Raw genomic sequence first — 57,671 nt, 5'->3', positions numbered from 1 at the left:
ACGTATGAATGCGATCTTTTAGGCACAGTAACATTAAGTGGTGCTGGTGCTGGAAAAGTAGAAACAGGTTTCTCCCTTTTAATTGATTTAATTACCATTGATCGAGAAAAACAAATCGTAAAAATTTAATGATGGAAGGCGGTAATGGCATGACAACTCAACTTTCAGGTCAAAAGATGTTTCTAGCAGGTAATTGGGTGAACAGTGATCGAATGATTGAGATTCGTGATCCTCAGGATAATAGTATCATTGATACAGTACCAGCAGCATCAGCTGAAGATATGATGAAATGCATTGAAGAAGCAAAAGAGGGAGCTAAAATTGCAGCTTCCATGCCCGTGCATGAACGTATGAGAATTGTCAACACTGCTGCGAATTATATTGAGCAACATGCAGAGAAATATGCGCGAACAATCTCAAGAGAAGGAAGTAAGACCATTCGCGAAGCAACAAAAGAAGTAGCTAGATGTATACAAACACTTCGAATAAGTGCAGAGGAAGCAAGGCGGATCCATGGTGAGACAATCCCGTTTGATCAAATGCCTGGAAGTGAGGATCGAGTTGGTTATTATTATCGTTTCCCAATTGGTATTATCGGTGCCATTACTCCGTTTAATGATCCACTGAACCTTGTTGCACATAAAGTAGGACCGGCAATCGCTTCAGGAAATGCGATTATCGTTAAGCCAGCAACTGTCACACCGTTAAGTGCTTTGTTGTTAGCTGAAGCATTCGCACAAGCAGGACTACCACCTAAAGTGTTATCAGTGATAACGGGATATGGAAGTGAAATTGGTGATACATTAGTTACCCATCCTGCCGTTCGAATGATTTCCTTTACAGGAGGTTTAGATGCAGGAGAGGAAATAACACGAAAAGCCGGATTAAAAAAGATTAGTATGGAGCTTGGTTCAAATTCTCCAGTTATCGTACTCGAAGACGCCGATCTACAAGAAGCTGTAGAATCATCTGTCTCAGGTGCCTTTTGGGCAGCGGGACAAAATTGCCTAGGTGTTCAAAGAATATATATCCAAGAAAGTATATTCCATGAATTTCAAACGAGATTTGTTGAGCGAACAAACCAATATTGTGTTGGGGATAAACAATCTGAACGAACAGACATGGGACCTCTTATCAATGAAAAGGAAGCAATTCGTGTTGAGGGATTGGTTAATGAAGCGATCGGAAAAGGTGCAGTCCTATTAACAGGTGGTGAGCGAAATGGCGCTTTTTATTCCCCGACTGTACTCACAAACGTACCAGAAAATTGTACGGTTGCAAAAGATGAAATTTTTGGACCAGTTGTGCTCCTTTTCTCAGTTTCAGATCTGGATACAGCGATAGAGAAAGCAAATGATGTTGATTATGGTTTACAAGCTGGAGTTTTTACTAATGATGTTAGAAAAGCTTACAAGGCGATTGCGAAAATGGATGTTGGTGGTATCATGATCAATGACTCAAGTGATTATCGAATTGATGCTATGCCATTTGGAGGTACAAAAAAGTCTGGGCTTGGGCGTGAAGGCATCAAATTTGCGATCGAGGAAATGACAGAACAAAAAGTTGTCTGCTTTAAATTATCTATCTAACTGTTATTCGATCAATGATAATTGTATGTTGTTCAAATAGAGAAAATAGAGGGAAAATGTATGGTTTACGCATTATTCTCTTTTCCCTTCTATTATTAAATATCTGAATATTCAAAACTTACCATCAGATGTACCTTATGCATTAAATTATACGGCTCCTTATAAAATGCGACAAAGGGTGGTTTATTTGAAGAAAAGCAAAGAACGAGTATCTTTTAATAATTCAGTTTTTAAAATATCGGCTATAATCGTTACACTTTTTGCACTGTGGGGAGTGATTTCCCCCGGGGGGTTAGCAAAAAATGCATCTGCAGTTGCAAGCTATATTAATCATTCTTTCGGTTGGTTTTATTTAGCTTCAGTTGCAGGGTTTGTTGCATTTTGTTTGTTTCTTGCTTTCAGTAAGTATGGAAGTATTAAACTTGGACAAGAACATGAAAAGCCGGAGTTTTCTTTCTTTGCTTGGATCAGTATGTTATTCGCTGCGGGATTTGGTGCAGGAATCGTATTTTGGGGTGTAGCTGAGCCACTTACTCATTTTGCCAATCCGCCACTTAGTGGAATTGAACCGAAATCAGCTGAAGCTGCTCGAGTAGCAATGAATTATTCTTTCTTTAACTGGGGATTTCATCAATGGTCAGTATTTACGATCGTAGGATTAGCACTGGCTTATTTTCAATTTCGTAAGAAAAGCAAATTGCTTGTAAGTGAAACTCTTGGTGAGGTTTCGAAGAAAAGGATTAGCAGTAAATTAAAGACATCAATAAACATACTAGCAGTCATTGCGACTGTTACAGGGGTTGCCACATCATTAGGGATGGGTGTCTTACAAATAAATGCTGGTCTGAATTATGTCTTTTCTTTTCCGAATAATCCATGGATGCAAGTAGGGATAGTTGGTGTAATGTTTATTCTTTATACCTTATCAGCAATTACAGGTGTCGATAAAGGAATAAAAATCTTAAGTAATACGAACATGTTTTTAGTCATTGGATTTATGCTGTTTTTCTTATTTAAAGGTCCAACAGTCTTTATCTTAGAAAGCTTTGTCCTAGCAGTTGGTGACTATCTTCATAATTTTGTTCAGATGAGTTTTTATTTAACTCCATACTCAGGTGATAAATGGGTGCATGATTGGACAATTTTTTATTGGGCATGGGTTATTACATGGTCTCCATTCGTTGGTTCATTTGTTGCCCGTATTTCCAGAGGGAGGACGATACGTGAATTTGTTATTGGCGTATTGATTATTCCACCTGTCATTGCTTTTATGTGGATGGCAATCTTCGGCGGTACAGGATTATATATGGATCTATTCCAAAATACAGCACTATCAGAGGCAGTCTCTAAAGACGTTGCTACTGCGATCTTTGTATTTCTGCAACAGTTTCCGCTTTATGGCATTTTATCATTGCTAATGCTTGTACTTATCATGATCTTTCTTGTTACATCAGCAGACTCAACGATATACGTCCTTGGAATAATGACATCTGATGGAAATGAAAATCCATCAAATGCTGTAAAGGCAATTTGGGGTGTATTAATAGCTGCTATTACTGCTGTATTAATTATTAGCAGCGGGTTAGAAGGATTGCAATCGGTTGCGTTAATTGCTGCACTTCCATTTACAGTTATCATGATTTTGATAAGTATCTCATTATTTAAATCCATGTACAGTGAACAAAAAGCGGAAAAACAAGATCATGTTAACATAACCACTCAGCGGAAAGCACAATAAATTAATAAAATGAGAAATGAGAAAAAACTGCAAACAAGGGAAAGTATTATTTTTACTTTCAATGTCTGTAGTTTTTTCTTTATTAGGTAAAGGGAAGTCACAATGTAAAACTTTCAAATGTATGTTATAATACATTTTATGTATCATATAATATATTTTATCAAATTAAGAGTTTAAGTTAATTTTTTATTTCATAGAGTGGAGATTTGTATAGTTGAAGATGGGAGAGTGTAATATTAAATATGGATAATAAGAGAGCAATGAAGCGAATTATTGGTACGGTTATTGTTGAAAAGGGTAAGTGCTTCATTAAAATGGAAAATGGTAATCTTGTTGAACTAAAGGATGAAGATTTTATAGAGGTTCGTAACGGGAATGAATTTCATCGAATCAAGTTCGAAGTATTAATAAACACAAAGTCAGGGGAAGGGAACCCGGCTTTTTCGGGTATGGATTGTCAAGCTAAGATTACTCGGTAATTATCTCGAAAAGTAATTAAAAGAGAAAGAGTGAAAATTTGTTATCCAGTTACATAGCATATGGATCCAGCTAATTTTCCTCTTTACATCCATCTATATTTACTAATTCTAGCCGTCTTTTATCCCATCCTACATGAACTTTGCCTGTCCCATCACAAATTGGGCACTTCTTTTTTATTATTGGTAATAAATTCGAACGTAATTTGCCGTCTCCTGTACAATTTCTGCAAATTTTAATATAAGACAAGAAAACACCCCCTTAATTATGACAAGATGCTTTTCTTGGTGAAAGAATATACCCGTACTGTATTATTTAGAAACGTGGTCCTTTTGTTGAAGTAAATCATCTTTAGTAGCAATACGAAAAATCAACTCTAACTTAATGTCTTTTTCCGCAATTTCATGTGCCTTACAAATACTTTCCTGAAACCCTTTATTATATTTAAGCATCATTAAGAGATCCTTAAAATCTGCCACTCCAAAAACATCTTTTATGGTATCTTCATATTTCAACTGTAAGCCTGTTGCCAATTTACATATCCCTGTTTCAGGGTTCTCTAAAAAGTAGATTGCTTTTCCGTTTATTTCCAACCAAAACACCCTTTCAAAAACTTTATTTATTGATAATTCCTGCTCCGGATTGAATATGTGGACTGGAATAATAGATTGACATTTGAAATTCACATATATCCTCTTTTAGATTTAGATAGACTTGACAAACATCAGAAGAGAAAGAGATTGCGTCACCTTTTTTTAAGGTATTACCATTATCTTCTCCAATTTCAATCGTTAATTCTCCAGAATGAACAGTAATTGATTTTAATACACCTAATCCGGTTGGAGAAGATATATGTTTACATCCCGGCAGCATACGAATCCGATAAATTTCTAGAGGTATACCAGGTGAAGCAAACGTATTATACGTTTCAAATAAATTATTATCTTCTTTTAAAAATGGTTGTTCCTCTTTTCTAAGAATCTTAATAGAGGGATCCCCTATTAGAAAAGAAGCAAAAGGTATTTGTAATCCTGCTGCAATTTTCCAAAGGATTGCAACAGTTGGATTAGATGAGCCACGTTCAATTTGACCAAGCATTGGTTTACTAACACCGGTTAGTTCAGCAAGATCTTCTAAAGATAGCTGGCGCTGTTGTCGATAAAATCGTAAACGTTGACCAATCTGAGTTGATAAGAAGTTTTTATCCATATGCTACTCCTAAGCTGTATGTTATATTAATGCTACTTTTATATTATAACATATAAATAAAATTCAAGGTTTTTAAAACTTTCATGATAATTTTCTGAATATTTAGTTTAGAAGCTTGATTGTTTCACGTTTTGTGTTATATGATATGTAAATGGTAAAGGATGTATTTACAGCTTAAATTTCACGAAAATTCCAAAGAGAAACATAATATTGAAATTTGTGAATTTTATACTTTATAAAAAGGGAAGGGACATCTTATGAATTATTCATTTGCAGAATTAACAAAGAACTATAAATCATCTGCAGTAAGGGAAATTTTAAGTGTTATTCAGCAAGGTAATGTGATTTCCTTTGCAGGAGGATTACCTGCTGAAGATTTATTTCCTTTAGATGAAGTTCAAACAGCTTATGATAAAGTGTTTGCCTCAGGAAAAGGATCTCTACAATATGGTTTAACTGAAGGATTTACGCCACTTAGAGAGGCTATTCAAGCGAAAATGGCAAGTAAAGGAATTCATACAGCAATAGATAATATTCTAACAACTACAGGGTCTCAACAAGCAATCGATTTATTTTCAAGGATTATCCTCTCTCCAGGGGATGTTGTATTAACCGAAAATCCAACATATTTATCTGCATTGCAAGTATTCAGATCATATGGAGCAGAAATCGTTTCGGTCGATGGAGACGAAAATGGTATGGAATATGAGAATTTAGAAACGAAAATTAAAAAATATAATCCGAAATTTATTTACGTTATCCCTACTTTCTCTAATCCTGATGGGAAAGTTTGGAACATAGAACGTCGTCGTCAGCTGTTGGAGCTCTGTCAAAAATATCATGTTCTCATTCTTGAAGATGATCCTTATGGAGATATTCAATTTAATGAGGGGGAAGTTTATCCACCTATTGCAGCACTTGATTACAACCAAGAACATGTACTCTATACAAGTACGTTCTCGAAATCAGTTGTTCCAGCATTACGAACGGGTTGGGTAACAGGACCAGTACCTGTCATGAAAATGATCACGCAAGCAAAGCAAATGGCTGATTTGCATTCAAGTTCGATTGATCAGCAAGCACTCTATTATTTGTTACGTGATTTTAACCTTGATGGCCACATTCAACGTTTAAGAGGTGAATATTATCATCGAATGACGATTATGAGAGACTATTTGAATAAGTTAGAGCCAGGGTTATTTACTTGGAAAGAGCCAAAAGGCGGTATGTTTTTGTGGGTAAAAGGCCAAAAGCATTTAAATACAGCGTCCTTACTCAATGAAGCAGTGAAAAAAGGTGTTGCCTTTGTTCCTGGTGCGCAATTCTATGTTGATAATCCGGAATATCATACATTCCGCTTAAACTTTAGCCATTCTACACCGGACAATATTAAACTTGGTATGGATCGTTTAGTCGATGTCTTACTAAATCCCGTAATGATCTAAGTATTTTACAAATTCCCCCTACATATAGTAATAATATATGTTTAAATCAGGGGTGAGGAAATTGTATGCACGTTTAGTAGTCTTTACATTAGGGGATGGGAAGAGACTCCTTGCTGAGAAAATCACAAAAGAATTTGATAAAGTTTCTAGAACATTAAGAGGCTTTAGAGGTAATGTGTATTTCTTTGACGATCGTGTCGGTGAATACCGTGCTTTAAATTATTGGGACACGAAAAGTGATGCAGAAGATGCCAACGAGGTTATGTTTCCAAAATTAGAAAATGAACTTTCAAATATAAGTGAGAAAAAACCAGTTGTAAAAATGTTTGAAGTATATGATCCAGCAGATAGTCAAGGGGTAATGTTTTCGCATATGAAAATTTAATAGAATTCTTAATGGATAGGGATAACAAAAATTGTTATCTCTTTTTGTTTAGCTTTTAGTCAACATGAGAAAAAGTTAATAACAATGCACTAAGTAAATAGGTAATCCGTATTTTAAGTCTTAAAAGGAGAAACATTATTGGTTTCTCCTATTAATCTGACCTGTAGAAAAAATTAGATCATCAAAGTAGATCCCCAAGCTCACTATCTGAATATGAAGCAATTAACACCTTCGCGGTTTCCTCGCCAATATTTTCAACAAAGTGTGGAACACACGCATTCCAGCTGAATGAATCACCTTTTTCAATGATTGCTGAGTCCTCACCTTGTGTGGCAAGAACTTTCCCCTCCATAACGATATGGCACTCTTCTCCCTCATGGGCATGTGGTTCACCAGTTGAAGTTCCAGGGGGAAATTCAACGATCTTCATTCTTAAACCGCCTTTTGACGTTAAATGCTCAATTTTTAAATTATTAAATGTAGAGAAACCACGTTCATTTTTGCGGACGACATTCATTTGTTGATTCTTCTCTAACAATAAGTATGGTAAAGGTACATCTAGAAAGCTAGCTATCGTTTGTAATGTACTAATAGAAGGGGAAGTATTATTGTTTTCGATATTGCTTATGAATCCTTTTGATAAACCTGTTTCCTCACACATTTGTGCAATTGTGATTTTTTTTCTATTTCTGATTGCACGGATTTTTGCCCCGATATCCAATTGTATCACCTCGAAAGTTTCCTAATAAAAAACTTAATTACATATTAGCAAAAAAAACATTGACAATCTATAGCTAACGTTGTTATCTTATAAGAAATTAATATTCTTATAGAGAAACTTTTTATATCTTCCCCAATTTATTATTGAAAGGACGATGTGATGGTGCAATCACCTATGATCTACGAACTTCGCAAACCGAAAGAAATAGACCCTGAAAAATCATATCCTGCGTTATTCGTCTTACATGGAATAGGCAGTAATGAACAAGATATGCTTTCATTAGTTGATGGATTAGAAGACACATATTATATCTTTAGTATTCGAGGACATTTAATTCAGCCACCAGGATTTGCCTATTTTACAATTCAGGGATTTGGCAAACCGCACCGTGATGTTTTTGATGTAGCTGTAAATAAATTGCTTCATTTTATTGATTATGCATGTGAAGCATATCCAGTTGATCGAAACCAAGTATACTTACTAGGTTTCAGCCAAGGTGCCATTCTTTCAATGACACTTGGTTTAACGCTGGGCGATCGTATCAAGGGTATTGTTGCCCTAAGTGGTTATATCCCTGCTTTCGTCAAGGAAGAATACAAAATCAAGAATGTCGAGCAGTTATCTTTGTTTATTTCTCATGGTGAACTGGATCAAATTCTGCCTTTTGAGTGGGGATTAGCTAATAATGAGCTATTTAATAAGCTTGGAGCAAATGTCACGTTCAAAACGTATAGAGAAGGTCATACGGTAGCACCTAATAACCTTCGTGACTTTAGAACATGGTTAGAAACGAAAGCTAGAGAGGAGGATTTGTAACATGATTCCATCTTTCTTTATTGCACACGGAGCACCACTATTAGCGATTGAAAATAATGACTATACGCAGTTTTTAAAAGAATTAGGTCAAACAATGCCAACTCCAAAAGCGATTGTCTTATTTTCAGCTCATTGGGAGTCTCATGTGCAAAAGGTTAGTCAAGTCGATGAATATAGTACGATTTATGATTTTGGGGGATTCCCTGAAGCGTTATATCAAATTCAATATCTTGCAAAAGGAAGTCAGGAGCTTTCCAGAGAAATAGAGGAATTGTTTACAAATCAAGGTTTACACTATGAAATCGATACTAGTCGTGGATTAGATCATGGCGCTTGGATTGTTCTTAGGATGCTTTATCCAAATGCTGATATTCCGGTCGTATCGATGTCTGTAAATCCGCATCTCTCACCAGAAGAACAATATAAAATTGGAAAGTCATTATCGATGTTAAGAGAAAATGATATTTTAATTATTGGCAGTGGGGGAACTGTTCATAACCTAAGAGCGGTCAAATTCCATGGAGACAATGGACCTGTTGATAAGTGGGCATTTGAATTTGATGAATGGTTAGCTCATCAGTTGAAAACCTGGAATATAGAGTCACTATTCAATTATGATGCTCTTGCACCAAATGCACAATATGCCGTTCCTCCATATGGAAAAGAGCACTTTGCCCCCCTTTTCTATGCAATGGGAGCAGCTGCTGATCAAAAAAAGGCAACATTACGACATCGCAGTTATCGTTACGGTAACTTAAGCCATAGTGTATGGCAATTTGGATAATATATTAAAAATTAAAAATTATTAATGGAGGTAAATAAGAATGAATTCAAAATTTGCTTGGAGTACAGTCATTTTACGTGTAGTATTAGGGATTACATTTTTTATCCATGGGTTAGTAAAATTTCAAGGTGGTATTGAAAATACAGTAGGTTGGTTCGATAGCATTGGAATTCCAGGATTTTTTGCTTACGTTGTTGCATCACTTGAATTAGTTGGTGGCTTATTATTAGTTGTCGGTTTTGGAACTAGAATCGTAGCTGCTTTATTCGTATTGTTAATGCTTGGTGCAACTTTTAAGGCTAAATTAGCTCTTGGGTTTTTAGGAAATGGTCAAATGGCAGGCTATGAGCTAGATATCGCTTTAATGGCTATCGCCTTATTTCTTGCAGTTAATGGAAGTAACATGTTATCACTTGATCAAGCTGTATTTAAGGGTCAACAAAACAACAATGCAAAGGCTGCATAATAGTATCTTACAAAAGAGCATTACTTCATTTAGAAGTAATGCTTTCATTTTACCAGGATAAATAGGAGAAAAAAGACATCAATATAGTTAAAAAGCGGTAATTGTCATGGGGGTAAGTGATCATCCTATTTCCTTCGTAATAAGAAAAAAAGACCTCGAAAATTATCGAGCTCTACGTTTTTTACCACATCTAACACATTCGTCGGAATAAAAACTATATTTATGATTTCGAAATAAAAAGCTGCAAAAAATGGATTTAATCTTCAAATGAATCGTCTCCTTTGAATAAAACCCGGCAGTCCAGCCATCATAGTTTTCACCTTAGATCTGTGACTTTGTGTCCCTATTTTTCAACAGGTTTACCATTAACTGATCCAATTACTATGAATTAATTAGGATAGTTAAAGAGTACTATATATTTTTCGTATGAATAGTTAATTTTTTGTAAATTTGTAAAAATTAATTATTTGTTGAGGTTGTATGCCTTTATGGTGAAAGGTTAGATAAGTGAAAACACTAAAGCAAAATCAAAAGGCCGACCCAATAGAGTCAGCCATAAAGCTTTTATTTTAGTACATCGTGATCTACATATCTTTCCCCGTTAAGCTCACTAATAATATTTATTGCAACACGGGCACCATCGCCTGCTGTAATAATCGTATGTACACTAACTCCAGCACAAGTACCAGCAGCCCAAATACCTTCTACATTCGTTTTCCCATTCTTATCTACTTCGAATACTGTTTTTATACGAGGTTCTTGTCCTGGGATTGTCGCTAATCCAACTTTTTCAGCAAGAGCTACTACTGCCCCTGTTGCAACAATGACATGTTTAGCAGAGTATGAACCATTTTCCTCGGTTTGTACTTCAATACCAGTTTCGTTATTTTTAATATCCACTACAGTACCAGTTACGATTTCAGATCCAAATTTTTGTGCTTGCTTGATACCTGTTTCAACTAATTCTGGACCAGAGATTTCTGCTACTCCATAATGATTTTCCACCCAAGCTCGTTTTGTCATCCCTTTGTCGTTATCAATCATTAATGTTTTTTTTCCAGCTTTTGCTGTGAAAAGGGCTGCACTTGCACCAGCAGGTCCTGCTCCAATAATAATAATGTCAAACATTTAACTTCGTCCTTTCAAGTGGAATGAATGCCTTTACATTACATTATAAAGGCATTCTTCCATAAGTTGTAGTGATTGGGCTTAAGATTATATCTCATTATACAATATACTTGTGAACAAGAACCGTTTTCATTAAGATATTGGTAGAAACATATAATAATAAGAATGGATTTCACGATAAATTTGTTAGGAGTGTGTACATATATGGATGTTCTAACAGCGATATCGACGAGAAGAAGTATTGGTGTAGTAAAACCTGATCCTGTTCCGACCGAATTAATTAATAAAATACTTGAGGCTGGCACTTGGGCTCCTTCCCATCATCGCACAGAGCCATGGAAGTTTTTTGTTTTAACAGGTGATGCCCGAAAAAAACTTGGAAATACACTTGCTTCCATTTTAGAATCAACACTTGAAGTACCTCTAAGTGAAGAAGGGAAAAAACGATTAGAAAAAGAAGCGGCTAAACCTCTTAGGGCTCCAGTGATCATTGCTGCAGCTGTCGAACCTACTATTAATGACAAAGTATTAATAAATGAAGAATACGCTGCTGTCAATGCTGCGATTCAAAATATGCTGCTAGCCGCACATGCGCTAGGGTTAGGTACAGTTTGGAGAACAGGTAAAGTCTGTTATTCACCTGAAATTAAGCAATTATTCGGTTTATCAGACAAAGGTGAAATGTTAGGATTTATTTATTTAGGCTATCCTAATATGAAGGAAATCCCTGGAAAAAGAAAGCATTACTCAGAAGTAACGAAATGGTTTGATCGTGATGAACATTTCTCTTAACTTTAGTGAAAATGAAATAGATATGTGGAACGCGGTTAGAATAAGACTAACCGCGTTATTTTAGTTTGTTCAAAAAATAGGATTGCTTTTTTATTGAAAATTTGTTTTAATAAGATGTTGCTTTTTAAGTATAATGATTATTTAAAAAGTGTATAAGCAAGTTAAACATCTCTGTAAGTATATCTTGCAAATATAAATATAGAAGGTGGAATTATTATGGAAACAAAAGAATATCGAGTATTATTATATTATCATTATGTAACAATCGAAAATCCAGAAGAATATACACAACAACATTTAGAGTTTTGTAAAAGTTTAGGATTAAAAGGCAGAGTGCTTATTGCTCATGAGGGAATTAATGGTACTGTATCTGGTACAGTTGAGCAAACAGAAAAATATATGGCACATATGAAAGCAGATCCTCGTTTTAAAGATATGGTATTTAAAATAGATGAAGAAGAAGATCATGCCTTCAAAAAAATGCATGTACGTCTTCGCCCAGAACTTGTTACTTTACGTTTAGAGGATGATATTAACCCTCTTGAGGTAACTGGTAAATATTACAGTCCAAAAGAATTCTATGAAGCAATGCAGGAAGAAAATACTGTTGTGATAGATGCAAGAAATGATTACGAGTATGAGTTAGGTCATTTCAAAAATGCAATTAAACCTGACATTAAAACTTTTAAAGAATTGCCAGAGTGGATTCGTGAAAACAAGGAACAATTTGAAGGTAAAAAAATCTTAACATATTGTACAGGTGGAGTACGCTGTGAAAAATTCTCAGGTTGGTTAAAAAGAGAAGGTTTCGAAGATGTAGCACAACTTCATGGTGGAATCGTCACATATGGTAAAGATCCTGAGGTAAAAGGTGAATTATGGAACGGCCAATGCTATGTTTTTGATGAGCGAATTAAAGTTCCTGTAAATCGTGTAAATCCAGTCGTTGTAGGTAAGGACTACTTCTCAGGAGAACCTTGTGAACGCTATGTAAATTGTGCAAATCCTGAGTGTAATAAGCAAATTCTATGTTCTGAAGAAAATGAGCATAAATATTTGAGAGCTTGTAGTGATGAATGCAGAGAACATCCAAGAAATCGCTATGTTGCTGAGCATGGATTAACAGAGGAACAAGTAAAAGAAAGACTTGCAGTACTTGCTTAATTTGGTAAGAGATCCCTTTCTAATATAGGAAGGGATCTTTTTTGTTAAGTAAAATTTGACTGAGAGCTGAGGGGAATTTTCACATAAATCTCTTGTTGCCTTTAGATATAACAAAAATAACCTAACGTAAAATGATAGTAACCCTTTGTGTATTTTTTTGTATTGTTTAGCAATGATAAAAGAAAATACTAAAAATTTTAATGTAAGCTAGATCATTATCTTACATAATGGAAGGGAGTTATAATTCATTGTTATATTTTCAACCTGAATTTCGAAATCAGCAAGGGGAAATTATTAATGTAGTCGATAGTTATGGTAAAGCGATCGGATACCTCGCCTACTTATATAAAGGAGAAAATGATCTTTATATTATGGGGCAGTTAGATAATCCAGGAGAGAAGCAGAATTTTATTGACATTACGTCTAAATACATTGACGGCCTAAAAAAATCTATTCTTGGAAACGGTGAAAAGGAACCTAATTTATGTATCCATCTCGGCGGTGAGGCAATTGATATAGATAATAATTGTGATGATCAAAACCAGTAGAGATTTTCAGAAGAACCTCTCCTTATTCTGATGCATAGGATGGTTTACATAGACAATTACCCATTAATGAGGAGGGGCGTTCTGTGAAATATCTGCAAAATAACTGTCATCCGCAACTTAGTGATCCATCTGGAGAAAGGGACTCTAAGTCAAAAGATTTAGGTTTAACCATGTTAATTGATAAAGGAATTGGTTTATCTTTTTTTGAGGAGTTATTACAGCTATCAGGACAATATACTGACTATATTAAGCTTGGTTTTGGTACAACTGTGCTGTATCCATATGATCTTTTGAAAAAAAAGATCGAATTAGCCAAAAATGCGAATGTCATTTTATATCCAGGTGGAACATTATACGAAATCGCTGCACATCAAGGGGTTTTAAAAGAGTATTTCGATTATATACAGAAATTAGGGTTTGACCATATTGAAATTTCTGATGGTACAATCGACTTACCTTATCGAATTCGACGAAAGACGATTAAGGAAGCTCTTGAAAGGGGATTTACGGTAATAACTGAATGCGGAAAAAAAGCTGCTGGCAGTCATTTTGAAGTGAAAGATTTAGAACGTACTCTTTATTCTGATCTTGAATGTGGTGCTTCTTATGTCATAGTTGAAGGCAGGGAATCAGGGGAAAATGTAGGCATATTTAATGCTAAAGGTCTTATTGATAAAGAATTCCTCCTCGATATTGAAACAAAGATTCCTAATGATATAAGAAAATTTCTCATATGGGAAGCACCACAAAAAAAACAACAAATTGAGTTAATTCAATTTTGGGGGAGAAACGTTAATATAGGAAATGTGCAATGCGAAGATTCCTATAATCTGGAATGTCTTAGAAGAGGACTTAGATTTGATACTTTTCCACTAAACAGATCTCAAGCTATTATGCAGATCGATTAATATGAAATGATGAAACTGGAGGAGAGTGATTCCTAATCCAGTTTTTTCTTTTTAGAGAAAGCCACTAGCGAGATACCTTTCTTTTTATATAACGAATCTACCTTTTTAAAACATAGTTTTAGCAATCTCTTATCATCTTCCACATAGGCAACATGAATAAAGTTTTTATTCTCCTCCATTGTTAATAACTGGGGTTTAATGATGGGAATAATTAGTTGGAGTTTATTCATCTATCGGTTTGTATCAAATATTTAGTTAAGGGAAATGGTAACAGAGTACAGACAATATATTGGAGGAAGGCAAATGCAAGCAAACCAAGGAAAGGCAAACATATTTGCTATCGCACTTATCCCGTTAGTAATGGTATTGGGAAACTCTATGTTGGTACCTGTATTGCCAACAATGAAATCAAAATTGAATTTATCTGAATTTCAAGTAAGTCTAACAATTACGGCTTTTTCACTAGCAGCTGGTTTAATCATCCCTTTAGTTGGTTATTTGTCTGATCGATTCGGCCGTAAGTGGATTATTGTCGTATCTTTGATCATTTACGGGATTGGTGGAATTATTTCGGGATTTGCAGCTTGGTCTCTGGAAAAACCATATATGATCATCCTAATCGGAAGAATTATTCAAGGTATTGGGGCTGCAGGAACTTCTCCAATAGCAATGGCTTTGATTGGTGATGTTTATTCCGGAGCAAAGGAAAGTAAAGCACTTGGTATCATTGAATCAACAAATGGATTAGGGAAAATTTTATCACCTATTATTGGGTCACTAATTGCTCTAATTATCTGGTATGCTGTGTTTTTTACTTTCCCAATTCTTTGTTTTGCAACAGCTGTTTTTGTTTGGATTGGTGTAAAGGAAAAGAAGAAAAAGCAAGGAAAGCCTTTGCCAGAGTATCTTGGGGCATTAAAGCAAATATTTAAACAAAAGGGCAAATGGCTTGTTCCAGCGTTTTTTGTAGGATCAGTCGGCTTGTTTATCCTTTTTGGCGTTTTATTTTATTTGTCAGAAATGCTGGAATCAGAATATCAAATTGACGGAATAATCAAAGGCTGTATACTCGCGATTCCATTATTAGGGATGGTTATAACAGCCTATATTACCGGTGCAAAAATAAAGCAGAACAAACCGTTAATTCGAAAGATCATGATATTCGGATTATTACTATTAACTGCTTCTATGTTAACTGTATCCTTTTTTAAACAAATATATCTATTGATTGGGTTTTTAACACTTGGCAGCATAGGAACTGGACTTTTGCTACCATGCTTAAACACTTTAATTACAGGAGCTGTTGAAAAAGCAGAACGGGGCATGATCACATCTTTATATGGTAGTGTTCGTTTTCTTGGTGTAGCATTTGGTCCGCCGCTATTTAGCTGGTTAATGAAGATCTCTCATAAAACTGTCTTTTTTTCTATGGCAGGTTTAAGCCTTGTGACGTTAATTTTAGCCTTTTTTTTCATTAAGCCGAGTAAAAACAGTAAAGGAGAATCAGAGAAAAACGAACAACTCTCTACGCTTTTTAAAAAACGTGAAAAGTTAACCACAACATAATGAATTAGAATACTTTTGCTAAAAAGTGGATGATTTTCATTAATAAGGCAGTGATTGCTGCTGCCATAAGAGGGCCAACAGGAATCCCGCGTAAAAAAACGATTCCGATAATAGAACCAACCACAAGACCGACAATCATGTGGGGTTCGACACGAAGCATTTCCAATCCTTTTCCGTTCATATATGTAGCAAGCGCTCCTCCTGCTAAGGCAACAGCTCCAGAAAGTGTGGAGAGGAGGAGTAAAATATCTTTCCCAGAAATTTTACCACTGGCAAATGGTACTAAAACAGATATCGTTAAAAATAAAAGGCCTAATTCCAGACCACGCCGTTCCAACATCGGGAAAAATCGCTCGAGCGAAGTTAATTTTAAAACAAGTAAAATGCTGGCTGCAGTGGCAATAATCGGTGAACGACCAATTAAGCCTACTAGTATAAGAATAACAAGCGATAATTCACCTGCAGAAATCATCATTGCCCTTCAACCCCTGTCCCATATTCTACTATTCAGATTTATGTATAGGACAATGAAAGTATTCTATTTCCTTTAAAAATTGGGACAATCTTTACAATGTTTGTTTGACCGCAGTATACAATATCCTCTGTGTTATGATTTTTAACCAATCTTTTTCCGGTAGTAGTTGAAAAAAGAAGGGGAGATAGTTGATTCTCAAGCTGAAGATAACAGGCTTCCATTGCAACTGAGAAATCACAAGTCTCGATTGTAGGTACCTGTTTCTTTGCTAAATAAACCATTAATCCTGCTGCAAGTCCATCCTCTAAAGAAAATTCATTTCGCGTACCTGCACAATATAATGTGATGTCACGGCTCTGAGTCAATGCATCATTTATACAAGCTGCTGCATTAAGAAAACAGCCAATTAAAAGCCGATGTGCTTTAGATGCTTTTTCAATAGCTTTCGTCCCATTTGTCGTTGTAAGGACAAGGTCTTTTCCAATATGTCGTTCTTTCTTAAGGGCAGTAGGAGAATTATTATAATCAAAACCATCAAGTTGCTTACCGTGCCACTCACCTGCAATGATGGTATTAGATGACCGTAATGCTAATGCTTCTTTTGCTGATCTAACTGGTATGACGGAAGCGAAGCAGGTTTCTAAAGCAGTGACAATTGTACTTGATGCTCTAAGGACATCAATCACAATAACTGTTCGGTCATAAACATGCTCTTCCTTAATTTCTTCAACTGTTTTAATTGTATCAATTCGCATATTTTTCCCCCTTTTAGATTTACAAAACTTAATGTATGACAACAACGATAAAAAGATGATCTGTGGATACTTTAAAACAACCCTTTTTTAACAATGAAAGCTAGTTTGCCTTTTTGCACGCCTGCCCCGCGGAAAGCGAGCATCTCTCGCTGCAATCAACCACACCGCACTACTAGGTAAATAGCAACAAAGTTTGCGAAAACAGAATTAGAATAAAATGAATGCTTCTCATATGTTTTGTCAAAACTTCTAGAATGACAAAAAAATGAAGGGGTTTATATGGAAGGAAATGAATTGTTAGAATCAGCTGATTTAAGGGTTATTATTACAGCTATTATTATCGGTACATTTGCTCGTATTATTACATTGAAAGAGGATTTTCGTCAGTATCCAAGCTATCCAAATGGATATTTAATTCATCTTATAACAGGCTTTATTGCTTCGGCATTAGGTGCGGTAGCTCTACCAGCATTATTAGTTAAAAACTTTATAGCCGTAACCTTTCTAACAATAGCTATCCAGCAGTTTCGGGATGTACGTAAAATGGAAAAAGAAAGTTTAACTGACTTAGAGGAAACTGAATTCACTTTCCGAGGAAAAGCCTATATCGATGGCATTGCAAAAACCTTTGAAGCAAGAAACTATTTTTCCCTAGTTGTAGCTTTAGTTACATCTATCACAATTAAACTAGTTCCAATAAAGGGATGGATCGGGATCTCAATTGGGGCTGCAGTAGGTCTTATTATTTTGTTTTTATTAGTTAGAATATCTAAAGGAAAAACGATTGGTGATATTGCTGAAGTGAAAGAAGGTACTATTGAAGTAATAGGATCTGAACTTTATGTTGATGGAATGTTTGTCAGTAATCAATTAGGAAGTGACGAAGCGCAAAAAATGTTTAAAGACGAGGGGATGGCCATTGTCATCTATCCAAATAAAGATATTTTCCGAATAAATTTGGATAATTTTGGCCAACGACAGGCTGCACTCTTTGAAGCAACAAGAAGCTTAGGTCTAAAACGTTATCAATTTACTAGGAGAGACTTTGAAAACGGAAGAGTAGTTATTGCTCTAGTCCCGATAAAAAAAGATATAGACGCGTTTATTGAAGTGGTCAAAAAATGTCCTTTATTAGAAAGTGTTAAAAAGACAAAATCCGTGATGAAAACAAAGCTGAAAGGATGGTAATGAATGGGACGGGAATCGAATGTTAATCCTAATTATGATATCTTAGCACTTATTACGTTGGATAAGGACAGAATTCTAGGCGGTAAACAATTATCATTATTAGCACATAATGAAGAGGAACAAAAAGAAATGACAGCCGACATTGCAAAAGCATTAAAAGGTGAAATAGTTAGAATGAAAACAACAAACGATTATTTGATTATTAGAGCCAGTAAGTAACAAATTTTTTTCCTCAACATATTTACCTCAACAATCTTGTTGGTCATGGTAAAAACTACGTTGGACCGTTTTGATAAAATGAAAGAAAAGTTGAAAAATGAATGGAATGGATTAATAAATGAGCTGCCTTTAAAGTCATTTCATCATGACTGTGAGGCAGTTTTTTTATTCATGCTAAAAAGTAGACGTTATACCTATACACATTACGAATTTCCGTACTGTAGACTTATGGAAATGGTTTGGTAATTATAGTAATATTTCCTTAGCTTTAATCTGATTGAAAAATAGTAATAATGAGTGTTTGAACAAATCGACTCATATATAATTCCCAATAATGAGGTGATCATATGAATTCGGAGAAAGTTAGAGCCTTAGCAAAAGTATTCCAAGAATCTTCTGAATCATTAAAGATAGATGAGTCTAAGCTCATGCAAAGTGTCCATACAAATACTGCGACATGGACAGGTGAGGCCCGAAATAAATTTGACTCTGTTCTTGATGAAGCAGCTGTTCTATTTCAAAGACATTCTGATAATCTTTATCAAATCAGCAGAGAATTAGAAAGTGCTGCAAATGAAGTTGATCGGGTTAGGGAAGAGATTGAAAGACAGAGAGAATTTGAGCGGCTTGCTTGTATGAGGGATGAGTAGAATATTAAATAAAACAGCTTTATAGAGGTGTAATATGAAACAAAAACCAAACAATAAGGATCGTAAAACTTTAGAAGCGGAAGGCTGGATCTTTCCAGATGAAAATAAGAAGAATAAAGATGGAAGTTTACTCCCTGGCTGCAGTGATTTTTTTGTTGTATTGATTCAATTGAGTGTTTTAGCATATCAAGTTATTAATCTTGTTTGAGACTAGCTTATTAAAAAATATATAATTTATAAATGATTGAGAGGTTTGTAATGGCTCGTAATAAGTATAAAAAAAAGAAAAAAGAAGATGACGGTAAGCAAGGAATGGATGACAACTGGGTACCGGGTTGTGTCGATCTATTTATATTGCCTTTACAGATTAATATAGTTAGCTATCACTTTTTTACTAGAATTTAATGAGAAGAATAAAAGAAAAAAAGAGGTTGATTTAGGTGGGAAATAAAATATCTGTCGATCCAAATAAACTAGAAGACTTAGCAAATGACATAGTCTTACAGTTATCAACAATTGAGGAAGAATATAAGAATCTTCATATGGATCTCGTCAGTCTAATTAGCAGTGCTCCGGCAGAATACAGTCATTGTTTTTATCAAGTAGGTGATCCATGGGGAACAGGAAACCGATTAGCTGACCTCCTGAGTGAAATGGAGATCGACCTTCGAATGACAGCAAATAAATTTGCTGATGCTGATAACCTAGTCGGAAAACTGTATAAATTGCATGAAAAATATGGTGCATTAACAGCTATGGGGGCGTTGGCATCAAAACAACTTGCATTTTACGGTCTAGGATTTACTCAATTTATGAAAAGTGCCGATGATGTATATATTTATAGACATATGACTGCATTAAGTAAATTTTCCGATGTAGTTGATAATTCTAAACTAAAAAATGTAGCAAGAGCTATGTTAAATCCTACATATTTAATGAATAAATATAAGGATAAACCATTTTCAGATTTAATTCATAAAAAGGTTGCGAAATATTTACCAGATGATGTTGTTAAGTATACAGATAGTTCAAAAACTTTTTTTAGAGGGATTCGTAATAACACCTTAGATTCGACAAAATTTAAATCATTTGTTCAAACAGGAGCGAAATTTGCAAAAACAAATGCTGTTAGTACAGTATTATTAACAGGGGCAATGGAAGTAGGCGGTATGGGCCTGAAAGTTTCTGAAAACTATGCTAAATATGGAAACAACCCAGAGATATTAAAGCGAGAAAATGCAAAAGCTGTCGGAAATGCAATTAATAATACTGTAGCTATTTCAGGTGGGTCCATTGCTGGTGCTGTAGTTGGTGGAGCTTTAGGAAGCTTAGCTGGTCCAGTGGGTACGGTAATTGGTGCTACAGCAGGTTCTTTTGTAGGTGGACTTGTTGGAGAGAAAGCTGCTAAATTAACTGCCGGAATAGCAGAAAAAACTGCTTTAATATTGAAAGAGCCAATACATGATGGTCTTGAAGCTATTAAAGGCGGTTTAGAAAAAACAGGTAAAGTTGTTGAAGGTTTTAATAAGGGGGTGGAATTTGTCAATAATCAAATTGAAAGTACAATTGCTGATCCAATAGGAACAGTGAAACAAATAGGTAAAGGGTTATCAAAAGCAAAAGATACGGCGAATTCCTTAGTAGATGGAGTGAAGGATTTTCTTGATGATAAATTCTCATTTATTTAGGAGGACATATGAATACCATTCAATTAAGTATTGAGGAGCTAATTTTTTCATTTTATAGTGAAGGATTATATGAACAGGGTATTTCTATTAAAGAAACCTATTTTCCAACATTGCAAGATTCTGAGTTGAAACTAATGCTAGAATTTGCCTCACGTTCATTGTTAGCAAAAGAGATGATTATGGAAATAGATCATCAATATAAGATAAAACAGGAGTTTTCTTCATTTATTCATACCTTACATTATGCAGATAGAACAGTAAAGGCGTCAAAATTTAACCCTAACTTAGACGGAGAGGAAAGTATTTCATTTCATTTAAAAAATGGAGAGGTTTTTTTACATAAATTATTGCATGACCATCAAGTTCATTACATATCAAAAATACAAGAAGAAGAAATTTTATTAAACATTACTAAGTTTTTTACTATCAATCATTTAGACAAAAGTAGTGAACTGCTTTTTAAGTTGAAAAATGAAGAATTAGAAGACCTTTTAGAGGACGTAAGTCAATCTGGATCTTTACCAGAATCAGTTGTTCAGAAATGGGTAAGTAAAACGAAGAATTCTACTAGTCTCGTACAGTTTTTAGAGGATATCTCTATAAGGAACGGTAAAATGGATAGTTTACTTAGCTTAAAGTATGACTCAGAAAATAATCCAGAGCTTATCGATCTTTATTTTTTCATCCCAGGAAAAACCGAATGCTGGTTAGTTACAAGAGACCAAAATCTTGACCTCAATGTCCAAAAGGCAAATGAGTCATCGATTAAAAACCTTTTATTAAATGACAAGGTTCATTCAGTTTAAGGAGGCTAAAGTTTTGGTAAATGCTAAGCAAGAAAATAATGTGATAAAAATAAAAGGTTCAAAGTTTATGTACGGATGGATGGCTTCATTTGTTTTAGGGGGATTAATAGGCTGTTTCTTCTTACTTATAGAAGGTTTTTCTTTCGAATCTAAATATTCATTTGTTTATATTTTTGGGGGGATCGTTTTTTTTCCTATTTTTCTTTATTTAACACTTTGGTCCCTGCCCGGATTTATTCCAGGGAAAACATTATTAACAATTTCAGATGATGGAAATGGTAAAATTATTACAAAAAAAGGAACAGTTTTTATTGAAAATATCCGTAATATCGATTTAATTAGAAATCCCCTAAACTTAATCAATGATATTGTCATCGAAACCTTCGATAACAAAAAAATAAAAATTCGTACATATAATTTACTTGATGATCTTGATTATCAGGTGATAGTTGATAAATATATTTTTCCCAATATGACGGAAAATGCAAGAAAAGTGTGGGATCGTAAAGTAAATTTAGCTTTACTACTAAAGGAAGTAAAGTATGAACGTCAAGAGCATAAAATAGATTAAAACGATGTTCTAACATATTGATCGATCAGGCGCATTCTTAATAGAATTGCGCCTAATTCATGTGTCCAAAACAAAATGATTATCAAAAAAAATGTATCGTAAAATATTGACACAAAAATAAGGATATGATATTTAAAATTATGTATATATTAGCACTCAACAGGGGAGAGTGCTAAAATTAGATAAGCTACCTTTATTAATATTTCGAAAGGAGAGGTTAATATGGCAAAAAAAGAGTTTAAAGCCGAGTCTAAACGATTATTAGAAATGATGATTAACTCCATCTATTCACAACGTGAGGTATTTTTAAGGGAGTTAATATCAAATGCAAGTGATGCGATTGATAAAATTTATTATAAAGCATTAACAGATGATGCGTTAACATTTGACAAGGATAGCTATTACATAAAAGTATCTGCTGATAAAGAAAACAGAACATTAACAATCACAGATACTGGAATCGGCATGTCGAAAGAAGAGCTTGAAACAAATCTTGGAACGATAGCTAAGAGCGGCTCACTAGCATTCAAAACTGAAAATGAATTGAAAGATGGGCATGATATTATTGGTCAGTTCGGTGTTGGTTTTTATGCAGCATTTATGGTTGCTGATGTTGTCACTGTTATTAGTAAAGCATTAGGTAGTGATGAGGCCTATAAGTGGGAATCAACAGGTGCAGATGGATACACAATTGAGGCAATTGAGAAAGATACAGTAGGTTCTGAAATCATTTTAAAAATCAAAGAGAACACCGAAGATGAAAGCTATGATGAGTTTTTAGAAGAATATCGTTTAAAAGCAATCATCAAAAAATACTCCGACTTCATTCGCTACCCAATTAAGATGGATGTATCTGGTCAAAGACCGAAAGAGGGCAGTGAAAATGAATTAGAGGAATACAAGGAAGAACAAACGATCAATAGTATGGTTCCAATTTGGAGAAAGAATAAAAGTGAGCTTACTCCTGAAGACTACGAGAAATTTTATAATGAAAAACATTACGGTTTTGATAAGCCGCTTAAACATATCCACATTAGTGTTGATGGTACGATCAGATATAATGCCATTTTATATATTCCAGAAAAAACTCCTTTTGACTATTATTCAAAGGAATTTGAAAAAGGCTTGGAGTTATATTCAAATGGCGTATTAATCATGAATAAATGTGCTGATCTCCTTCCTGACTATTTCAGTTTTGTGAAGGGAATGGTTGACTCAGAAGATTTATCCCTTAATATTTCCAGAGAAATGCTGCAGCATGATCGCCAATTGAAACTTATCGCTAAAAATATAAATAAAAAAATCAAAAACGAATTGCAAAGCTTATTAAAAAATGAAAGAGATAAATATGAAGAGTTCTATAAATCCTTTGGAAGACAGTTAAAATACGGGGTATATAGTGATTTTGGAAGTAATAAAGAGGTCTTACAGGATTTAATCATGTTCTATTCGTCAAAAGAGAAGAAAATGGTTACCTTAGATGAATATGTAGCAAGAATGCCTGAGGATCAAAAATATATTTACTATGCTACAGGCGAATCTTATGAAAGAATTGAAAAGCTTCCACAAACTGAGTTAGTAACTGATAAAGGCTTTGAAATTTTATACTTTACTGAAGATATTGATGAATTTGCAATTAAAATGATCATGACATATAAAGAAAAAGAATTTAAATCTGTATCTAGTGGGGACTTAGGAATTGAGGCAGATGACAATGAAACAAGTACTTCTAAGGAAGACAGTGAAAACAAAGAGCTTTTTGACTATATGAAAACAATCCTTGGGGATAAAGTAAAGGATGTAAGGGTATCCAAACGATTGAAAACTCATCCAGTTTGTTTAGCAACAGAAGGTGAAGTAACAATCGAAATGGAAAAAATTCTGAGCGCAATGCCTGATAACCAAAATATTAAGGCTGATAAAATTTTAGAAATTAACGTGAATCATCATGTTTTCCAATCATTAAAAGACTCATTTGCAAATGATAAAGAAAAGGTTTCTTTGTACACAAATCTACTGTACAATCAGGCACTTCTAATTGAAGGATTACCGATAAATGACCCTGTTGAATTTACAAATAATATTTGTAAAGTTATGGTCTGATCTAAATGAAACATGAGCCCTACACATATAAGTGTAGGGCTTAATCTATTTTTTGTTCGGATCCTTTTAGATGTGTTCTTATAAAGGGTAGAGAAGTGTACTTCTGGTAAGTGAATAAGTAGAAGGAAATTTGTCACCCATTCTAACAATAATCGATTCATAATAGTATGGATTGGGTACAATAATAATTATTCAATAAGTATAAAACGATATGGGGAAAAGTCATACATAAAATATTTGGGTTCTTCAGGAGGTAGATTGAATGATCAATCATAAAGTGACGTCAATATTACACGATAAAATTAACATAATCAAAAGTGATGATAAATCTATATATTTAGTGGGACCGATAAATTTACCTGTTAATTTAGATGGAGAAACAACAAAGTTTCAATGGTATTGCTGGTTGCGCTGCGAGAATATGTCAGGACATTTTTGTGAGGATGGCTCATATAACACCGAAAAAATAATTGAAACTTTGGCTTCTTCCAATTTAGCAGAAATGCAGCAATCAAGTGTGCTTGTATATGGAGATTTTCAAAATTCTAATGACGCTCTCATCCGTATGCACAGTATTTGTCATACAGGCGATATTTTTGGGAGTAAACGCTGTGATTGTGGTTTTCAACTAAAACAAGCAATGAAGATGATTGTGACTCATGGCTCAGGAGCGTTATTTTATTTAGCAAATCATGAAGGTAGAGGCATTGGTTTATTCAGTAAAGCAATGGCATATGTCTTACAAGAAGAAGGTTTAGACACGGTGGAAGCAAATTTAGAGCTTGGGTTTGTAGACGATGCACGCAACTATGATGATGCTATAAAGGTGTTAAAAACACTGCGCTCGAATCCTGTCACACTAATAACAAACAACCCGAGAAAATTAGAAGCGTTAGAAAAATCAGGTGCAAATCTTTCAGGCCGAGTACAATTATGGGGCGATATCTCCGAATATAATAAAAAATATTTAGAAACAAAAGTCGTTCGTTCAGGGCATTTAAGAACAGAAAAATCGGATGAATGATCGTTTATTAATAGGTTGGAAAAACATCTAATCTTAGTGAAAAAAAGTCCTTCATTGCTGTTATGAAGGACTTTTCTTATACAAATTTAGTATTATAGACCTTCATCGATGCCTTTTTGAATTCCTGTCCCTAATTGAATCCCATATTAGAGCCTTAAAATCCTATTGAACAGTTTATATAATTATATAGTAGAAAAATATCTTATTTAAAACGGATTGTTGATATAATTAGATGTGAAAATAGGGAAAAGGAAGGCTCAGCAAATATGTATTTAATGGATTATCATCATCATACAAATCATTCATTTGATTCAAAGGCAATTATGAGAGAAGTTTGTAAAGAAGCAATAAATAAAGGTTTGAATGAAATATGTTTCACAGAGCATTTTTCTCTTAATCCTGTTGTCCCTACATATGGTCATATGGATTTTGAAAAATACTTTCAAGATATTAAGGAATGCAGAGATCAATTCGAGAGCCAATTAATCGTAAAAGCTGGTATAGAAATTTGCGAGCCTCATCAACTTATAAATGAATACACCCAAGCGTTTAAATCACTTGATTTGGATTTTATTTTAGGTTCTGTACATAATATTAATAATGATAAACTGAGAATCTTTCTTGGGAATAAGTCGAATCTTATTGCTTATCGGGAATATTTCACTGAAGTATATAATATGGTAAGTCAAGCAGATATTGATGTTATTGCTCATCTGGATTTGTTAAAACGATATGCGATTCAGACAGTTGGAAATTTCAAATTTCATGAAGTTAAAGATCTGATAGAGTCTATTTTAACAAAAGCGATTGAGAGAAATATTGGTATAGAAATAAATACCTCAGGTCTAAGAGGGAAATTAAATGAATCGCTTCCATCCATTCATGTTATTAAGCTATATAAAGAATTGGGTGGTGAAATCTTAACGATAGGTTCTGATTCTCATACAGTTGAAACTGTCGGGTCTCATCTATTTGAAGCGATTGAGATGGCAAAGGAATGCGGTTTTAAGTACATGTTTAAGTATGAAAAAAGAAATCCGATTGCTGTTAAATTATAAAAGAAAGAATTAAGATATTTTTAATTCGAGAAAAAGAGTAATTCCAACTTGACTGATTGGAATAATTGTAATATAGTTTGTTTTGTTATTTAAATATATTATAAAAAGGGAGATTATGATGAACACCATTCTTATTATTGTTAACATCATTATTTTTTTATTACTTATAATGGGTTTGTTCATGATGCAGAAAAAACATGTTTCATTTTCTAAACGTATTTTTACTGCATTAGGTTTAGGGCTAGTATTTGGTGTAATTATACAATTAATCTACGGAGCAACTTCCGAAGTAACGATAGGTACGATAGATTGGTTTACAATTGTAGGTAGCGGTTATGTAAAACTATTACAAATGATTGTCATGCCACTTGTATTCGTTTCAATTGTTGGTGCATTTACTAAGTTAAAATTAACCAAAAATATTGGGAAAATTAGTTTTCTTGTTATTGGAATTCTTCTTGGTACAACAGCTATTTCTGCTGCAGTTGGAATCGGATCAGCATTAGGTTTTGGTCTTGATGGTATTCAATTAACACAAGGTGATGCTGAAGCAACTCGTAATATGGAATTAGAAGAAAAAGTTGTTACTGTACAGGATGTCACGATTCCTCAACAAATTCTTCAATTAATTCCAAGTAATCCGTTCTTAGATTTAACTGGTGCTCGTCCAACATCTACAATTGCTGTTGTTATATTTGCAGCCTTTGTTGGAATGGCATTCCTCGGAGTAAAGCGTAAGGATCCAGAACATGGAGAATTTTTTGCGAAAATTATCGATACGTTATATGCAATTACAATGAGAATCGTTACCCTTGTTCTACGATTAACACCATACGGTATTTTTGCGTTAATAACAAAGGTTACAGCAACAAGTGATTATGTAGCGATTGCAAAATTAGGTAAATTTGTCATTGCATCATATGTTGCATTAATTGTGATGTTTATTGTTCATCTTATCTTGTTATCTCTTGCTAAACTCAGTCCTGTTAGATATGTGAAAAAAGCTATGCCAACATTAACATTTGCTTTTACATCACGTTCAAGTGCAGGTACATTGCCTTTAACAATTAAAACACAAACGAAGGATTTTGGTGTATCTGAAGGAATTGCAAACTTTGCAGGCTCATTTGGACTATCAATCGGTCAAAATGGCTGTGCGGGAATATACCCGGCAATGTTAGCTGTAATGGTTGCACCGGCTGTTGGTATTAATCCAACAAGTCCAGCTTTCATTATTACACTTATCATAGTAGTTGCAATTAGTTCATTTGGTGTCGCTGGAGTTGGTGGTGGTGCTACATTTGCTGCGCTTATCGTCTTATCAGTGATGAACCTTCCAATTGAAATTGCTGCCCTCGTTATTTCAGTTGAGCCACTAATCGACATGGGACGCACAGCATTGAACGTAAGTGGTGCTATGGTATCTGGTGTACTAACTGGAAAAGCAACAGGTGAATTAGATAAAGAAGTTTACAAGCAACAACAAATCGTTGAAGCATAAAATGATATAGAAGACATTCATTGTCTTTGAACCCTGTGGAAATCAAATACTACAGGGTTTTTTGTAATGAAAAATTCTTTATATAAACACTGCCAATTATGAAAAAAATGAAGCGGGTGGAAATAATATGCTTGAGAAATACTTAAAACCTACTTGACTTATAGGAATAGTGAAGCTATCATAAAATTAAAATTTTTCATAAAAGTGAATAGTAAGAATTGTTGAAACATGTCATTATATGTATCATATTGTTTATAAGGTTTATATTTCTATGTGAGGTGGATAATCGTTGCAACTTCAGGTATTGAACAGTCCGTTTAATCAGGAGCAAGCAGAGCTCCTTAATCAACTATTGCCAACTTTAACAGAATCACAAAAAGTCTGGCTAAGCGGTTTTTTGGCTGCTTCCCAAACTGTTTCTGTTACAGCTACATCAGATGCACCATCAGCAGGACTTCCTGCTAACAACACTGCAAATCCAATTTCAAAAGAAGTAACAATTCTGTTCGGGTCACAGACTGGTAATGCACAAAGCTTAGCTGGAAAGGCAGCTAAGACACTTGAAGGTCAAGGTTTTCAAGTTACTGTATCGTCAATGAGTGATTTCAAGCCAAACAATTTGAAGAAAGTCAAAAACCTTCTAATTGTTGTTAGTACACATGGTGAAGGTGATCCGCCGGATAACGCATTGTCATTCCATGAGTTCCTACATGGAAAACGTGCACCAAAGCTTGAAGATTTTCGTTTTTCTGTGTTATCACTTGGAGACAGTTCGTATGAATTTTTCTGTCAAACTGGTAAAGACTTTGATAAACGACTTGAAGAGCTTGGAGGCACACGCCTTTATCAGCGCGTAGATTGTGATCTTGATTTTGATGAGCCGGCTTCAGAATGGATCGAAGGAGTTTTAGGCGGTTTTAGTGAAGCACATGGTGGAAGTGCAGCCATTGCACAAGCTGTTACAACACAAGCAATTGAATCTGAATATTCGCGAACAAATCCGTTTAAAGCTGAGGTACTTGAGAATATTAATTTGAATGGCCGTGGTTCAAATAAAGAAACGCGCCATCTTGAAATATCGCTTGAGGGATCAGGTCTCACATATCAACCAGGAGACAGCCTCGGTATTTATCCTGAGAATGACCCAGAACTTGTTGATATACTTTTAGAAGAATTAAAATTAGAATCAACAGAAAATGTAACAATCAACAAGCAAGGAGATGTTCGTCCGCTTAAAGAAGCACTCATTTCCAATTTTGAAATAACGAATTTAACAAAGCCCCTTCTTGAACAGGCGGCAAAACTAATCAAAAATGAGGAATTACAAGAGCTTTTATCGCCGGGCAATGAAGCAAAAGTAAAAGCATATTTAGAAGGTCGCGATTTACTTGATTTAGTCCGCGATTTTGGTCCATGGAATGTAACTGCACAAGAATTCATATCGATTTTAAGAAAAATGCCTGCCAGACTTTATTCGATTGCAAGCAGCCTAGAAGCAAATCCTGAAGAAGTGCATGTAACAATTGGTGCTGTCCGCTATGATGCACATGGACGTGAAAGAAAAGGTGTATGCTCGATTTTATGTGCAGAACGTTTGCAGCCAGGTGACACACTGCCGGTTTATATTCAGCATAACCAAAACTTTAAACTGCCAGAGAACCCTGATACTCCGATCATTATGGTTGGACCAGGAACAGGAATTGCACCATTTCGTTCCTTTATGCAGGAACGTGAAGAAATAGGTGCTGAAGGTAAATCATGGGTATTCTTCGGTGACCAGCATTTTGTTACGGATTTCCTTTATCAGACAGAATGGCAAAAATGGTTAAAAGATGGCGTGTTATCGAAAATGGATGTAGCATTTTCACGTGATACAGAGGAAAAAGTATATGTGCAGCACCGTATGCTTGAGAATAGCAAAGAATTGTTCCAATGGCTTCAAGAAGGAGCAGTTGTTTACATTTGTGGAGATGAGAAAAACATGGCACATGATGTTCATAACACTCTACTTGACATTATTGAAAAAGAAGGCAGCATGAACCGTGATCAAGCGGTTGAATTTCTTGCTGATATGCAACAACAAAAACGTTACCAACGAGATGTTTACTGATTTTAACTTGAAAGGGGTTTATTCTCAACATGGGGAATGAAATATTAAAAGCGCCAGAAGGCCCTCCAAGCGATGTAGAGCGCATTAAAGAAGAAAGTAACTATTTGCGTGGAACACTTCGTGAATCCATGCTTGACCAAATTAGTGCAGGTATTTCAGATGATGACAACCGTTTAATGAAACACCATGGCAGCTATTTACAAGATGACCGAGACTTACGTAATGAGCGTCAAAAGCAAAAGCTAGAACCTGCGTATCAGTTCATGTTACGTGTTCGTTTACCAGGGGGTGTGGCAACACCAGATCAATGGCTGGTTATGGATGATTTATCACAAAAATACGGTAACAGTACATTAAAACTGACAACACGTATGACATTCCAACTGCACGGTATTTTAAAATGGAATATGAAGAAAACGATTCAGGGCATCCACGCTTCTCTTATGGACACAATTGCTGCTTGTGGTGATGTAAACCGTAATGTGATGTGTAATCCAAACCCTTATCAATCTGATATTCATTTGGAAGTATATGAATGGGCGAAAAAACTAAGTAATGATTTATTACCACGTACAAGAGCCTATCATGAAATTTGGCTTGATGAAGAAAAAGTTGCCAGCACACCTGAAGTAGAAGAAGTTGAACCAATGTACGGCCCGCTTTATTTGCCACGTAAATTTAAGATTGGTATCGCGGTACCGCCATCAAACGATATTGATGTGTATTCGCAAGATCTTGGACTCATTGCGATTGTTGAAGATAACAAACTAATTGGTTTTAATGTGGCAATCGGTGGAGGTATGGGGATGTCTCATGGTGATAAGGCGACATATCCTCAGCTTGCCAAAGTAATCGGCTTCTGTAAGCCAGAGCAGATCTATGACGTTGCGGAAAAAATCATTACGATACAACGCGACTATGGAAATCGATCTGTCCGTAAAAATGCTCGTTTTAAATACACAGTTGATCGTCTAGGTCTTGAAACAGTTGTAACAGAGCTTGAAAACCGTCTTGGCTGGAAACTTGATGAAGCGAAGCAGTTTCATTTTGACAGCAACGGAGATCGTTACGGATGGGTAAAAGGCGTAAAAGGAAAATGGAATTTTACGCTGTTTGTTGAAGGTGGCCGTGTTACTGATTATGATGATTATAAGTTAATGACAGGCTTGCGCGAAATTGCTAAAATTCATACAGGTGATTTCCGTCTGACAGCAAATCAAAACCTAATCATTGCAAATATATCAACACAACAAAAGAAAAAAATTAATGATCTTATCGAACAATACGGTTTAACTGATGGCAATCATTATACTGCACTTCGTCGCAGCTCAATGGCATGTGTTGCCCTGCCAACATGTGGATTAGCGATGGCAGAGGCAGAACGCTATTTACCTACTTTGATTGATAAAATTGATGAGATTATCGATGAAAACGGCTTACGTAATGAAGAAATTACAATCCGTATGACAGGATGTCCAAATGGTTGTGCGCGACACGCGCTTGGTGAAATTGGCTTTATCGGAAAAGCACCAGGAAAATACAATATGTATCTTGGAGCAGCTTTCGATGGCAGCCGTCTAAGTAAAATGTATCGCGAAAATATTGGGGAAGACGAAATCTTAAAAGAGCTGGGAGTCCTTCTGCCTCGCTATGCAAAAGAACGTGAAGCAGGCGAACATTTCGGTGATTTTGTTATCCGTGCTGGAGTCATTAACGCAACAACAGACGGTACGAATTTCCACGAGTAATTGAAGTATGTTTTGAGATAAGAATCATTTTTGTCTCTTTAAAAAGTAAATAGAATTCAAAAAGAAACAGAGGTGACTCAATTTGGGTCACCTCTGTTTCATTTGTACTTATCAATTCTTTTTACACTCCTATCTATTAAACTGAGTACTTAAAAAGATATAACTGCAATGTTTGAAAAAATATTTTCTAAACAGTATGTGATTTTTTAAGAATTGTTTACTAATACTCAGTAATAGAGGTACATTAGACTATTAGTAGATATACAATTGGTTTGGATAAAGAGAATAGCTGACTTGTCTACAGGAGGAGCTAAAGAGTTCTGACATAATATGAACTTTTTATGCGCCTTTTTATTTTACAATCAGAATTTATAACCTAAGGATGATAGTATAAGCCAAGCTTTTCTAATCTTTTTATCTAAATTAAACTGAAGCGAGGGAATGGAAAATGGAATAAATGATGTGTGAAATGAAATGATGTCCTCTATGATGAATATGATGGTTGGAATGAAAGAAAAAGCTTAAAGGATTCATAGATTAATAAATAAAAAAATACCCCTTTTTCAAATTTTTTTTGAAAAAAGGGGTATGTCTTTACTCTGAAAACGCCGATTATCCCGCTATATAGTCTATGAAGTTTGACTTGTAATAAAGCTAATTTGCTCTGTTTTTTTATAATAAATAATCTTGAGATTTTCAATAATTTCTTCTTGCCACAATGGATCTCCGATTTTTCCTGCATAAAGATATAAATCTAAAAAATCATTTACTAATACGTTATCTTCTTGAATGCTCATAAACATTCTCCTTTCTTATCTTCAAAAGCTAAGCTCTTCTGGAATTAGCACCGTACAGGATTAAACTGTGGTTGCTGAGGTTTCTTAGGACCAGTTCCTCCACCTCTCTGGATAAGAGATATTATTTCATACTATATTAATCGGGATAATTGGAATTGTCAATGGATTTGAATGGTTATTTTTGATATTCATCGTTTGATTTATTTGTGTGTATACCCTCAATAAAAAGCTTGTGAAAAGTGTTAGCGGGAAATTTTTTGCACATTAATAAACGAATAAAATCAAAAATAGTAGTTAAATTCTTGATTTATATACATTCCCCATAATTAAATACAACATTCAAAAATATGGTTATAATAGATATAATTAGCATTTTATTAATAAAAATCAGCTGGAGGTAGTAGATGGTAGACGTTATGACAGAAACAAATATTCGATGCTCACTTGACAAAGTGTCAGAATACGCAGCAAATCCTGACAATGCACCTAAGTGGTATGTTAATATTCATTCAGCTGAATGGCAAACACCAAAACCGCTATCAATTGGTTCACGTATTGCTTTTAAGGCAAAATTCTTAGGGCGAGAACTTGCGTATGTATATGAAATTGTCGAATTTATAAAAGGGCAAAAACTTGTCATGAGAACAGCCGATGGGCCATTTCCAATGGAAACTACCTATACATGGGAAGTGATTGAGGACAATTTAACACGAATGACTTTACGAAATAAAGGGAATCCCTCAGGTTTTTCAGCGCTGTTTGCTCCCTTCATGTCGACAATGATGACAAGGGCAAATAAGAAAGACTTACGTAAAATTAAAGAGATACTTGAGACAACATATGGAGAGAAATGATGGATGATAAAGAAAGGATAACAAAACATAAAAGTGTTTTTATTATTGAATATCACAGCCTGTAGAAGACATAAGCATATGTTACAAATAAACAAAATTTACCCCATTCATAATAGAGTGGGGTGTAGTTTTCATTATAAAAAATAAAAAGGACTCTATAATAGAGTCCTTTGATCAATTATGCTTTGTTTACGTTAGTTGCTTGAGGTCCACGTTGACCTTGTTCAACTTCAAACGTTACTTTTTGGCCTTCTTCTAAAGATTTGTATCCTTCGCCTTGGATAGCTGAGAAATGTACGAATACATCATCTCCACCTTCAACTTCAATGAAACCGAAACCTTTATCAGCGTTAAACCATTTTACTGTACCTTGTTGCATGTTTGTTTCCTCCTGTGTGGATATTCCCACAATTTATTACTATAGTTGCTCAATTAGAAATCAAAGGTGAAAAGTTAGTATACTTATTCTTTCCTTACAGACCGAACAAAAATAATTCTTATTTAGCATAACAGATAGCGCATTGTAAAGCAAATGGATAATATTGATTATTTTTTATTATTTTCTTAGGTAAAAAGAGATATTGTTTCATGTGTAAAGAATATTTAAATGATCAGTTCAGCTATTACATCTCATTTATTTTTACCAAACAAATAATCCAACGATCATAGCGCTTAATAGGGAAACAGCCATTCCGCTAACTAATAGCTTCCAAACATTTTTACCGATTACCTCGGAACCTTTTTCACCGAAAATAGAGTTATAAGTTCCATAAATCATGCCAACAGTACTAAAGTTCGCGAATGAGGTCAAGAACGTTACAGCTACCGCAACTGTGTGCGGGTCCAATTCATTTAAATGGTTCTTTAAGTCCATCATCGCCACAAATTCATTTGTTGAGATTTTAATTCCCATTAATGAAGCAACATACATGGCATCTTGACCACCTAAACCAAGCAAGAAAGCAAATGGGCTAAAAATGACACCAAAAATCTTTTCAATTGTCAATCCATTGACTAAGAAACCAAGAATACCGTTCAGGGCACTTGTTAAAGCAACATATCCGATGACCATCGCTAAGATAACGATTACCATGTTCATGCCGACAAGCATACTGTTTGAGATCGTAGAAAAGAAATCTTTACGCTCTTCTTTTGGAGGAACATATACAATGTCTTCGTCTTTGCTAACTTCTACAGGATGTAAAATACTTGCAATCAATAGTGCGTTTAAGCAATTTAACGGGATAGCAGCAAAAACATACTCGGCAGGAACCATCGTCAAATATGCCCCAATAATCGAACCGCTAATACTGCTCATGCTCATAATTCCAAATGTCAATAAGCGGTTGTTCTTAAGAACAACAAGTTGTTGACGGATAACGGCAAGAGCTTCGGTGTTTCCAAGAAACATCATTTGAATTGAGAAAAAGCTCTCTAACTTAGGTAATCCAGAAATTTTCGAAATCACCCAGCCGACTTTATTAATGATCCAAGTCATGATACCGAAATAAGTCAATATATCGAAGAAAGTAACAATGAAAATAATTGGCATTAAGGCGCTAAAGAAGAAATCAACCGTTTCGTTAGCCATTACTGAAGGAAAAACAAACGAGATTCCAGAATTAGCGCATGCTACCAACCAAGTAAAGAAGGAAGCAATCTTATCAATTGTCCATGCTCCTACTGTAGTTGTTAGCATAAACCATGTAATGAGCAATTCAACAATGAATAAACTAAGGATTGACCGCCACTTAACGATTCGTTTTGCAGGCGAGCAAAGGTAGACGAGACCGGTGACAACCAATATTCCGAGGATATTTAATAAAAAGAACATGTATAACAACTCCAGATGAAATTTTACCCAAATAAAAACTCTTATTTCTTCACACCTTCAGCAGCAAGACAGAAAGTATGAAAAAATAAGAGCATGTATGAAAGGGAATGATCAAAGTTTACGATCCCATAAGCTTTTTCTATTTTTTTCACACTTCCTTGTAGTCCGGCATTTAAAAGCGGCTGCCAGGTAGAAACTATCAGACCATTGTAAACTGATATTATACAAGGAAACTAATTTGAGATTTTTTTAGGAATAAAGATTATATTATACTAGTGTTTATCATGAAACAACGTCATTATCCAATGTTGTAAAATTAATATTTATCATAAAATTAGGTTAATTTCTATCCATTTTTACTCATAGGTTACAAAGATGTTTATCATTATTGTAATATTTTAAAATGACGGGAATGTATGAAAGAGCAAAATTCATTATGGTGTAAGTGGGTTAAAGACGATTACACATAACAAATACCCCCTCTCTAAAAGGATAATAGGGTAATTTTACATGTTTTTAGAAGGCTCTTTTCAAAGAGATTGTTGCTTTTAAAATGAAAACTATATAAAGTTGATTGGAGCAGATTGCGAGACTCCTGCATAGAGCAGCGGGACAGGTGAGACTCATGCAGGCGTTTACGCCGAGGAGGCACACCGCCCGACTTGGTAAATAGTACAAAGTTTGCAAAAACAGCCTTTTAGAAAGTAGCTTTATTCTCTATTTAGTTACTTATTGTTTTGCGCGGCTTAAGCGTTCAATTGTTAAAGCAAGTAAAGCTGTTCGTTTAGAAAGAGAGCTTAAATCTACGTACTCATTTGTTTCACTATGAGAAAACTCACCAAGCGGTCCCATTCCATCGACAGTTGGAATTCCTTCTGTTGAAGTATAGGATGCATCCGAACCACCTCCTGAACTCACTTCACGAATCGACATCCCCAATTCTTCCCCTACAGATCGAATAATGTGAAGTAGCTCTTCTGTACCTTCAACCTTCTCCATTGGGGGTCTATCGATTTTTCCGCTAAGCTTTGTTTCTGTTCCTGAAACATATTCTTCATGAGCAATTTCGTTTATTTTACTTGTTATTTCTTCTGCTTGTTTCATATTTTTTACCCTTACATCCACATGAGCCGTAGCATTGGAAGGAATTGTATTGGTTGAAATCCCACCCTCAATTAAGCCGACATTAACAGATAATCCTGTCTCGTAATCGTTTAATTTTTGGAGTTTAATAATCTTATGGGCAAGTTCCTCTATAGCACTCCTGCCGCTCTCCGGTTCAACACCTGCATGGGCACTTTTACCTTTTACTTCGAAAACAAAACATCCAACTCCTTTTCTTTCCGTAACAATGCCATCATTTGGTCGTCCAGATTCAACAACAAGTGAATAGTCCTTTTGCTTAGCTGCTTCTTTTATAATGGCTTTTGAGGTAGGGGAACCAATTTCTTCATCACTATTAAAAATAATATGAACATTTTTATAAGCATCCGAACCGCTTGCTTTTAAAGCTTTTAATGCAAAGAGAACGGCAACATGGCTTGCTTTTTCATCACTCACACCTGGTCCATATGCCTTATTGCCAATGACTTTATAAGGTCTTTTTTTAACCTCGCCTGCTGGAAAAACGGTATCCATATGGGCAATAATGATTATTTTCGGTTGACTGTCATGATCGTGCATGATTTCAAGATGGTTTCCATATTTGGATTCCCGATGAACCTTTACATTCATGCCAAGGTCTTCAAACTGTTTTCGAATCAGTGTACCAACTTTATCTACTCCTTCTTTATGAAAAGAACCGCTATCAATGTTCACTAATTGTTCTAATAAGCTCTTCATTTCTGGTAGTCTGCTTTCAAGGTACGTTTCTACATTATTCATTCAAAATACCTCCTATTGATCATAATTGTTCCATTCCTCAAACATCTATCTTTCAAACGTTAATTTTTAATAGCCTAATTTTAGAACAATTCCTGATTTTACTATTCATGTGGTTACAGACTACGTTTTTTAAAAAAATCATATAAAATCAATGTACATTTTTAATTTGTAGTATTTTTAATCAAGATTATGAGTGATAAGCTAATAAAATTATCAATAAATATAAAATTGATTTTCCTGTATCAAAACTTAAAATAGATGTTGAAGGTTTCAGAAGAATTTGATAAAATGAAAGAAATGAAAAGGCTATATGTAACTGGCGAAACGCGGATAACCGCGAGGGAGCATATAGTGTCGTAGCCGTTCGCCTGGGCAGAGGTAAGGGAAGTATTTCCCTTACCTCTTTCTGTATATAAGGAGAGGATATTAAAGTAAATACTACTGTTATATTCCGATATTTTAGAAAATACAGATATCATTATTTTTGATTATTGGTAAGGACACTTGCTTAAAATAAACTATCACTATATAAAGAGGAGAATCCATTATGACTACAATCACTTTAGATAAAGTTAAAACTATTAAAACGTTAAATAATATTGCAGAAAGCGGGCTAAATGTATTTAATACAGAGCGTTTTACAATTGATAATGACAGTGAAAACCCAGATGCCATCGTTCTTCGCAGCTTTAACATGCATAACATGGAATTAAACAATAATTTAAAAGCTATTGCACGTGCTGGAGCAGGTGTTAATAATATTCCGGTCGATAAATGTACAGAACAAGGAATTGTTGTTTTTAATACACCTGGTGCGAACGCTAATGCTGTAAAAGAAATGGTTCTAACTTCATTAATGGCTTCTTCTCGTAACCTTTTTGCCGGTGTAGAATGGACAAAGACATTAGATGGTGAAGGCGATCAAATTCCTAAGCTTGTTGAAGCAGGGAAAAAACAATTTGTTGGGAAAGAAATCAAGGGGAAAACTTTAGGTGTCATTGGTTTAGGTGCAATTGGTGCCCTTGTTGCGAATGATGCACTTGATTTAGACATGGATGTTATTGGATTTGATCCGTTTATCTCTGTTGATACAGCTTGGAATTTATCTAGAAATGTACAACGTGCAATGACGCTTGAGCAATTGTTTGCTAACTCAGATTATATTACTGTGCACGTTCCTTTAACGAATGACACAAAAGGAATGTTTAACAATGAAACATTTGCCATCATGAAGCCGGGAGTTCATATTTTGAATTTCTCACGTGGTGAGCTTGTAAATGAAACAGATATGGAAGCAGCACTTGAAAGTGGAAAAGTTGGTAAATATATTACAGACTTCCCGAATGCTAATGTATTGAAAATGAAAAATGCAGTTCCGATTCCACATCTTGGTGCTTCTACAAAAGAATCAGAGGAAAACTGTGCTATTATGGCAGCACGTCAAGTGAAAGAATTTCTAGAAACAGGAAATATCAAAAACTCAGTGAATTTCCCAAATGCTTCAATTCCTTATACAGGAAAGCGTCGTGTAGCAGCTTTCCATAAAAACGTACCGAACATGGTTGGTCAAATTACATTGGCTTTCTCTAGTTACCATTTAAATATCGCAGACATGGTTAACAGAAGCCGCGGGGAATACGCGTATACGCTAATTGACATTGACAATGAGGTAAATGCGGATATTATTCCTGAATTAGAGGAGAAAATTAAAGAAATCGAAGGTATCGTGACAACTCGTATCATCTAAGTATCCTTCCTTTAAAAAGATAACAAGAAAGGGTTAACACATTGTCACTTTCTTGCTCAAATGAATAAATTTCTTAGCATAGTCTCAACTTCTGTATGAAGTTGGGGCTATTTTTATATAGAAAATAACACTTGTGAGTATAGATACGCTCTATTCAGTGTTCATATGCTCTTTACAAATAATTAAGAACAGCATTATAATTATGTTAACTTTTAATGAGAGTAGGTTAACATATGAAAGTAAAAAAACTAATCTATGTTTCAATGTTTGCAACAATTATGGGAGCATTAGGGCTTCTTCCTCCCATCTTTACAGGGGTTTCTCCAGTACCAATTACTTTACAAACATTGGGTGTCATGTTGTCAGGAAGTGTATTAGGAGCACGTTTTGGTCCAAAATATGCTGCTTTAAGTCAGATCTTATTTTTATTACTTGTCATGACTGGTTTACCTCTATTATCTGGCGGCAGAGGTGGAATCGGTGTGTTTTTTAGTCCATCCGGAGGGTACCTCATCGGCTGGATCCTTGGTGCATATGTGATCGGATTTTTAGCTTATCGTATGAAAAGCGTATCATTTATTAAGATTTTGCTTGCTAATATTTTGGGTGGTATTTTAGTAGTTTATTTATTTGGTATTCCCATTCAAGCATTGATGATGAATGTTTCTATAGATCACGCAGCACTGCTTAGTCTTGTGTATATACCAGGTGATCTTTTGAAAGTAATTGTTGCTTCATTGCTTGCTGTAAAATTGCAACATTCTATACCGATTTCCGAAAGGCTGGAGGTTTAATGAAAATTACTAGCACTTATAAGAGTTTTGCTGAAAGGGCTGACAATCGGATTGCGATTGTTACAGATGACGAAAGGGTTACATATGGTGATTGGTTGAACTTAGTGCAGCGAACAGCTGCCTCTTTTTATAAAGAAACGGTCATCAATAAAAGAGTTGCTTTATTCTTGCCAAATGGCCGATTGTTTTTACAACTTTTCGCTGGTGCAAGTGAAGCTGGCTGGGCAAGTATTGTTGGTGATATGAGATGGAAAGAAAGGGAAATAGTGGAACGTCTTCAACAAGTAACACCTGATCTCATTATTGCTGATGAAAAGATGAAGGAATTTTTTCATCAGCATCCAATAAAGACAATTTTTTCAGATGAGATTGAGGAATGGCTAGGTTCTAATATCGATATTCAAGACAAGGATGAAAATGTCCCTTTTTACATTGGTTTTACCTCTGGTTCAACAGGGCAACCAAAAGCCTTTATACGATCCCATCATTCATGGATTGAAAGTTTCCGATGTAATCAAGTAGATCTTGAGATGACGGAAAAAGAACATGTATTAATCCCTGGTTCATTTGTAAATTCTACTTTTTTATATGGAGCCTTAAGTACTTTATTTTTAGGTGGAACGATCTACGTGTTGAAAAAATTTTCACCAGCACGGTTGATGAATTCCTTACGTACTTATCCGATTTCTACTGTATATGTCGTACCGACTATGATTCAAGGACTATTAAATGCTGGTTATTTTCATGAACAATCTGTTTCTTTTATATCGACAGGGGCGAAATGGCTGCCCAGTGTAAAGTCAAAAATGCGCCAGCAGTTTCCAAATGCAACTTTTTATGAGTTTTACGGATCATCAGAGCTTAGTTATGTTTCGGTTTTAAAGAATGATGAACAAGTTAGCTATGCAGATTCAGTTGGCAGGGTGTTTCATAATGTTGAAATTAGTATTCGGAATGAAAAAGGACGAGAAGTAAAGGTCGGGGAAGATGGAATATTGTATGTGAAAAGTAAAATGCTTTTTGATGGTTATTTAAATAATGAGCAAGAAACAAAGAAAGTATTACAAGGTGAGTGGGCGACTGTATATGATATTGCAAAAATAGATGAGAAGGGGTATATATACTTACTTGGTCGGCAAAATGACATGATTTTATATGGTGGTATGAATATATACCCTCAAGAAATTGAACAAGTATTAAAAAGATATGAAGGGGTCGATGAAGCAGTTGTTTTGGGAATCGATGATGAATATTGGGGAGAGAAAGTAGCTGCATTTATTAATGGAAATGTGTCTTTACCTTTATTGAAATCATATTGTCTTAAGACTTTATCATCTTATAAAATTCCACAGATATGGAGAAAAGTAGATACGTTTCCGTATACAACTGGAGGGAAAATTTCACGCCAAGAAATAAAAAAGTTGTTTGAGAAAGGAGCATTAAAATGACAAGGGCGGTGATCGTGAAGGCTAAGCGTACAGTTATAGGGAAAAAAGATGGTTTCTTAAAGCAGTATAGCCCTGAACAATTAGCGGCATTTGTTATTAGAGATATCGTTCAAGATCTTACCGAACCGGTTGATGATATCATTTTGGGAAATGTGGTAGGTCCCGGGGGAAATATTGCAAGGCTATCAGCATTGGAGAGTGGTCTGCCTTATTCTGTTCCAGGCGTTACGATTGACCGGCAATGTGGATCTGGATTAGAAGCAATTCGCATTGCATGTCACCTCATCCAAGGTGGAGCTGGAGAAATATTTCTTGCAGGCGGTGTTGAAAGTACCAGCCAATCTAAGTACGAAAAAAGAGCCCGCTTTTCTCCTGACCATATTGGTGACCCTGACATGGGCGTTGCTGCTGAGTATGTTGCAGAAAAGTACGGGATTACTAGGAGCATGCAGGACGAATACGCTCTTCTAAGTTATAAAAGAGCGATGCATTCCTTAAAAAATAACTATTATTCTGATGAACTTGTAAAAATTAATGATGTTTCCTTACAAGATGAACGCTTAAATCCCAAGTTGAACTATGAGAGAATGCTGCATCGATTATCCCCTTGTTTTAAGGAAAATGGAACGGTAACACTAGGGAATTGCTGTGGAATTAATGATGGGGCAGCAGCGGTTCTTATTATGTCTGAGGGAAAAGCTGAGGAATTAGGATATCAGCCTGTCCTGCGTTTTGTCGATAGTATTGTAACAGGGTTGAATCCCAACTATCCTGCAACTGGCCCGATACCAGCTGTTTCAAAAATTTTATTTAAACATTCTTTATCAATTCGGGACATTGACTTGATTGAATTAAATGAAGCGTTTGCTTCAAAGGTAGTGGCATGTGCAAGAGAGCTTGGGATTCCTTATGGGAAATTAAACATAGAAGGCGGCGCCATTGCTTTAGGCCATCCATATGGGGCTTCAGGAGCCATATTGGTGACACGATTATTTTATGAAGTGCAGCGTTACAAAGTAAACTATATCATCAGTACGATTGGCATTGGCGGAGGTATTGGGATCGCAATATTATGGGAGAGTATGATATGAAAAAAGTTACAACGATTGTGACGATTACTGAAGAAATGGTGCAAAACTATGAAGCGATTGTTGGAAAACAAAACAGGTTACCACCAACCTTTCCGATGATTTTATACCGATATATCAAGGTTCCATGGGAATTCCAGGCAGCACCGATTCATCGAAAACAGACATGTGAATGTTTCAAAGAACTTTTCAGTGGTGAAAGTTATCGCTGTGTTGTGACACTTGAACAAGAAATACAAAAAGGAAAATATATGTTTTACACCCAATCTCTCGTAGGGTATAACAAAGAAGGAAGCGAGTGTTTTCGATGTGTGTCCGAATTAGTCGTTCGTTTACCATAACAGAAGAAAAAATGATGAAGTACGCCTCTCTTTCAGGGGATTTTAATCCCATTCATCTTTATCAAGATGAAGCTGAACGTTCTGGATTTAAGGCACCGATTGCCCATGGTATGTTAACAATGGGCCTCTCACTTGATATCGTTTCTTCTTTTACCGAAAAGGGAATGATGGTTTTTACGTTTCAGATGCAGTTTCTAAAACCAATCTATATGAATGATACGATTCATTTAGTTGCCAAAATAATGTTGGAGGGGGAAATAGTCGATCTTTTCATTGAAGGCAGGAATAATGAAAATGAAGCGGTGGTGAGGGGGAAATTATCATTGGCAGATGGTGATTATATAAAAAAAGATGAGCAAGTATTACATAACTTACTCACCTAGTTTGAAATCAACTATTAAAAAGTTTCATTACATTTAAAATGTCTTATCACCATTAAAGATTGAATTCTTAACGACAACATAATCTACATTACGTATCGCATCTAGTTTTTTGCCTCCAGCATATGAAATAGAAGATTGTAGGTCCTGCTCCATTTCTATTAAAGTATCAATTAAAGAACCTTTATGTTCTACATACATTCTTTTGCCTTCAACATTTTTCTTTTCGCCTTTTTGAAATTCTGAAGCTGAACCAAAGTATGCTTTATAGAGCTTTCCATCTTTTTCAATCGTTTCACCCGGAGATTCTTCATGGCCAGCAAATAATGAACCAATCATGACCATTGATGCACCAAATCGGATAGATTTTGCAATGTCACCATGTGTACGAATTCCTCCATCTGCAATAATCGGTTTGCTTGCTGCCTTTGCACACCAACGTAAAGCAGCTAATTGCCAACCACCCGTTCCGAATCCAGTTTTGATTTTTGTAATACATACCTTTCCAGGTCCGATCCCAACTTTTGTCGCATCCGCTCCAGCGTTCTCTAACTCTCTTACTGCTTCAGGAGTTCCGACATTACCTGCAATCACAAAACTTTGTGGTAAGAGCTTCTTAATATGATGGATCATCTTAATTACAGCATTGGAATGACCATGTGCAATATCAATCGTAATATATTCAGGTACAAGATTTTCTTCTGATAATTGTTGAATAAATCCATACTCTTCTTCTTTTACCCCAACACTAATAGAGGCGATCAATCCACGTGATTTCATATCTTTTATAAAAGACACTCGTTTTTCTGGCTGAAAACGATGCATGACATAAAAGTAGCCTTTTTCTGCTAAATAAATCGCTATTTTTTCATCGATAATTGTCTGCATATTTGCAGGTACAACAGGTAATTTAAATTTATGTTCACCTAAAGTTACAGTAGTATCACATTCAGAACGGCTATCTACTATACACTTTGCTGGAATTAATTGAATATCTTCATAATCAAACACATTCTCCATATTTTGCACCCCTAAAAACGAATATTATTATTTTGAGTTGTAAAAAATGTTCGTCCTTTGGTAATTTACCTTATTTTTAACTCGTTGTCAAAAATTTTATGATGAACTTAAAATTCGCAAGTATAGGGTGTAAGAGATATTAATTGATTTATTTTGAGAAGATATCAATGTGGATTTAATGGTTGTTTTCCATTTTGTTAACCAAGCAGGAGGTACACTCGTTTTCTAATAGTATAATTCAATCAATTATTCGAAGTATCACTATAAAATTTGTTGATTCCACAGGGTTGAGACGCATTTTTATAGGGGTGTTATTCTACCATATATCCCATTTTGGAAATAAGACTCGTTTTTTAGTGATTTCTCAATGCTTAAAGATATGGTATCCTTTTCACATAAAGTCGTGGCAAAAACATGTACAAAAATTAGGGGCGATTACCTCTTTGTAACGCTCGAAGAAATTTAAGTGAAAACTTCTTTTTGTTTAAAATACTTGTTTAATTTAGAAGTTTCTTCTTACTTTCTTTAAAATAAGTAAAAGAGAAGGGGATTATTTTGTGAAAAGTAGTTTTGTATTTCTTTTATGTATAGTTGTAATTTCTGCTATTATAATATTTTTTATAACTAAAAAAATGGAAGTTCCAAAGCCAAAAATAGTTGTTGTATTAAAAGATTTAGATACTCAGTATTGGGAAATAGTAAAAGCTGGGGCAGAAAAGGGGTTTCAAGACTTTGGGATAGATGGTGAAGTGATTGCACCTAGTACCGAATCAGAAGAGGCAGATCACGAAGAAATGTTAAAGAAAATCCTATTCGAAAAGCCTGACGTTTTAGTTTGTGCTCCAATAGAGGTTCCTAAATACATGTCTGTCCTTGAGGAGTTTATTGAGGATAAAATTCCAGTTTTATTATTAGATACGAATATTCCTTTGGAGGGTAAGGCTTCCTATATAGGCACCGATAATTATAAATTAGGTAGAAAAGCAGGAGAATTATTAGCATCGGAATTATACCCTGGTGATGAGGTTGCTGTCATTGCCGGGAATATGACTAGTCAAGTGTCTGGTGAACGGGTAAAAGGAGCAAAGTTAAGTTTAGAAGAAGCAGGGATCATCATCGCCTCTGAAAAAGTAGATTTACCAAATGAATCTGTACCAGTTAAACAAGCAATGAAAGAGATTTTGCAGAATCATCCTAATGTCAAGGGTGTCATTGCAACAACTGATATTATGGCATTAAATGCTTTTGATCAACTTGAGGCCCAAGGGAAAAAAATGCCAGTCATTGGTGCGGATGGAATTATTGAAATGGTTAAATTAGTTGATGAAGGAAAGCTGCCAGGTACAGTAGCACAAAATCCTTATGATATGGGTTATTTAAGTGTTCAAGCCGCCATGAAAGTAGCGAAGGGAAATAACGTGGATTCTGTTATTGATAGCGGGGTAGATATCATAGTAAAAGGTAATGGGAATGAGAGAATGAATTTTCTAAAAAACGTTTTAGAGTAAAATTTGCTATTTAATCAAACAATACGAAAGGTTATAAAGCTTAAGACAGGCTTCTTTAAAAACATTTACAGTAGCAAAAAACTCGTCAGCATTTTGACGAGTTTTTTAGTGTTACATTAAGAAGTTAATCTGTTGAAATGGAGCCTACGAGAATCGAACTCGTATTACTTGACTGCCAGTCAAGCGTAATCCCATTATACCAAGGCCCCATGTATTAAAAATCTTTACGTGTAAACATTATACTAAATTTGTAGTACAAGATTCTACCCCTTCTAAAAAAAATCTAACAAACAATTCAGTATTAACCTACTAGACATAACATGAGAATTAATTCAAATAATAATATTTCATTAGGTTAATCATCTGGAAATATACTATAATAGGTAAGCGAAGAATGATGGAAAGTTTTACAAATCAGAGAAGGTGATAATAATGCTAGAAATGTTTAAGTATCTAAAGCCATACAGATGGCAACTCGTTCTCGTCTTTGTTTTTCAATTAATCGCCATTTTATTCGAGTTATATTTACCGACTCTAATGGCTGAGATTGTTGACGTTGGGATTGTCAATCAAGATGTTCCTTTTATTTTGAGAACTGGCGGCTTGATGGTGGTTTGTGGCATCATGTCAATTTTATTAATGGTTGGCGTTAGTTACTTCGCAGCTAAGGTATCACTTGGATTCGGTCGAGATATGCGCAGAGAGCTTTTTGTTCATGTAGAGCATTTCTCTTTACAGGAGTATGAGAAATTTGGATCTGCTTCGTTAATTACGAGAACAACAAATGATGTTAAGATTGTTCAAGATGTCATTAATATGATGCAACGAATGATGACAAGGGCTCCGTTAATGTTAGTCGGCGGGATCGTGCTCGCAGTTTCAAGGGATCGTTATTTATCATTAGTATTCCTTGCTGCATTACCGATATTAGCATTCATCATTTTCATTGTAGCGAAAAGAGCCATACCACTTTTTTCAGCGTTACAGCAAAAAACTGATCGATTAACACTTATTCTTCGTGAGGTACTAACTGGGATACGTGTTGTTCGAGCATTTAATAGAATTGACTATGAAAAAAAACGTTTTAATCTTGCAAATGATGATTTTCGAGATACAGGAATAAAAGTTGGTAAACTGATGGCATTAATGTTTCCGATTATGCTTATTATCATGAATTTTACGAACATCGCAATTGTCTGGTTTGGAGCTATCCGTATTGAACAAGGTGAAATGCAGGTTGGAAATTTATTAGCGTTTATTCAATACGCGGCAATGATTTTAATGTCGTTGATTATGTTGTCAATGGCATTTATCATGATTCCCCGTGCACAAGTATCGGCAAAACGCTTAAAAGAAGTTTTACAAACAAAACCGATAATTAAAGATCCAGAAAAAGATACAGAGTTAAAGTCTTGTGATGGAATTGTTGAGTTCAAAGATGTAACTTTCCGTTATGAAGGGGCTGAAAAGCCTGTTCTTGAAGGAATTTCGTTTACTGCTAAACCAGGTGAAACAACGGCAGTTATTGGAAGTACAGGAGCGGGAAAATCGACACTTTTACAAATGATCCCGCGTTTTTATGATGTGGAAAGTGGTTCTATATTAATTGATGGTGTAAATATTCAAAACATGAAGCAAAGTACCCTTCGCAATAAAATTGGGTATGTTCCTCAAAAGGCTATGTTGTTTAGTGGAACGATAGCAGAGAATATGCGCTATGGAAAAGAAGAGGCAACTGATGAAGAAATTCATGACGCATTAGAAACAGCACAAGCAAGTGAATTTGTTCAAAAAAGAGAGCAAGGTATCCAGAGTATACTCGAACAAGCGGGAGCAAATTTGTCTGGTGGCCAAAAACAACGGTTATCGATTGCTCGTGCACTTGTGAGAAAACCACAAATTTATTTATTTGATGACAGTTTCTCAGCTCTTGATTACAAAACAGATAGCAAGCTCCGCTATGCATTAAAAACAGAAACATCTAATGCAACAATCATTATTGTTGCGCAACGTGTGAATACTGTGAAGGATGCTGAAAAAATCATCGTATTAAATGAAGGAAAGATTGCTGGTGTAGGAACACATGAAGAGCTTTTAAATAACAATACCATTTATCAAGAAATTGTGTCATCTCAAGAAAATGGGGAGGTTTCAGCATGAGTGAAAAAAATCGTTCTGGTGGACCTCCGATGCGAGGTGGGATGCACCACGGACCAAGGCCAGGAATGGTCGTCGAGAAACCCAAGGATTTTAAGAAAACCTTCAAAAGACTAGTAGGATATTTAAAACCATGGAAAAATCGTATGATCTTAGTCGTGATTACAGCAATTTTGTCTACTCTATTTAGTGTCGTCAGTCCAAAGTTGTTAGGTGATGCAACATCATCTATATTTGCGAGTTTTACAACACGTACCTCCATTGATTTTGCGTTTATAGGTAATTTATTACTCCTTTTAGTAGGCTTATATTTCATCTCTTCTTTGTTTGCGTATGTTCAGCAATATGTAATGGCCGGTGTCTCGCAACGGACAGTTGCTCAACTACGAAAAGAAGTAAATGAAAAGTTATCAAGAATGCCTTTAAGCTTTTTTGACAAACACTCACATGGTGATTTATTAAGTAGAGCTGTTAATGATATTGATAGTATTAATCAATCGTTACAGCAGGCATTAACACAAATTATTAACTCAGTTATTTCAATTCTCGGTATTATCATTATGATGCTCGTCATTAGTCCGCTCCTTACATTAGTGGTGCTGATCACAATACCGTTAAGTATCTTTGTTGCACAATTTGTGACAAAGTTTTCTCAAAAGCATTTTGTTAAGCAACAAATGGAGCTAGGGAACATTAATGGTCATATTGAAGAAATGTTTACTGGACACCAAGTTATAAAAGCATTTGGCCATGAAAAAAAGTCAATTGCTGAATTCGAGGAAATTAATGCTCGCTTATACTATTCAAGCTGGAAGGCTCAATTCATCTCAGGTCTGATGATGCCTCTAATGGGTTTTGTCGGAAATCTAGGGTTTATCATCGTTTCAATCTCTGGTGGACTTCTTGTTTTAAATGGAAATATTCGCGTCGGTGACGTTCAAGCGTTTATTCAATATACACAACAAATATCACATCCATTAGCACAAGCAGCAGGTATTGCGAACATGATTCAAGTCGCACTTGCTTCTGCTGAACGTGTTTTTCATTTATTAGATGAAGAAGAAGAAAAACAGGAAGAGGCAGCACCTATTGACATTCATGCGCTTCGCGGCCATGTCGTCTTCGATCATGTCCGGTTTGGCTATGAAAAAGATCAGCCGATTATAAATGATGTCAGTCTTGAAGTAAAAGAAGGCCAAACTGTTGCAATTGTTGGACCTACTGGTGCGGGGAAAACGACCATTGTGAATCTATTAATGAGATTTTATGAGTTGAATAACGGTGCTATAAAAATTGATGGTGTACCTTTAACAGACATGAGTAAGGAACAAGTTCGTAGTTTGTACGCGATGGTTCTACAGGATACATGGCTGTTTAATGGTACAATTCGAGAAAATATCGCATATGGTCAAGAGGATGCAACGAATGATGAAATCGAGGAAGCTGCAAGAAATGCATATGCCGATGATTTTATCCGGACGCTTCCGGATGGATATGACACGGTTTTAGGAGAAGATGCAACAAATATTTCGCAAGGGCAGCGTCAGCTTCTGACGATAGCGAGAGCCATTATTGCTAAACCGAAAATCCTGCTTCTTGATGAAGCAACAAGCAGTGTAGATACTCGAACAGAAATGAAAATTCAAAAAGCAATGACAAAGTTATTGGAAGGTCGAACAAGTTTTGTTATTGCACATCGATTATCAACGATTCGCGATGCTGATCTGATTCTAGTGATGGATCAAGGAGATATCATTGAAAAAGGAACACATGAAGAGTTACTTGCACAAGGTGGATTCTACTCAGATTTATATAAAAGTCAATTTTCACAAAATGAACCGGCATGATTTTTTTGTTCGGGTCTAAAGATATCAAAAAATTCAAATAATTTTAAGAGGGAGTTCAATTTGTTACATAATTGAACTCCCTTTGTTTCAATTGTTGCTCATTTGCCAGTCGTGCAGACTCTTTTTTTAAAAATAATTAATTTAATAATATGGATAATATGGATAATATGGCGGGTAGTAAGGATAAGGATAAGGGTAAGGGTATGCGTAAGGTAATAATGCTAAAGCGGTTAAAGCAGCTAATGGGAAAAATTGACGTCTAAAGCGTCTAAATCTACGTGGGCCATAACCACCATAAAATTGTCGATCATCTACCTCGTCGTCTCTAGCATCTTCACCAACTAATACTGTAAGTCGATCCCCCTCAACCTCTTCGATGATTCCATCATAAGTCTTTCCATCGTTCATTGTTAAAAGAACGTGATGATGCAAATATTTTTTGCATTTTTCATGTAAATTGCGCGAATAATCGAATTCATTATTAGAATCAACGTTTTCGTATGTCACTTTTTTCATCCCCTTTCAAACATCATGATATTCACCTATTTAAAAATAATGACCATTCTAACTGTAAAAATTATTTTATCAATTAACATTCATCAATCTTTCTTCGCAAAAATTTTTAAAAAATGAAATAGTTTGGTAATAGTTTGTTCATAATTAATGGAGAAACTATTCACGTGCAGGTAACCTAAATTGGTGGTGGTGAATGAGGAGAATATCCTACAAAGTAAATTGATTACATAAACAACTACTATAATTTTGGAGGGTGAAAGATGAAGAATCAAACATTTATATATGTTCTATCGGGAATTTTTACAATATTCGCTGTAGGTGCGAATCCAGCTTTTGCAGAAATGTCTATGAAAGAGACAATCGCGAATGTGAAAGAAGAGATTTCATTAGAAGATAAAGGACATCCACACGGAGATCCTGAAGAACATATTGAGTTTATTCAAAGACAAGCAGAAAAGTTAGGGATTGAAACAGAGGGTAAAGATGCAAAAGAATTAGCAAAAGAGGTTCGCAAAATACACCTTAAAAAAGAAGCAGAGGAACTGGGGATTAAAACAGAAGGAAAAGACATAAAAGAACTAGCTAAAGAAGTAAGGGAAACAGTTGTTAAAAACAAGGCGAAGGAACTAGGTATAAAATCAGAAGGGAAAGAAGTGGATGAGCTAGCAGAAGAAGTAAGAGTAGCTCTCATTAAAAATAAAGCAAAGGAACTAGGTATTGATACAGAGGGGAAGGAGATAGATGATCTAGCTAAAGAAGTCTTAAAAGCAAGTATTTATAAAGATGCAAAGGATTTAGGAATTAACACAGATGGAAAAGAGCTTATGGAACTTGCAAGAGAAGTGAATGTCAAAAAACTCTTTCGGACGGCTGATAAACTAGGAATTGATACGAAGGGTAAATCAACACATGATATTATGGAAGAGATTTTTACAAATTATGCTGATGAAGCAAAGGACAAGAAGCTTTTTCCATTTGATGGAGACAAGGGCTTTCACTTTGGGGGACATAAAGGAGGATTCCATAAAGGGGAATCGTCGGTTGGGAAAGAAGCAACAAACTAAAATGTACTCTTCATTACGAAAAAAACCCCATCAAACGGATGGGGTTTTTATAACGAACGTTAATCGATAGCTAATCAAATACATAACAAGACTAATCGATCTTAATTTCAAATGAACCAACTGCTTCACTGCCTGTAGCGGTTTTTGCATAGATTGTATATATTCCATTTTCAGCGATCTCAAATGAATTTCCGGTCACTTTAGTCCCTGCTGTAGCAAAAACTGCAATGGTTTTTGCTCATGGTAACCATTTAAATTCGACAATATCCGTATTTTTAGGAAGTATGACAAGAGCAGGACGTGAAGTCTCATCCTTAGTGGATAAGATAGGTTCATCAATTGTCATTTACTTAAGTGGTTGTAAGGATGGTAATTCTTTCGTTGCAAGTAGTGCAAGTGCTTCATGCCCGGCTTTAGTAGGATGAAAATCACCTTGTATAATATAATTTACCTGATTACCAGTAAATTTTGTATACGCATCAAGGTAAATTGACCCTGTATGAGCTGCAATTTGACTGATTACTTCTGTGTTAACTTTTGTCGTGATTAGCTCTCCAATGTTATAGAGGGAAGCGGCAAAGGGATCTGTGCTTTGTCCAAAGGGATTATAAATCGAGTATAGCATAATAGGTGCATCAGTCTTTGTGCGAATTAACTTAATGGATTCTTGTAAATTAACAGAAAGCTGAGTTGCTGCAGTGTTCACCTTATTTATCATCACTTCTGTTGGAACAATTGGCTGCTTTGATACAAGAATTTCTCCAAGTCCAACTGCCTGCATTAAATCATTTGCCCCTATATATATCGTAATAACATCTGCTTGTTGTAGCTTAGTACCTGCTTCACTTGTGTTGAGTACTTGTACTAAATGAGTAGAAGTCCAACCAGGAAAACTGACATTTAATACCTCAATACCACCAGTCCCTATTAAAAATGGAAATGCGTTTTGTGATTGTTTAGGTGGGTTTTGAGGTTTTTCAAGATTATACCCAAATGTAATCGAATCACCTAAAGAAACAACAGTTAACTTCTCATGTTCATTTGCAGAAGCAAATGTGGAAAACATTATACTTAGTAAAAGTATAATCGTAAAAAGAATGGGCAGTTTCTTAAACATATTTAATTTTGATCCCCCTTGTAATTAAATCCTATCATGTTTCTTGTATGTTTCCCGTTAATGATCAATTATCGTATCCTTCCCTCCTTTTATGTCATGCGCTCTCATTATAAAACACGAATTTTTTTGCAATTAGTAAATCCTTTCAACAAATTTCGATTTTATTCTTCATTTCGTGATAGAATAATGAAGGTTTACTATTATAGATTAGGAGTGACAAAACATGGATTCTTCACGGCTATACCCTTTTATAGCACTAATAATAGGGGTTATTGCTGTTTCCGCTTCAGCGGTATTTGTTAAACTTACGACTGCACCTGCTCCTGTTATTGCGTTTTATCGCTTATTCTTTTCAACTGTCCTGATCGCACCGTTATTTCTGATAAAAAGTTTAGGTGAAGTAAAGTTGATGTCAAAGAAAGACTGGCTTTTTTCTTCTATATCTGGAGTTTTTTTAGCTTTCCATTTTATTTTATGGTTTGAGTCGCTAAATTACACGTCTGTTGCGAGCTCAGTCGTTCTTGTTACATTACAGCCTCTTTTTGCTTTTATCGGAACCTATTTATTTTTTAAAGAAAAAGTCTCCAAGATTGCTGTTGTAAGTGGGGGAGTAGCGATTGTAGGGAGTGTCATTATAAGCTGGGGAGATTTCCAAATAAGCGGCTTGGCGTTGTTTGGAGATATGCTTGCACTTGCAGCATGTGCAATGATAACTGCGTATTTACTATTTGGCCAAGGTATTAGGAAGCACCATTCTTTGACATTATACACATTCATTGTTTATGGAATAAGTTCCATTACATTGCTTCTATATTGTTTATTTTTACAATATCCTTTGGCGCCCTATCCAACATCAGATTGGTATTATTTTTTATTACAAGCGCTTGTGCCAACCTTGTTAGGCCATTCACTATTTAACTGGGCATTAAAATGGGTTAGTACGAATACAATCTCCGTCATGATTTTATTTGAACCAGTTGGTGCAATTATCCTTGCCTATTACATACTAGGGGAAAATGTGATCCCTACTCAATTAATAGGCGGAGCTGTTATTATGGCCGGAATCATCCTATTTTTATTAGAAAAACGACTTGGATATATAGCAAAAAGAGTCCAAAGGCCTGCAGAGTGAGATATGCAGGCCTTTGTTATTGATTCATACTGATTTTGTTAGTTTCTAAATACACTTCTTGGAGATCTTTAATGGTTATTCCAGTAGCTCTAGTAAATCCTTCATTAAAATCATTCACTTTGGCTGTTTCTTCTATAATAGATCTGATAATTTCGTCTCCGTATTTTTTCACTAAGTAGTGAATGGCATAATAGCTCTGAATATAAACTTCATAATTGTCAAATCTGTATTCTTCCCATTCTTCATGTGTAATGAGCTTTTCGAACGGTGCTTCTTTAAATGGATAGTAACGGTGTGCTACTTCATGCATTCCAACATATTCTGCTACACCTTCATGAAACCATAGTGGAACTCTGTTGATATAAAGTCCTTGCTCTTTCATAAATGTTTGTAAACGATAATGAGTGTATTCATGCATAATGGTACTCTGAAAATAAAAGATTCCAGGCATTTGATCAGACAAGATTTCGTCTAAATCTGAGATCGCAATTCCAACGATATCATTCGGATCATCAAAATAGCCCATCGTCTTTAGTAAAGAAGTTTGCTCATATAATTCCTCTGAAGAAGAATGAAGAATAAGGTCGATATCATTATCCTCTACTTTTCCAAATAAATTAGTAGTTAGTGTATCAGTCTTATCAATGGCATGTTTGATAATTGGTAGTAAATCCTTTTCGTGTGGTTCATAAAAGATTTCAACATTATCGTATGTTGTACGTAATTTATGAGTTTTTATTGCATGATAATCGATGGAATTTGTCTTGTCTTTTAGAAAAGGAAGTATGTAAAACTCCATTTTCTCTTCGAAAGTCAGGTTTTCTCCGAGCTCATTTGTAATCATTAGATTGATTGAAAAAAAGAAGATTGTTGCAAATGTGCATGTAATTGTTAACAATGTAAAAGATATGAGACCAATGAAACCTTTAAAAGAAAGAAAGTTGAATGTTTTAGATGCATAAACAAAAGCATACATACAGTAGCAAAATAGTCCAACATACAGCAGAATAAAGATGATCGTTATAAAAAGACTAATCGTTTTATTTACTATTAAAAATAAACCTAATATAAGAACAAAAATAATAATAAACACAAGTAAGGATTTAATTAGGTTCCTAATAACGTCATGAAATATTTTCAAAGCTACCTCCCAAATAGGTGTATCCTTATTGATATTTATGAAGTAACTAAGAAAAAAATCATGATATTATATATAAAATTTTTTCTTTTGAATTGAAACCATATAAAAACGTTATGCAAAATGCATAACGTTAAAATCATTCTATGTTAAATAAGCTGATAAAATATCGAGGATAAATAAGCAAAGGTAAAACCTAAAGGCAGGCTTAAAATAATTGGAAATCCGTCAACAGGCCCCTCTTCATTACTAATTCGAATGGCTTCCTTATAACCGTAGGAAAAGTGAAATAGTGATAGAAATAGTGTTAGTAACATTATTGCAAACGTAACAGTCATTTTCTTTCCTCCGCCTTTTAATATTCTAGTTTTACTATTAATACATGCAAAAAACTCTAGTAATATGATAACTTTTTTGGAATTTGTAACGTCAATTTAAACAATTAAAGAAGAGAACAATAGTTGGAATTTAGAAAGAAAGAGAAAAGCTATGTAAATAATTACCATTTATAGATTACAAATTCTTTTTATAACAAATCGTCAAATTGAATAGAAAAAAACTATTGCTATTATTTTTTTATCGTGATATATTATTAAACGGCGCTGATGAACAAAGCGAAAAACAATAACATCAAAAACTTATTATTTAAAAGTGAAAAATGATGTTGACAAGCATTGAAATAAATGTTAAATTTAGAAAGTCGCTTCTGGATGAAACGACAAAAAATGATCTTTGAAAACTAAACAAAACCAAGCGTGCCAACGTTAATTTTGATTAACAAAACAACGTACTATAAAGTACAAATTTATGAGCTATATCAACTCTTTATTGGAGAGTTTGATCCTGGCTCAGGACGAACGCTGGCGGCGTGCCTAATACATGCAAGTCGAGCGAATCTGAGGGAGCTTGCTCCCAAAGATTAGCGGCGGACGGGTGAGTAACACGTGGGTAACCTGCCTGTAAGATTGGGATAACTCCGGGAAACCGGAGCTAATACCGGATAACATTTCGAACCGCATGGTTCGACATTGAAAGATGGCTTCGGCTATCACTTACAGATGGACCCGCGGCGCATTAGCTAGTTGGTGAGGTAACGGCTCACCAAGGCGACGATGCGTAGCCGACCTGAGAGGGTGATCGGCCACACTGGGACTGAGACACGGCCCAGACTCCTACGGGAGGCAGCAGTAGGGAATCTTCCGCAATGGACGAAAGTCTGACGGAGCAACGCCGCGTGAACGATGAAGGCCTTCGGGTCGTAAAGTTCTGTTGTTAGGGAAGAACAAGTACCAGAGTAACTGCTGGTACCTTGACGGTACCTAACCAGAAAGCCACGGCTAACTACGTGCCAGCAGCCGCGGTAATACGTAGGTGGCAAGCGTTGTCCGGAATTATTGGGCGTAAAGCGCGCGCAGGTGGTTTCTTAAGTCTGATGTGAAAGCCCACGGCTCAACCGTGGAGGGTCATTGGAAACTGGGGAACTTGAGTGCAGAAGAGGAAAGTGGAATTCCAAGTGTAGCGGTGAAATGCGTAGAGATTTGGAGGAACACCAGTGGCGAAGGCGACTTTCTGGTCTGTAACTGACACTGAGGCGCGAAAGCGTGGGGAGCGAACAGGATTAGATACCCTGGTAGTCCACGCCGTAAACGATGAGTGCTAAGTGTTAGAGGGTTTCCGCCCTTTAGTGCTGCAGCAAACGCATTAAGCACTCCGCCTGGGGAGTACGGTCGCAAGACTGAAACTCAAAGGAATTGACGGGGGCCCGCACAAGCGGTGGAGCATGTGGTTTAATTCGAAGCAACGCGAAGAACCTTACCAGGTCTTGACATCCCACTGCCCGGTATAGAGATATACCTTTCCCTTCGGGGACAGTGGTGACAGGTGGTGCATGGTTGTCGTCAGCTCGTGTCGTGAGATGTTGGGTTAAGTCCCGCAACGAGCGCAACCCTTGATCTTAGTTGCCAGCATTCAGTTGGGCACTCTAAGGTAACTGCCGGTGACAAACCGGAGGAAGGTGGGGATGACGTCAAATCATCATGCCCCTTATGACCTGGGCTACACACGTGCTACAATGGATGGTACAAAGGGCTGCAAGACTGCGAAGTCAAGCCAATCCCATAAAACCATTCTCAGTTCGGATTGCAGGCTGCAACTCGCCTGCATGAAGCCGGAATCGCTAGTAATCGCGGATCAGCATGCCGCGGTGAATACGTTCCCGGGCCTTGTACACACCGCCCGTCACACCACGAGAGTTTGTAACACCCGAAGTCGGTGGGGTAACCGTAAGGAGCCAGCCGCCTAAGGTGGGACAGATGATTGGGGTGAAGTCGTAACAAGGTAGCCGTATCGGAAGGTGCGGCTGGATCACCTCCTTTCTAAGGAAAATGAGGCACACTTGGTTTTTGTTTAGTTTTGAGAGATCATTCTGATCTTTCTATATGTAAGAAAAACATAGGAGTATAAATGCATGTAGCATTTGCACGTCCTGTGCTTTATGTTCCTTGAAAACTAGATAACGATAACAATTCAAGTAATTCACTGAGTTTAAACGCTTAGTTTAGTGATTCTCTTAATAATTATTAAAGGGACATTAATTTCGTATTGATGTCCCGAGGCGAAGGAGAAGCGAAGAGTACGAGGCGGCGAGTGGTCGAGGAGCAGAGTGTACCGTTTTGGTACATGAGCACCGGAGAACGCGAAGCCAACGAAGTAATCTGAAGCTTATCGTTCGCCGAAGGTTAAGTTGTTAAGGGCGCACGGTGGATGCCTTGGCACTAGGAGCCGATGAAGGACGGTACTAACACCGATATGCTTCGGGGAGCTGTAAGTAAGCTTTGATCCGGAGATTTCCGAATGGGGGAACCCACTGCTCGTAATGGAGCAGTATTTTCACCTGAATACATAGGGTGATAAAGGCAGACCCGGGGAACTGAAACATCTAAGTACCCGGAGGAAGAGAAAGCAAACGCGATTTCCCAAGTAGCGGCGAGCGAAACGGAATTAGCCCAAACCAAGAGGCTTGCCTCTTGGGGTTGTAGGACACTCTATACGGAGTTACAAAGGAACGGAGTAAATGAAGAGGTCTGGAAAGGCCCGTCAAAGAAGGTAACAACCCTGTAGTTGAAACTTCGTTCCCTCCAGAGTGGATCCTGAGTACGGCGGGACACGTGAAATCCCGTCGGAAGCAGGGAGGACCATCTCCCAAGGCTAAATACTCCCTAGTGACCGATAGTGAACCAGTACCGTGAGGGAAAGGTGAAAAGCACCCCGGAAGGGGAGTGAAAGAGATCCTGAAACCGTGTGCCTACAAGTAGTCAAAGCCCGTTAATGGGTAATGGCGTGCCTTTTGTAGAATGAACCGGCGAGTTACGAT

Annotated in this window: 56 protein-coding genes, 1 tRNA gene, 2 rRNA genes and 4 riboswitches (2 of these 63 only partly in view); of the genes, 42 read left to right on the top strand and 17 right to left on the bottom strand. The window is 35.7% G+C overall.

What is annotated here, in order from left to right:
• The 4 genes from GMB29_RS22060 to GMB29_RS22045 form a co-directional block, all read left to right on the top strand.
• Positions 1 to 129, top strand: partial view of a homoserine dehydrogenase gene (locus GMB29_RS22060; RefSeq protein WP_136357364.1) — the 3' portion only. The gene continues 927 nt to the left of window position 1, outside the view; the window shows 129 of its 1,056 coding nt (coding positions 928–1,056); its start codon lies beyond the left edge, outside the window; it ends in the stop codon at positions 127 to 129.
• A 20-nt stretch (positions 130 to 149) separates the two neighbouring features.
• Complete coding sequence (locus tag GMB29_RS22055; RefSeq protein WP_136357362.1) at positions 150 to 1,589, top strand: aldehyde dehydrogenase family protein; 1,440 nt, start codon at positions 150 to 152, stop codon at positions 1,587 to 1,589.
• A gap of 166 nt (positions 1,590 to 1,755) precedes the next feature.
• Positions 1,756 to 3,327, top strand: a complete 1,572-nt coding sequence (locus tag GMB29_RS22050; protein WP_196305203.1) for a BCCT family transporter — start codon at positions 1,756 to 1,758, stop codon at positions 3,325 to 3,327.
• Between the two features lie 242 nt (positions 3,328 to 3,569).
• Positions 3,570 to 3,806 (top strand): hypothetical protein, encoded by a 237-nt coding sequence (locus GMB29_RS22045; RefSeq protein ID WP_136357358.1) that lies wholly within the window; start codon positions 3,570 to 3,572, stop codon positions 3,804 to 3,806.
• Positions 3,807 to 3,876: 70 nt separating this feature from the next.
• On the opposite strand, the gene GMB29_RS22040 is transcribed toward GMB29_RS22045, so the two are convergent.
• The 3 genes from GMB29_RS22040 to GMB29_RS22030 form a co-directional block, all read right to left on the bottom strand.
• A complete protein-coding gene (locus tag GMB29_RS22040) occupies positions 3,877 to 4,053 on the bottom strand; it encodes a hypothetical protein (RefSeq protein WP_155443935.1) in 177 nt (58 codons plus the stop codon).
• A gap of 62 nt (positions 4,054 to 4,115) precedes the next feature.
• Positions 4,116 to 4,397 (bottom strand): hypothetical protein, encoded by a 282-nt coding sequence (locus tag GMB29_RS22035; RefSeq protein WP_136357356.1) that lies wholly within the window; start codon positions 4,395 to 4,397, stop codon positions 4,116 to 4,118.
• Between the two features lie 22 nt (positions 4,398 to 4,419).
• Positions 4,420 to 5,013 (bottom strand): helix-turn-helix domain-containing protein, encoded by a 594-nt coding sequence (locus GMB29_RS22030; RefSeq protein WP_136357354.1) that lies wholly within the window; start codon positions 5,011 to 5,013, stop codon positions 4,420 to 4,422.
• Positions 5,014 to 5,270: 257 nt separating this feature from the next.
• Here GMB29_RS22030 and GMB29_RS22025 point away from each other — a divergent pair, with 257 nt between their 5' ends.
• Positions 5,271 to 6,458, top strand: coding sequence for an aminotransferase-like domain-containing protein (locus GMB29_RS22025; protein ID WP_136357352.1), 1,188 nt, complete (start codon positions 5,271 to 5,273; stop codon positions 6,456 to 6,458).
• Between the two features lie 61 nt (positions 6,459 to 6,519).
• Entirely contained in the window at positions 6,520 to 6,843 is a 324-nt protein-coding gene (locus GMB29_RS22020) for a hypothetical protein (RefSeq protein ID WP_227551404.1), read from the top strand.
• 181 nt (positions 6,844 to 7,024) lie between these two features.
• Here the strand turns inward: GMB29_RS22020 and GMB29_RS22015 are convergent, their stop codons facing one another.
• Entirely contained in the window at positions 7,025 to 7,564 is a 540-nt protein-coding gene (locus GMB29_RS22015; RefSeq protein ID WP_136357444.1) for a helix-turn-helix domain-containing protein, read from the bottom strand.
• 159 nt (positions 7,565 to 7,723) lie between these two features.
• Here GMB29_RS22015 and GMB29_RS22010 point away from each other — a divergent pair, with 159 nt between their 5' ends.
• From GMB29_RS22010 to GMB29_RS22000, 3 genes are read left to right on the top strand one after another with little or no spacing between them, the layout of a single operon-like run.
• The gene (locus GMB29_RS22010) at positions 7,724 to 8,380 is read left to right on the top strand and encodes an alpha/beta hydrolase (RefSeq protein WP_136357348.1); all 657 of its coding nucleotides are present in this window, start codon (positions 7,724 to 7,726) and stop codon (positions 8,378 to 8,380) included.
• Between the two features lies 1 nt (position 8,381).
• A complete protein-coding gene (locus GMB29_RS22005; RefSeq protein ID WP_136357346.1) occupies positions 8,382 to 9,164 on the top strand; it encodes a dioxygenase family protein in 783 nt (260 codons plus the stop codon).
• A 40-nt stretch (positions 9,165 to 9,204) separates the two neighbouring features.
• Entirely contained in the window at positions 9,205 to 9,630 is a 426-nt protein-coding gene (locus tag GMB29_RS22000) for a DoxX family protein (RefSeq protein WP_136357344.1), read from the top strand.
• A 291-nt stretch (positions 9,631 to 9,921) separates the two neighbouring features.
• A riboswitch (cyclic di-GMP riboswitch) is annotated at positions 9,922 to 10,004 on the bottom strand.
• Between the two features lie 190 nt (positions 10,005 to 10,194).
• On the opposite strand, the gene GMB29_RS21995 is transcribed toward GMB29_RS22000, so the two are convergent.
• Complete coding sequence (locus GMB29_RS21995) at positions 10,195 to 10,758, bottom strand: FAD-dependent oxidoreductase (protein WP_136357342.1); 564 nt, start codon at positions 10,756 to 10,758, stop codon at positions 10,195 to 10,197.
• Between the two features lie 204 nt (positions 10,759 to 10,962).
• On the opposite strand from GMB29_RS21995, the gene GMB29_RS21990 reads away from it, so the two are divergent.
• From GMB29_RS21990 to GMB29_RS21970, 5 genes are all read left to right on the top strand, one after another.
• The gene (locus tag GMB29_RS21990) at positions 10,963 to 11,550 is read left to right on the top strand and encodes a nitroreductase family protein (protein ID WP_136357340.1); all 588 of its coding nucleotides are present in this window, start codon (positions 10,963 to 10,965) and stop codon (positions 11,548 to 11,550) included.
• A gap of 216 nt (positions 11,551 to 11,766) precedes the next feature.
• Entirely contained in the window at positions 11,767 to 12,714 is a 948-nt protein-coding gene (gene trhO, locus GMB29_RS21985; protein WP_136357338.1) for an oxygen-dependent tRNA uridine(34) hydroxylase TrhO, read from the top strand.
• Between the two features lie 248 nt (positions 12,715 to 12,962).
• Positions 12,963 to 13,262: a hypothetical protein gene (locus GMB29_RS21980; protein ID WP_136357335.1), complete on the top strand. Its 300-nt coding sequence runs from the start codon at positions 12,963 to 12,965 to the stop codon at positions 13,260 to 13,262.
• Between the two features lie 83 nt (positions 13,263 to 13,345).
• Positions 13,346 to 14,170: a phosphosulfolactate synthase gene (locus tag GMB29_RS21975; RefSeq protein WP_227551403.1), complete on the top strand. Its 825-nt coding sequence runs from the start codon at positions 13,346 to 13,348 to the stop codon at positions 14,168 to 14,170.
• Between the two features lie 303 nt (positions 14,171 to 14,473).
• A complete protein-coding gene (locus GMB29_RS21970) occupies positions 14,474 to 15,736 on the top strand; it encodes an MFS transporter (protein WP_136357333.1) in 1,263 nt (420 codons plus the stop codon).
• 4 nt (positions 15,737 to 15,740) lie between these two features.
• On the opposite strand, the gene GMB29_RS21965 is transcribed toward GMB29_RS21970, so the two are convergent.
• Both GMB29_RS21965 and GMB29_RS21960 read right to left on the bottom strand, forming a co-directional pair.
• Positions 15,741 to 16,211 carry a DUF441 domain-containing protein gene (locus tag GMB29_RS21965; RefSeq protein ID WP_136357332.1) on the bottom strand — a complete coding sequence of 157 codons (471 nt, stop codon included), beginning with the start codon at positions 16,209 to 16,211 and terminating at the stop codon, positions 15,741 to 15,743.
• 38 nt (positions 16,212 to 16,249) lie between these two features.
• A complete protein-coding gene (locus tag GMB29_RS21960) occupies positions 16,250 to 16,966 on the bottom strand; it encodes a 2-phosphosulfolactate phosphatase (RefSeq protein WP_136357330.1) in 717 nt (238 codons plus the stop codon).
• Between the two features lie 279 nt (positions 16,967 to 17,245).
• Between GMB29_RS21960 and GMB29_RS21955 the strand changes: the two genes are divergently transcribed.
• From GMB29_RS21955 to cysI, 14 genes are all read left to right on the top strand, one after another.
• Positions 17,246 to 18,154 (top strand): YIEGIA family protein, encoded by a 909-nt coding sequence (locus GMB29_RS21955; RefSeq protein WP_136357328.1) that lies wholly within the window; start codon positions 17,246 to 17,248, stop codon positions 18,152 to 18,154.
• Positions 18,155 to 18,157: 3 nt separating this feature from the next.
• Positions 18,158 to 18,373, top strand: a complete 216-nt coding sequence (locus GMB29_RS21950; protein WP_136357326.1) for a capping complex subunit for YIEGIA — start codon at positions 18,158 to 18,160, stop codon at positions 18,371 to 18,373.
• Positions 18,374 to 18,720: 347 nt separating this feature from the next.
• Positions 18,721 to 19,023: a WXG100 family type VII secretion target gene (locus tag GMB29_RS21945; RefSeq protein ID WP_136357325.1), complete on the top strand. Its 303-nt coding sequence runs from the start codon at positions 18,721 to 18,723 to the stop codon at positions 19,021 to 19,023.
• Between the two features lie 34 nt (positions 19,024 to 19,057).
• Entirely contained in the window at positions 19,058 to 19,231 is a 174-nt protein-coding gene (locus tag GMB29_RS21940) for a hypothetical protein (RefSeq protein ID WP_155443934.1), read from the top strand.
• A gap of 50 nt (positions 19,232 to 19,281) precedes the next feature.
• A complete protein-coding gene (locus GMB29_RS21935) occupies positions 19,282 to 19,428 on the top strand; it encodes a hypothetical protein (protein WP_155443933.1) in 147 nt (48 codons plus the stop codon).
• Between the two features lie 35 nt (positions 19,429 to 19,463).
• Positions 19,464 to 20,711: a hypothetical protein gene (locus tag GMB29_RS21930; protein ID WP_136357323.1), complete on the top strand. Its 1,248-nt coding sequence runs from the start codon at positions 19,464 to 19,466 to the stop codon at positions 20,709 to 20,711.
• A gap of 8 nt (positions 20,712 to 20,719) precedes the next feature.
• The gene (locus tag GMB29_RS21925) at positions 20,720 to 21,517 is read left to right on the top strand and encodes a hypothetical protein (RefSeq protein ID WP_136357321.1); all 798 of its coding nucleotides are present in this window, start codon (positions 20,720 to 20,722) and stop codon (positions 21,515 to 21,517) included.
• A 13-nt stretch (positions 21,518 to 21,530) separates the two neighbouring features.
• Positions 21,531 to 22,088, top strand: coding sequence for a DUF5381 family protein (locus tag GMB29_RS21920; protein ID WP_227551402.1), 558 nt, complete (start codon positions 21,531 to 21,533; stop codon positions 22,086 to 22,088).
• Between the two features lie 222 nt (positions 22,089 to 22,310).
• Positions 22,311 to 24,191 (top strand): molecular chaperone HtpG, encoded by a 1,881-nt coding sequence (gene htpG / locus GMB29_RS21915; protein WP_136357317.1) that lies wholly within the window; start codon positions 22,311 to 22,313, stop codon positions 24,189 to 24,191.
• Positions 24,192 to 24,453: 262 nt separating this feature from the next.
• Positions 24,454 to 25,215, top strand: coding sequence for a GTP cyclohydrolase II (locus GMB29_RS21910; RefSeq protein WP_136357315.1), 762 nt, complete (start codon positions 24,454 to 24,456; stop codon positions 25,213 to 25,215).
• Positions 25,216 to 25,481: 266 nt separating this feature from the next.
• Positions 25,482 to 26,273, top strand: coding sequence for a histidinol-phosphatase HisJ family protein (locus GMB29_RS21905; protein WP_136357313.1), 792 nt, complete (start codon positions 25,482 to 25,484; stop codon positions 26,271 to 26,273).
• Positions 26,274 to 26,391: 118 nt separating this feature from the next.
• Complete coding sequence (locus GMB29_RS21900) at positions 26,392 to 27,774, top strand: L-cystine transporter (protein WP_136357310.1); 1,383 nt, start codon at positions 26,392 to 26,394, stop codon at positions 27,772 to 27,774.
• Between the two features lie 289 nt (positions 27,775 to 28,063).
• Positions 28,064 to 29,884, top strand: a complete 1,821-nt coding sequence (locus GMB29_RS21895) for an assimilatory sulfite reductase (NADPH) flavoprotein subunit (RefSeq protein ID WP_136357309.1) — start codon at positions 28,064 to 28,066, stop codon at positions 29,882 to 29,884.
• Between the two features lie 29 nt (positions 29,885 to 29,913).
• Entirely contained in the window at positions 29,914 to 31,632 is a 1,719-nt protein-coding gene (gene cysI, locus GMB29_RS21890; RefSeq protein ID WP_136357306.1) for an assimilatory sulfite reductase (NADPH) hemoprotein subunit, read from the top strand.
• A gap of 629 nt (positions 31,633 to 32,261) precedes the next feature.
• On the opposite strand, the gene GMB29_RS21885 is transcribed toward cysI, so the two are convergent.
• Positions 32,262 to 32,429 (bottom strand): hypothetical protein, encoded by a 168-nt coding sequence (locus GMB29_RS21885; RefSeq protein WP_155443932.1) that lies wholly within the window; start codon positions 32,427 to 32,429, stop codon positions 32,262 to 32,264.
• Between the two features lie 12 nt (positions 32,430 to 32,441).
• Positions 32,442 to 32,547: riboswitch (SAM riboswitch) on the bottom strand.
• Positions 32,548 to 32,833: 286 nt separating this feature from the next.
• Between GMB29_RS21885 and GMB29_RS21880 the strand changes: the two genes are divergently transcribed.
• Positions 32,834 to 33,283 (top strand): SRPBCC family protein, encoded by a 450-nt coding sequence (locus GMB29_RS21880; RefSeq protein WP_136357304.1) that lies wholly within the window; start codon positions 32,834 to 32,836, stop codon positions 33,281 to 33,283.
• A gap of 178 nt (positions 33,284 to 33,461) precedes the next feature.
• On the opposite strand, the gene GMB29_RS21875 is transcribed toward GMB29_RS21880, so the two are convergent.
• The 3 genes from GMB29_RS21875 to GMB29_RS21865 form a co-directional block, all read right to left on the bottom strand.
• Positions 33,462 to 33,662 carry a cold-shock protein gene (locus tag GMB29_RS21875; protein ID WP_136357302.1) on the bottom strand — a complete coding sequence of 67 codons (201 nt, stop codon included), beginning with the start codon at positions 33,660 to 33,662 and terminating at the stop codon, positions 33,462 to 33,464.
• A 261-nt stretch (positions 33,663 to 33,923) separates the two neighbouring features.
• Positions 33,924 to 35,117, bottom strand: a complete 1,194-nt coding sequence (locus tag GMB29_RS21870; protein ID WP_136357300.1) for a nucleoside transporter C-terminal domain-containing protein — start codon at positions 35,115 to 35,117, stop codon at positions 33,924 to 33,926.
• A gap of 141 nt (positions 35,118 to 35,258) precedes the next feature.
• Positions 35,259 to 35,365: riboswitch (purine riboswitch) on the bottom strand.
• A gap of 481 nt (positions 35,366 to 35,846) precedes the next feature.
• Positions 35,847 to 37,001 (bottom strand): M20 family metallopeptidase, encoded by a 1,155-nt coding sequence (locus tag GMB29_RS21865; RefSeq protein ID WP_136357298.1) that lies wholly within the window; start codon positions 36,999 to 37,001, stop codon positions 35,847 to 35,849.
• Positions 37,002 to 37,303: 302 nt separating this feature from the next.
• Positions 37,304 to 37,382: riboswitch (ZMP/ZTP riboswitch) on the top strand.
• A gap of 166 nt (positions 37,383 to 37,548) precedes the next feature.
• Between GMB29_RS21865 and GMB29_RS21860 the strand changes: the two genes are divergently transcribed.
• The 6 genes from GMB29_RS21860 to GMB29_RS21835 all read left to right on the top strand — a co-directional run bounded on the left by GMB29_RS21860 (position 37,549) and on the right by GMB29_RS21835 (position 42,802).
• A complete protein-coding gene (locus GMB29_RS21860; protein WP_136357296.1) occupies positions 37,549 to 38,748 on the top strand; it encodes a phosphoglycerate dehydrogenase in 1,200 nt (399 codons plus the stop codon).
• A 233-nt stretch (positions 38,749 to 38,981) separates the two neighbouring features.
• Positions 38,982 to 39,542 (top strand): biotin transporter BioY, encoded by a 561-nt coding sequence (locus GMB29_RS21855; RefSeq protein ID WP_136357294.1) that lies wholly within the window; start codon positions 38,982 to 38,984, stop codon positions 39,540 to 39,542.
• On the top strand, positions 39,542 to 40,990 hold the full coding sequence (locus GMB29_RS21850) for an AMP-binding protein (protein ID WP_136357292.1): 1,449 nt from the start codon (positions 39,542 to 39,544) through the stop codon (positions 40,988 to 40,990). Before GMB29_RS21855 ends, GMB29_RS21850 begins: the two co-directional genes overlap by 1 nt.
• A complete protein-coding gene (locus GMB29_RS21845; RefSeq protein ID WP_136357290.1) occupies positions 40,987 to 42,081 on the top strand; it encodes an acetyl-CoA C-acyltransferase in 1,095 nt (364 codons plus the stop codon). Before GMB29_RS21850 ends, GMB29_RS21845 begins: the two co-directional genes overlap by 4 nt.
• Positions 42,078 to 42,419 carry a hypothetical protein gene (locus GMB29_RS21840; RefSeq protein ID WP_136357286.1) on the top strand — a complete coding sequence of 114 codons (342 nt, stop codon included), beginning with the start codon at positions 42,078 to 42,080 and terminating at the stop codon, positions 42,417 to 42,419. The genes GMB29_RS21845 and GMB29_RS21840 overlap by 4 nt, the downstream gene beginning before the upstream one ends.
• Positions 42,386 to 42,802, top strand: a complete 417-nt coding sequence (locus GMB29_RS21835) for a MaoC family dehydratase (RefSeq protein WP_136357284.1) — start codon at positions 42,386 to 42,388, stop codon at positions 42,800 to 42,802. Before GMB29_RS21840 ends, GMB29_RS21835 begins: the two co-directional genes overlap by 34 nt.
• A 33-nt stretch (positions 42,803 to 42,835) precedes the next feature.
• On the opposite strand, the gene guaC is transcribed toward GMB29_RS21835, so the two are convergent.
• Complete coding sequence (gene guaC / locus GMB29_RS21830; RefSeq protein ID WP_136357282.1) at positions 42,836 to 43,819, bottom strand: GMP reductase; 984 nt, start codon at positions 43,817 to 43,819, stop codon at positions 42,836 to 42,838.
• Between the two features lie 557 nt (positions 43,820 to 44,376).
• Between guaC and GMB29_RS21825 the strand changes: the two genes are divergently transcribed.
• Positions 44,377 to 45,327 (top strand): sugar ABC transporter substrate-binding protein, encoded by a 951-nt coding sequence (locus GMB29_RS21825; protein ID WP_155443930.1) that lies wholly within the window; start codon positions 44,377 to 44,379, stop codon positions 45,325 to 45,327.
• A gap of 138 nt (positions 45,328 to 45,465) precedes the next feature.
• Here the strand turns inward: GMB29_RS21825 and GMB29_RS21820 are convergent.
• A tRNA-Ala gene (locus GMB29_RS21820) sits at positions 45,466 to 45,536 on the bottom strand.
• A gap of 223 nt (positions 45,537 to 45,759) precedes the next feature.
• On the opposite strand from GMB29_RS21820, the gene GMB29_RS21815 reads away from it, so the two are divergent.
• Both GMB29_RS21815 and GMB29_RS21810 read left to right on the top strand, forming a co-directional pair.
• Positions 45,760 to 47,487, top strand: a complete 1,728-nt coding sequence (locus tag GMB29_RS21815) for an ABC transporter ATP-binding protein (RefSeq protein WP_136357278.1) — start codon at positions 45,760 to 45,762, stop codon at positions 47,485 to 47,487.
• Positions 47,484 to 49,331, top strand: a complete 1,848-nt coding sequence (locus GMB29_RS21810; protein ID WP_136357277.1) for an ABC transporter ATP-binding protein — start codon at positions 47,484 to 47,486, stop codon at positions 49,329 to 49,331. The genes GMB29_RS21815 and GMB29_RS21810 overlap by 4 nt, the downstream gene beginning before the upstream one ends.
• A gap of 141 nt (positions 49,332 to 49,472) precedes the next feature.
• Here GMB29_RS21810 and GMB29_RS21805 read toward each other — a convergent pair whose 3' ends face one another.
• On the bottom strand, positions 49,473 to 49,838 hold the full coding sequence (locus GMB29_RS21805; protein WP_227551401.1) for a hypothetical protein: 366 nt from the start codon (positions 49,836 to 49,838) through the stop codon (positions 49,473 to 49,475).
• Between the two features lie 269 nt (positions 49,839 to 50,107).
• On the opposite strand from GMB29_RS21805, the gene GMB29_RS21800 reads away from it, so the two are divergent.
• Positions 50,108 to 50,911, top strand: a complete 804-nt coding sequence (locus GMB29_RS21800; protein ID WP_136357273.1) for a hypothetical protein — start codon at positions 50,108 to 50,110, stop codon at positions 50,909 to 50,911.
• Between the two features lie 346 nt (positions 50,912 to 51,257).
• On the opposite strand, the gene GMB29_RS21795 is transcribed toward GMB29_RS21800, so the two are convergent.
• Complete coding sequence (locus GMB29_RS21795) at positions 51,258 to 52,028, bottom strand: GDSL-type esterase/lipase family protein (RefSeq protein WP_136357271.1); 771 nt, start codon at positions 52,026 to 52,028, stop codon at positions 51,258 to 51,260.
• Positions 52,029 to 52,251: 223 nt separating this feature from the next.
• Here GMB29_RS21795 and GMB29_RS21790 point away from each other — a divergent pair, with 223 nt between their 5' ends.
• On the top strand, positions 52,252 to 53,160 hold the full coding sequence (locus tag GMB29_RS21790; RefSeq protein WP_136357269.1) for a DMT family transporter: 909 nt from the start codon (positions 52,252 to 52,254) through the stop codon (positions 53,158 to 53,160).
• Between the two features lie 16 nt (positions 53,161 to 53,176).
• Here GMB29_RS21790 and GMB29_RS21785 read toward each other — a convergent pair whose 3' ends face one another.
• Both GMB29_RS21785 and GMB29_RS21780 read right to left on the bottom strand, forming a co-directional pair.
• A complete protein-coding gene (locus tag GMB29_RS21785) occupies positions 53,177 to 54,301 on the bottom strand; it encodes a gluzincin family metallopeptidase (protein ID WP_136357267.1) in 1,125 nt (374 codons plus the stop codon).
• Between the two features lie 146 nt (positions 54,302 to 54,447).
• Positions 54,448 to 54,636 carry a hypothetical protein gene (locus GMB29_RS21780; protein ID WP_136357265.1) on the bottom strand — a complete coding sequence of 63 codons (189 nt, stop codon included), beginning with the start codon at positions 54,634 to 54,636 and terminating at the stop codon, positions 54,448 to 54,450.
• Positions 54,637 to 55,123: 487 nt separating this feature from the next.
• Here GMB29_RS21780 and GMB29_RS21775 point away from each other — a divergent pair.
• Positions 55,124 to 56,673: ribosomal RNA gene (locus tag GMB29_RS21775) — 16S ribosomal RNA — on the top strand.
• A gap of 361 nt (positions 56,674 to 57,034) precedes the next feature.
• A 23S ribosomal RNA gene (locus GMB29_RS21770) occupies positions 57,035 to 57,671 on the top strand; it runs 2,295 nt beyond the window's last position.
• Together the 16S and 23S rRNA genes form the textbook arrangement of a ribosomal RNA operon.

Source organism: Metabacillus sediminilitoris (assembly GCF_009720625.1).
In the GTDB taxonomy this organism is placed as follows: Bacteria; Bacillota; Bacilli; order Bacillales; family Bacillaceae; genus Metabacillus; species Metabacillus sediminilitoris.
The sequence above is the reverse complement of the archived record's forward strand: the minus strand, read 5'-3'. Positions and strand labels throughout refer to the sequence as shown.

Bases quoted from the DNA above. Each gene is read 5' to 3' on its own strand.
- GMB29_RS22055 (WP_136357362.1), top strand. From the start codon at position 150: ATGACAACTCAACTTTCAGGTCAAAAGATGTTTCTAGCAGGTAATTGG.
- GMB29_RS22050 (WP_196305203.1), top strand. From the start codon at position 1,756: ATGCGACAAAGGGTGGTTTATTTGAAGAAAAGCAAAGAACGAGTATCT.
- GMB29_RS22045 (WP_136357358.1), top strand. From the start codon at position 3,570: ATGGATAATAAGAGAGCAATGAAGCGAATTATTGGTACGGTTATTGTT.
- GMB29_RS22030 (WP_136357354.1), bottom strand. From the start codon at position 5,013: ATGGATAAAAACTTCTTATCAACTCAGATTGGTCAACGTTTACGATTT.
- GMB29_RS22025 (WP_136357352.1), top strand. From the start codon at position 5,271: ATGAATTATTCATTTGCAGAATTAACAAAGAACTATAAATCATCTGCA.
- GMB29_RS22010 (WP_136357348.1), top strand. From the start codon at position 7,724: ATGGTGCAATCACCTATGATCTACGAACTTCGCAAACCGAAAGAAATA.
- GMB29_RS22005 (WP_136357346.1), top strand. From the start codon at position 8,382: ATGATTCCATCTTTCTTTATTGCACACGGAGCACCACTATTAGCGATT.
- GMB29_RS22000 (WP_136357344.1), top strand. From the start codon at position 9,205: ATGAATTCAAAATTTGCTTGGAGTACAGTCATTTTACGTGTAGTATTA.
- GMB29_RS21995 (WP_136357342.1), bottom strand. From the start codon at position 10,758: ATGTTTGACATTATTATTATTGGAGCAGGACCTGCTGGTGCAAGTGCA.
- GMB29_RS21990 (WP_136357340.1), top strand. From the start codon at position 10,963: ATGGATGTTCTAACAGCGATATCGACGAGAAGAAGTATTGGTGTAGTA.
- trhO (WP_136357338.1), top strand. From the start codon at position 11,767: ATGGAAACAAAAGAATATCGAGTATTATTATATTATCATTATGTAACA.
- GMB29_RS21970 (WP_136357333.1), top strand. From the start codon at position 14,474: ATGCAAGCAAACCAAGGAAAGGCAAACATATTTGCTATCGCACTTATC.
- GMB29_RS21965 (WP_136357332.1), bottom strand. From the start codon at position 16,211: ATGATGATTTCTGCAGGTGAATTATCGCTTGTTATTCTTATACTAGTA.
- GMB29_RS21960 (WP_136357330.1), bottom strand. From the start codon at position 16,966: ATGCGAATTGATACAATTAAAACAGTTGAAGAAATTAAGGAAGAGCAT.
- GMB29_RS21955 (WP_136357328.1), top strand. From the start codon at position 17,246: ATGGAAGGAAATGAATTGTTAGAATCAGCTGATTTAAGGGTTATTATT.
- GMB29_RS21950 (WP_136357326.1), top strand. From the start codon at position 18,158: ATGGGACGGGAATCGAATGTTAATCCTAATTATGATATCTTAGCACTT.
- GMB29_RS21945 (WP_136357325.1), top strand. From the start codon at position 18,721: ATGAATTCGGAGAAAGTTAGAGCCTTAGCAAAAGTATTCCAAGAATCT.
- GMB29_RS21940 (WP_155443934.1), top strand. From the start codon at position 19,058: ATGAAACAAAAACCAAACAATAAGGATCGTAAAACTTTAGAAGCGGAA.
- GMB29_RS21935 (WP_155443933.1), top strand. From the start codon at position 19,282: ATGGCTCGTAATAAGTATAAAAAAAAGAAAAAAGAAGATGACGGTAAG.
- GMB29_RS21925 (WP_136357321.1), top strand. From the start codon at position 20,720: ATGAATACCATTCAATTAAGTATTGAGGAGCTAATTTTTTCATTTTAT.
- htpG (WP_136357317.1), top strand. From the start codon at position 22,311: ATGGCAAAAAAAGAGTTTAAAGCCGAGTCTAAACGATTATTAGAAATG.
- GMB29_RS21910 (WP_136357315.1), top strand. From the start codon at position 24,454: ATGATCAATCATAAAGTGACGTCAATATTACACGATAAAATTAACATA.
- GMB29_RS21905 (WP_136357313.1), top strand. From the start codon at position 25,482: ATGTATTTAATGGATTATCATCATCATACAAATCATTCATTTGATTCA.
- GMB29_RS21900 (WP_136357310.1), top strand. From the start codon at position 26,392: ATGAACACCATTCTTATTATTGTTAACATCATTATTTTTTTATTACTT.
- cysI (WP_136357306.1), top strand. From the start codon at position 29,914: ATGGGGAATGAAATATTAAAAGCGCCAGAAGGCCCTCCAAGCGATGTA.
- GMB29_RS21885 (WP_155443932.1), bottom strand. From the start codon at position 32,429: ATGAGCATTCAAGAAGATAACGTATTAGTAAATGATTTTTTAGATTTA.
- GMB29_RS21880 (WP_136357304.1), top strand. From the start codon at position 32,834: ATGGTAGACGTTATGACAGAAACAAATATTCGATGCTCACTTGACAAA.
- GMB29_RS21875 (WP_136357302.1), bottom strand. From the start codon at position 33,662: ATGCAACAAGGTACAGTAAAATGGTTTAACGCTGATAAAGGTTTCGGT.
- GMB29_RS21870 (WP_136357300.1), bottom strand. From the start codon at position 35,117: ATGTTCTTTTTATTAAATATCCTCGGAATATTGGTTGTCACCGGTCTC.
- GMB29_RS21865 (WP_136357298.1), bottom strand. From the start codon at position 37,001: ATGAATAATGTAGAAACGTACCTTGAAAGCAGACTACCAGAAATGAAG.
- GMB29_RS21860 (WP_136357296.1), top strand. From the start codon at position 37,549: ATGACTACAATCACTTTAGATAAAGTTAAAACTATTAAAACGTTAAAT.
- GMB29_RS21855 (WP_136357294.1), top strand. From the start codon at position 38,982: ATGAAAGTAAAAAAACTAATCTATGTTTCAATGTTTGCAACAATTATG.
- GMB29_RS21850 (WP_136357292.1), top strand. From the start codon at position 39,542: ATGAAAATTACTAGCACTTATAAGAGTTTTGCTGAAAGGGCTGACAAT.
- GMB29_RS21845 (WP_136357290.1), top strand. From the start codon at position 40,987: ATGACAAGGGCGGTGATCGTGAAGGCTAAGCGTACAGTTATAGGGAAA.
- GMB29_RS21840 (WP_136357286.1), top strand. From the start codon at position 42,078: ATGAAAAAAGTTACAACGATTGTGACGATTACTGAAGAAATGGTGCAA.
- GMB29_RS21835 (WP_136357284.1), top strand. From the start codon at position 42,386: ATGTGTGTCCGAATTAGTCGTTCGTTTACCATAACAGAAGAAAAAATG.
- guaC (WP_136357282.1), bottom strand. From the start codon at position 43,819: ATGGAGAATGTGTTTGATTATGAAGATATTCAATTAATTCCAGCAAAG.
- GMB29_RS21815 (WP_136357278.1), top strand. From the start codon at position 45,760: ATGCTAGAAATGTTTAAGTATCTAAAGCCATACAGATGGCAACTCGTT.
- GMB29_RS21810 (WP_136357277.1), top strand. From the start codon at position 47,484: ATGAGTGAAAAAAATCGTTCTGGTGGACCTCCGATGCGAGGTGGGATG.
- GMB29_RS21800 (WP_136357273.1), top strand. From the start codon at position 50,108: ATGAAGAATCAAACATTTATATATGTTCTATCGGGAATTTTTACAATA.
- GMB29_RS21795 (WP_136357271.1), bottom strand. From the start codon at position 52,028: ATGTTTAAGAAACTGCCCATTCTTTTTACGATTATACTTTTACTAAGT.
- GMB29_RS21790 (WP_136357269.1), top strand. From the start codon at position 52,252: ATGGATTCTTCACGGCTATACCCTTTTATAGCACTAATAATAGGGGTT.
- GMB29_RS21780 (WP_136357265.1), bottom strand. From the start codon at position 54,636: ATGACTGTTACGTTTGCAATAATGTTACTAACACTATTTCTATCACTA.